Source organism: Nesterenkonia halobia, from assembly GCF_039536005.1.
GTDB lineage: Bacteria > Actinomycetota > Actinomycetes > Actinomycetales > Micrococcaceae > Nesterenkonia > Nesterenkonia halobia.
This window is the reverse complement of sequence record NZ_BAAAYG010000003.1, coordinates 54522-111147: the sequence shown is the minus strand read 5'-3', so window position 1 is coordinate 111147 and position 56626 is coordinate 54522. Positions and strand designations below refer to the sequence as shown.

At 72.1% G+C, this 56626-nt stretch carries 50 protein-coding genes and 1 tRNA gene (2 of these 51 only partly in view); 30 read left to right on the top strand and 21 right to left on the bottom strand.

Translation table 11 applies throughout. The features are described from left to right. Positions 1 to 81: the beginning of an Nramp family divalent metal transporter gene (locus tag ABD652_RS03355; RefSeq protein ID WP_344718175.1), read on the bottom strand. 1230 nt of this gene lie to the left of the window's left edge; the window shows 81 of its 1311 coding nt (coding positions 1–81); it begins with the start codon at positions 79 to 81; the stop codon falls past the left edge of the window. Positions 82 to 350: 269 nt separating this feature from the next. On the opposite strand from ABD652_RS03355, the gene ABD652_RS03350 reads away from it, so the two are divergent. Continuing rightward, positions 351 to 2945 (top strand): ATP-dependent Clp protease ATP-binding subunit, encoded by a 2595-nt coding sequence (locus ABD652_RS03350; RefSeq protein WP_344718173.1) that lies wholly within the window; start codon positions 351 to 353, stop codon positions 2943 to 2945. 214 nt (positions 2946 to 3159) lie between these two features. Here ABD652_RS03350 and ABD652_RS03345 read toward each other — a convergent pair whose 3' ends face one another. After that, positions 3160 to 4242, bottom strand: coding sequence for a type IV toxin-antitoxin system AbiEi family antitoxin domain-containing protein (locus ABD652_RS03345; protein ID WP_344718172.1), 1083 nt, complete (start codon positions 4240 to 4242; stop codon positions 3160 to 3162). A 195-nt stretch (positions 4243 to 4437) separates the two neighbouring features. Continuing rightward, the gene (locus ABD652_RS03340) at positions 4438 to 4896 is read right to left on the bottom strand and encodes a DUF3817 domain-containing protein (protein ID WP_344718170.1); all 459 of its coding nucleotides are present in this window, start codon (positions 4894 to 4896) and stop codon (positions 4438 to 4440) included. A gap of 132 nt (positions 4897 to 5028) precedes the next feature. Between ABD652_RS03340 and ABD652_RS03335 the strand changes: the two genes are divergently transcribed. Beyond that, positions 5029 to 6528, top strand: a complete 1500-nt coding sequence (locus ABD652_RS03335) for a DNA repair protein RadA (RefSeq protein ID WP_344718168.1) — start codon at positions 5029 to 5031, stop codon at positions 6526 to 6528. Positions 6529 to 6607: 79 nt separating this feature from the next. On the opposite strand, the gene ABD652_RS03330 is transcribed toward ABD652_RS03335, so the two are convergent. The 3 genes from ABD652_RS03330 to arsB are packed head-to-tail and all read right to left on the bottom strand — an operon-like array spanning position 6608 to position 9254. Further along, a complete protein-coding gene (locus ABD652_RS03330; RefSeq protein ID WP_344718166.1) occupies positions 6608 to 7582 on the bottom strand; it encodes an HhH-GPD family protein in 975 nt (324 codons plus the stop codon). Positions 7583 to 7619: 37 nt separating this feature from the next. Further along, positions 7620 to 8072: an arsenate reductase ArsC gene (locus ABD652_RS03325; protein ID WP_344718164.1), complete on the bottom strand. Its 453-nt coding sequence runs from the start codon at positions 8070 to 8072 to the stop codon at positions 7620 to 7622. 27 nt (positions 8073 to 8099) lie between these two features. Further along, entirely contained in the window at positions 8100 to 9254 is a 1155-nt protein-coding gene (gene arsB / locus ABD652_RS03320) for an ACR3 family arsenite efflux transporter (protein WP_344718162.1), read from the bottom strand. 160 nt (positions 9255 to 9414) lie between these two features. On the opposite strand from arsB, the gene ABD652_RS03315 reads away from it, so the two are divergent. The 4 genes from ABD652_RS03315 to ABD652_RS03300 all read left to right on the top strand — a co-directional run bounded on the left by ABD652_RS03315 (position 9415) and on the right by ABD652_RS03300 (position 13217). Then, the gene (locus ABD652_RS03315; RefSeq protein WP_344718160.1) at positions 9415 to 9870 is read left to right on the top strand and encodes an ArsR/SmtB family transcription factor; all 456 of its coding nucleotides are present in this window, start codon (positions 9415 to 9417) and stop codon (positions 9868 to 9870) included. A 165-nt stretch (positions 9871 to 10035) separates the two neighbouring features. After that, positions 10036 to 10767 carry a hypothetical protein gene (locus ABD652_RS03310; RefSeq protein WP_344718158.1) on the top strand — a complete coding sequence of 244 codons (732 nt, stop codon included), beginning with the start codon at positions 10036 to 10038 and terminating at the stop codon, positions 10765 to 10767. 60 nt (positions 10768 to 10827) lie between these two features. After that, a complete protein-coding gene (locus tag ABD652_RS03305; RefSeq protein WP_344718156.1) occupies positions 10828 to 11826 on the top strand; it encodes a YdcF family protein in 999 nt (332 codons plus the stop codon). Between the two features lie 98 nt (positions 11827 to 11924). Beyond that, complete coding sequence (locus ABD652_RS03300; protein WP_344718154.1) at positions 11925 to 13217, top strand: FUSC family protein; 1293 nt, start codon at positions 11925 to 11927, stop codon at positions 13215 to 13217. A 24-nt stretch (positions 13218 to 13241) separates the two neighbouring features. On the opposite strand, the gene ABD652_RS03295 is transcribed toward ABD652_RS03300, so the two are convergent. Continuing rightward, a complete protein-coding gene (locus ABD652_RS03295; protein ID WP_344718152.1) occupies positions 13242 to 13805 on the bottom strand; it encodes an amino-acid N-acetyltransferase in 564 nt (187 codons plus the stop codon). A 335-nt stretch (positions 13806 to 14140) separates the two neighbouring features. Here ABD652_RS03295 and pstS point away from each other — a divergent pair, with 335 nt between their 5' ends. From pstS to pstB, 4 genes are all read left to right on the top strand, one after another. Beyond that, the gene (pstS, locus tag ABD652_RS03290; RefSeq protein WP_344718150.1) at positions 14141 to 15256 is read left to right on the top strand and encodes a phosphate ABC transporter substrate-binding protein PstS; all 1116 of its coding nucleotides are present in this window, start codon (positions 14141 to 14143) and stop codon (positions 15254 to 15256) included. Between the two features lie 119 nt (positions 15257 to 15375). Continuing rightward, a complete protein-coding gene (gene pstC / locus ABD652_RS03285; RefSeq protein ID WP_425574536.1) occupies positions 15376 to 16392 on the top strand; it encodes a phosphate ABC transporter permease subunit PstC in 1017 nt (338 codons plus the stop codon). Next, complete coding sequence (gene pstA, locus ABD652_RS03280; protein ID WP_344718148.1) at positions 16392 to 17585, top strand: phosphate ABC transporter permease PstA; 1194 nt, start codon at positions 16392 to 16394, stop codon at positions 17583 to 17585. The genes pstC and pstA overlap by 1 nt, the downstream gene beginning before the upstream one ends. Before the next feature lie 55 nt (positions 17586 to 17640). Continuing rightward, complete coding sequence (pstB, locus tag ABD652_RS03275; RefSeq protein ID WP_344718146.1) at positions 17641 to 18420, top strand: phosphate ABC transporter ATP-binding protein PstB; 780 nt, start codon at positions 17641 to 17643, stop codon at positions 18418 to 18420. A gap of 19 nt (positions 18421 to 18439) precedes the next feature. Here pstB and ABD652_RS03270 read toward each other — a convergent pair whose 3' ends face one another. Continuing rightward, a complete protein-coding gene (locus ABD652_RS03270) occupies positions 18440 to 19459 on the bottom strand; it encodes an inorganic phosphate transporter (protein WP_344718144.1) in 1020 nt (339 codons plus the stop codon). Between the two features lie 6 nt (positions 19460 to 19465). Beyond that, positions 19466 to 20083, bottom strand: a complete 618-nt coding sequence (locus ABD652_RS03265; protein ID WP_344718141.1) for a DUF47 domain-containing protein — start codon at positions 20081 to 20083, stop codon at positions 19466 to 19468. Positions 20084 to 20780: 697 nt separating this feature from the next. Here ABD652_RS03265 and ABD652_RS03260 point away from each other — a divergent pair. After that, positions 20781 to 21926, top strand: coding sequence for a phosphatase PAP2 family protein (locus tag ABD652_RS03260; RefSeq protein WP_344718139.1), 1146 nt, complete (start codon positions 20781 to 20783; stop codon positions 21924 to 21926). A gap of 83 nt (positions 21927 to 22009) precedes the next feature. On the opposite strand, the gene ABD652_RS03255 is transcribed toward ABD652_RS03260, so the two are convergent. Next, positions 22010 to 22082 (bottom strand) — tRNA-Lys (locus ABD652_RS03255). A 241-nt stretch (positions 22083 to 22323) separates the two neighbouring features. On the opposite strand from ABD652_RS03255, the gene ABD652_RS03250 reads away from it, so the two are divergent. The 3 genes from ABD652_RS03250 to ABD652_RS03240 all read left to right on the top strand — a co-directional run bounded on the left by ABD652_RS03250 (position 22324) and on the right by ABD652_RS03240 (position 25990). Continuing rightward, a complete protein-coding gene (locus tag ABD652_RS03250; protein ID WP_344718137.1) occupies positions 22324 to 22953 on the top strand; it encodes a hypothetical protein in 630 nt (209 codons plus the stop codon). Positions 22954 to 23085: 132 nt separating this feature from the next. After that, positions 23086 to 24510 (top strand): hypothetical protein, encoded by a 1425-nt coding sequence (locus tag ABD652_RS03245; RefSeq protein ID WP_344718135.1) that lies wholly within the window; start codon positions 23086 to 23088, stop codon positions 24508 to 24510. Positions 24511 to 24619: 109 nt separating this feature from the next. Next, positions 24620 to 25990, top strand: a complete 1371-nt coding sequence (locus ABD652_RS03240; RefSeq protein WP_344718133.1) for an MFS transporter — start codon at positions 24620 to 24622, stop codon at positions 25988 to 25990. Between the two features lie 85 nt (positions 25991 to 26075). Here ABD652_RS03240 and ABD652_RS03235 read toward each other — a convergent pair whose 3' ends face one another. Both ABD652_RS03235 and ABD652_RS03230 read right to left on the bottom strand, forming a co-directional pair. Further along, complete coding sequence (locus ABD652_RS03235; RefSeq protein WP_344718131.1) at positions 26076 to 27758, bottom strand: sodium:solute symporter family protein; 1683 nt, start codon at positions 27756 to 27758, stop codon at positions 26076 to 26078. Continuing rightward, positions 27755 to 28075 (bottom strand): DUF4212 domain-containing protein, encoded by a 321-nt coding sequence (locus tag ABD652_RS03230; RefSeq protein ID WP_344718129.1) that lies wholly within the window; start codon positions 28073 to 28075, stop codon positions 27755 to 27757. The genes ABD652_RS03235 and ABD652_RS03230 overlap by 4 nt, the downstream gene beginning before the upstream one ends. A 318-nt stretch (positions 28076 to 28393) precedes the next feature. On the opposite strand from ABD652_RS03230, the gene ABD652_RS03225 reads away from it, so the two are divergent. From ABD652_RS03225 to ABD652_RS03205, 5 genes are all read left to right on the top strand, one after another. Continuing rightward, on the top strand, positions 28394 to 28882 hold the full coding sequence (locus tag ABD652_RS03225; protein ID WP_344718127.1) for a hypothetical protein: 489 nt from the start codon (positions 28394 to 28396) through the stop codon (positions 28880 to 28882). Between the two features lie 56 nt (positions 28883 to 28938). Next, positions 28939 to 29406, top strand: coding sequence for a hypothetical protein (locus ABD652_RS03220; protein WP_344718125.1), 468 nt, complete (start codon positions 28939 to 28941; stop codon positions 29404 to 29406). Next, positions 29403 to 31103, top strand: a complete 1701-nt coding sequence (locus ABD652_RS03215; protein ID WP_344718123.1) for a sodium/solute symporter — start codon at positions 29403 to 29405, stop codon at positions 31101 to 31103. Before ABD652_RS03220 ends, ABD652_RS03215 begins: the two co-directional genes overlap by 4 nt. Continuing rightward, a complete protein-coding gene (locus ABD652_RS03210) occupies positions 31093 to 32418 on the top strand; it encodes a histidine kinase (protein ID WP_344718121.1) in 1326 nt (441 codons plus the stop codon). The genes ABD652_RS03215 and ABD652_RS03210 overlap by 11 nt, the downstream gene beginning before the upstream one ends. Positions 32419 to 32488: 70 nt before the next feature. Next, positions 32489 to 33262: a LytR/AlgR family response regulator transcription factor gene (locus ABD652_RS03205; protein WP_344718119.1), complete on the top strand. Its 774-nt coding sequence runs from the start codon at positions 32489 to 32491 to the stop codon at positions 33260 to 33262. Between the two features lie 98 nt (positions 33263 to 33360). Here the strand turns inward: ABD652_RS03205 and ABD652_RS03200 are convergent, their stop codons facing one another. The 5 genes from ABD652_RS03200 to ABD652_RS03180 all read right to left on the bottom strand — a co-directional run bounded on the left by ABD652_RS03200 (position 33361) and on the right by ABD652_RS03180 (position 37283). Then, complete coding sequence (locus ABD652_RS03200; RefSeq protein ID WP_344718117.1) at positions 33361 to 33906, bottom strand: methylated-DNA--[protein]-cysteine S-methyltransferase; 546 nt, start codon at positions 33904 to 33906, stop codon at positions 33361 to 33363. Continuing rightward, positions 33903 to 35582, bottom strand: a complete 1680-nt coding sequence (locus ABD652_RS03195; protein ID WP_344718115.1) for a DNA-3-methyladenine glycosylase 2 family protein — start codon at positions 35580 to 35582, stop codon at positions 33903 to 33905. Before ABD652_RS03195 ends, ABD652_RS03200 begins: the two co-directional genes overlap by 4 nt. Before the next feature lie 149 nt (positions 35583 to 35731). Then, a complete protein-coding gene (locus tag ABD652_RS03190) occupies positions 35732 to 36379 on the bottom strand; it encodes a hypothetical protein (protein WP_344718113.1) in 648 nt (215 codons plus the stop codon). A 131-nt stretch (positions 36380 to 36510) separates the two neighbouring features. Next, on the bottom strand, positions 36511 to 36966 hold the full coding sequence (locus ABD652_RS03185; RefSeq protein WP_344718111.1) for a PTS sugar transporter subunit IIA: 456 nt from the start codon (positions 36964 to 36966) through the stop codon (positions 36511 to 36513). Further along, positions 36963 to 37283 (bottom strand): PTS sugar transporter subunit IIB, encoded by a 321-nt coding sequence (locus ABD652_RS03180; RefSeq protein ID WP_344718109.1) that lies wholly within the window; start codon positions 37281 to 37283, stop codon positions 36963 to 36965. The genes ABD652_RS03185 and ABD652_RS03180 overlap by 4 nt, the downstream gene beginning before the upstream one ends. A gap of 75 nt (positions 37284 to 37358) precedes the next feature. Here ABD652_RS03180 and ABD652_RS03175 point away from each other — a divergent pair, with 75 nt between their 5' ends. The 4 genes from ABD652_RS03175 (at position 37359) to ABD652_RS03160 (ending at position 41579) form a co-directional block, all read left to right on the top strand. Continuing rightward, entirely contained in the window at positions 37359 to 38156 is a 798-nt protein-coding gene (locus tag ABD652_RS03175; protein WP_344718106.1) for a GntR family transcriptional regulator, read from the top strand. 10 nt (positions 38157 to 38166) lie between these two features. Next, positions 38167 to 39429, top strand: a complete 1263-nt coding sequence (locus tag ABD652_RS03170) for a PTS transporter subunit EIIC (protein WP_344718104.1) — start codon at positions 38167 to 38169, stop codon at positions 39427 to 39429. Next, positions 39426 to 40571: an N-acetylglucosamine-6-phosphate deacetylase gene (nagA, locus tag ABD652_RS03165; RefSeq protein ID WP_344718102.1), complete on the top strand. Its 1146-nt coding sequence runs from the start codon at positions 39426 to 39428 to the stop codon at positions 40569 to 40571. Before ABD652_RS03170 ends, nagA begins: the two co-directional genes overlap by 4 nt. A 171-nt stretch (positions 40572 to 40742) precedes the next feature. Continuing rightward, entirely contained in the window at positions 40743 to 41579 is an 837-nt protein-coding gene (locus ABD652_RS03160) for an aldo/keto reductase (protein WP_344718100.1), read from the top strand. A 181-nt stretch (positions 41580 to 41760) separates the two neighbouring features. Here ABD652_RS03160 and ABD652_RS03155 read toward each other — a convergent pair whose 3' ends face one another. After that, positions 41761 to 43854, bottom strand: a complete 2094-nt coding sequence (locus tag ABD652_RS03155) for a BCCT family transporter (RefSeq protein ID WP_344718098.1) — start codon at positions 43852 to 43854, stop codon at positions 41761 to 41763. Between the two features lie 337 nt (positions 43855 to 44191). On the opposite strand from ABD652_RS03155, the gene ABD652_RS03150 reads away from it, so the two are divergent. The 7 genes from ABD652_RS03150 to ABD652_RS03120 all read left to right on the top strand — a co-directional run bounded on the left by ABD652_RS03150 (position 44192) and on the right by ABD652_RS03120 (position 51038). Beyond that, on the top strand, positions 44192 to 45811 hold the full coding sequence (locus tag ABD652_RS03150; protein WP_344718096.1) for a sodium-dependent transporter: 1620 nt from the start codon (positions 44192 to 44194) through the stop codon (positions 45809 to 45811). Further along, a complete protein-coding gene (locus ABD652_RS03145) occupies positions 45811 to 45915 on the top strand; it encodes a methionine/alanine import family NSS transporter small subunit (RefSeq protein WP_344718094.1) in 105 nt (34 codons plus the stop codon). The genes ABD652_RS03150 and ABD652_RS03145 overlap by 1 nt, the downstream gene beginning before the upstream one ends. A gap of 158 nt (positions 45916 to 46073) precedes the next feature. Continuing rightward, positions 46074 to 47408, top strand: coding sequence for an endonuclease/exonuclease/phosphatase family protein (locus ABD652_RS03140; protein WP_344718092.1), 1335 nt, complete (start codon positions 46074 to 46076; stop codon positions 47406 to 47408). 73 nt (positions 47409 to 47481) lie between these two features. After that, the gene (locus ABD652_RS03135) at positions 47482 to 48585 is read left to right on the top strand and encodes a hypothetical protein (protein ID WP_344718090.1); all 1104 of its coding nucleotides are present in this window, start codon (positions 47482 to 47484) and stop codon (positions 48583 to 48585) included. Between the two features lie 72 nt (positions 48586 to 48657). Continuing rightward, a complete protein-coding gene (locus tag ABD652_RS03130) occupies positions 48658 to 49713 on the top strand; it encodes a glycerophosphodiester phosphodiesterase (RefSeq protein ID WP_344719023.1) in 1056 nt (351 codons plus the stop codon). A gap of 15 nt (positions 49714 to 49728) precedes the next feature. Next, the gene (locus tag ABD652_RS03125) at positions 49729 to 50049 is read left to right on the top strand and encodes a thiamine-binding protein (protein WP_344718088.1); all 321 of its coding nucleotides are present in this window, start codon (positions 49729 to 49731) and stop codon (positions 50047 to 50049) included. Then, a complete protein-coding gene (locus tag ABD652_RS03120; RefSeq protein ID WP_344718086.1) occupies positions 50046 to 51038 on the top strand; it encodes a ribokinase in 993 nt (330 codons plus the stop codon). The genes ABD652_RS03125 and ABD652_RS03120 overlap by 4 nt, the downstream gene beginning before the upstream one ends. Before the next feature lie 31 nt (positions 51039 to 51069). Here the strand turns inward: ABD652_RS03120 and ABD652_RS03115 are convergent, their stop codons facing one another. From ABD652_RS03115 to ABD652_RS03105, 3 genes are all read right to left on the bottom strand, one after another. Beyond that, positions 51070 to 52116, bottom strand: coding sequence for a universal stress protein (locus tag ABD652_RS03115; protein WP_344718084.1), 1047 nt, complete (start codon positions 52114 to 52116; stop codon positions 51070 to 51072). Between the two features lie 169 nt (positions 52117 to 52285). Continuing rightward, positions 52286 to 53671: a NupC/NupG family nucleoside CNT transporter gene (locus ABD652_RS03110; RefSeq protein WP_344718082.1), complete on the bottom strand. Its 1386-nt coding sequence runs from the start codon at positions 53669 to 53671 to the stop codon at positions 52286 to 52288. A 367-nt stretch (positions 53672 to 54038) separates the two neighbouring features. Continuing rightward, positions 54039 to 56626: the 3' portion of a C40 family peptidase gene (locus tag ABD652_RS03105; protein ID WP_344718080.1), read on the bottom strand. Its footprint extends 892 nt past the window's final position; only the last 2588 of its 3480 coding nucleotides appear in the window; its start codon lies off the right edge, out of view; it ends in the stop codon at positions 54039 to 54041.

Sequence of the window (56626 nt, the reverse complement as noted above, 5' to 3'; positions counted from 1 at the left end):
GGTCGGCTTGCCGGCGTCCTCGGCAGACGGCGACGACGGCGAGGCGCCGGGTCCCGGCGGCTCGGCGGGGCGGTGCTCCATGATGCGGTCCTCCTGGGATGGACTGGACTGGACTGGCGGGATCGGTGTTCCGGATCACGTCTCGGGCGAGGGTAGCGCACGGATCTGAGACGGCGGTCACAGCATGCGGGCGGTGTCGTCGATCAGCGGGGTTCCCGTCCGCCGGGCTCTCGGCGTCGCGGCCCTCCTGATCGACCTCGGACGTTCCCCGGTGGCGAACAGGCCCCCGCGCGGCGGGGCGACCCCCGTAGCATCGGGGGTGAGCATCAACGCGAGGAGTGTCATTGGCCATGTTCGAGAGATTCACCGACCGCGCACGGCGTGTGGTTGTGCTGGCCCAGGAAGAGGCCCGCATGCTCAACCACAACTACATCGGCACCGAGCACATCCTGCTCGGCCTGATCCATGAGGGCGAGGGCGTCGCCGCGAAGGCCCTCGAGTCGCTGGACATCTCGCTGGGCGGCGTCCGCGAGAAGGTCCAGGAGAAGATCGGGCCGGGTCAGAACGCGCCCAGCGGGCACATTCCGTTCACCCCGCGCGCGAAGAAGGTCCTGGAGCTGTCGCTGCGCGAGGCGCTGCAGCTGGGCCACAACTACATCGGCACCGAGCACATCCTCCTCGGCCTGATCCGCGAGGGCGAGGGCGTCGCCGCCCAGGTCCTGGTGGAGCTGAACGCCGACCTGAACAAGGTCCGCCAGCAGGTCATCCAGCTGCTGTCCGGCTACCAGGGCGGCGGCGGAGGTCAGGACAAGGCCGGCGCCGGCGTCGGACAGAGCACCGGCGAGGGCACTCCCGCCGGGTCGGTGGTCCTCGACCAGTTCGGCCGCAACCTCACCGCCGCCGCGCGCGAGGCGCAGCTGGACCCGGTGGTCGGCCGCGACTACGAGCGCGAGCGCGTGATGCAGGTGCTCTCCCGCCGCACGAAGAACAACCCGGTGCTCATCGGCGAGCCCGGCGTCGGCAAGACCGCCGTCGCCGAGGGCCTGGCCCAGGCCATCGTCGCCGGCGACGTGCCGGAGATCCTGCGGGACAAGCAGCTCTACACCCTCGACCTCGGCTCGCTGGTCGCCGGCTCCCGGTACCGCGGAGACTTCGAGGAGCGGCTGAAGAAGGTCCTCAAGGAGATCAAGACCCGCGGCGACATCATCCTGTTCATCGACGAGATCCACACCCTCGTCGGCGCAGGAGCGGCCGAAGGCGCGATAGACGCGGCGAACATCCTCAAGCCGATGCTGGCCCGCGGCGAGCTGCAGACCATCGGCGCGACGACGATGGACGAGTACCGCAAGCACATCGAGAAGGACGCCGCGCTGGAGCGCCGCTTCCAGCCCATCCAGGTGGAGGAGCCCTCGGTCGAGATCACCACGCAGATCCTGCGCGGGCTGCGCGACCGCTACGAGGCCCACCACAAGGTGTCCATCACCGAGGAGGCCCTGGAGGCCGCCTCGTCGCTGGCGAACCGCTACATCAACGACCGCTTCCTGCCGGACAAGGCGATCGACCTGATCGACGAGGCCGGCGCCCGGCTGCGCATCCAGCGGATGACGGCCCCGCCGGAGCTGAAGGAGTACGACGCCCAGATCGAGGACGTCCGGCGGGAGAAGGAATCCGCCATCGACGCCCAGGACTTCGAGGGCGCCGCCTCGCTGCGGGACAAGGAGCAGCGGCTCGTCGAGGAGCGGGAGCGCAAGGAGGAGGAGTGGAAGTCCGGCTCCATGGATGAGATCGCCGAGGTCGACGCCGACCTCGTCGCCGAAGTCCTGGCCTTCTCCACCGGCATCCCGGTATTCAAGCTCACCGAGCAGGAGTCCGACCGGCTCAAGCGCATGGAGGAGGAGCTCCACAAGCGCGTCATCGGCCAGGAGGAGGCCATCAAGTCCCTCTCCCGGGCGATCCGCCGCACCCGCGCCGGCCTGAAGGACCCGGACCGGCCCTCGGGCTCGTTCATCTTCGCCGGCCCCACCGGCGTCGGCAAGACGGAGCTGGCCAAGACGCTGGCCGAGTTCCTCTTCGGCGACGAGGACGCGCTGATCACCCTGGACATGTCGGAGTACTCGGAGAAGCACACCGTCTCCCGGCTCTTCGGTGCACCTCCCGGCTACGTCGGCTACGAGGAGGGCGGCCAGCTGACCGAGAAGGTCCGGCGGCGTCCGTTCTCCGTGGTGCTCTTCGACGAGGTCGAGAAGGCCCACGCGGACCTGTTCAACTCGCTGCTGCAGATCCTCGAGGACGGCCGGCTCAGCGACTCGCAGGGCCGCCAGGTGGACTTCAAGAACACCGTGATCATCATGACCACGAACCTCGGCACCGGCGAGATCTCGAAGAGCGTGATGACCGGCTTCCAGTCGTCGTCGGACTCCACCACGAACTACGAGCGCATGAAGGGCAAGGTCAGCCAGGAGCTGCGCCAGCACTTCCGTCCGGAGTTCCTGAACCGTGTGGACGACACCATCGTCTTCCCGCAGCTGGAGCAGTCCGAGATCGTCAAGATCGTCGACCTCTTCGTGAACCAGCTGCGCGACCGGCTCTCCGAGCAGGCGATGAGCCTGGACGTCACCCAGGACGCCCGCGCGTTCCTGGCCGAGCGGGGCTACGACCCCTCGATGGGCGCCCGCCCGCTGCGGCGCACGATCCAGTCGCTGATCGAGGACCAGCTCTCCGAGCGGATCCTCTTCGGCGAGATCCCGCACGGTGCGGCCATCACCATCGGGGTGACGGGCTCCGGCGAGGACCGAGAGCTGACCTTCGACTGGCACCAGCCGCAGGAGCAGCTCGAGGGCGCCGAGGAGCAGGCCGCTCTGGAGAGCGGCTCCTCGGATGACTCGTCGAGCGACTCCTCCGGCGGCTCCTCCGACGAGCCCGCCAGCGAGTCGACCACCGGCTGACCCGCCGACCCGCTCCGACGCGTGGAACTGTGGGGCCGTCCCGTCCGGGGCGGCCCCACAGTCGTGTCCGGGGCCGGGCGTGGTGATGAGGTGCTGAGGCGGTCCCGAGGCTGCGAGCTCCGCTGGCGAGGATCCCCGAGTCTTCGCAGGATCACCACGCTGCATCACGGTGATCCTGCGGGAGCTCGGGGACCCAGCGCCGCCGGAGTCCCGGTCATCCCCTGAACGGGACTCCGACGGCCAGCAGCATGTCGCGCAGTCGCGTCGGATGACGCAGATCGGCCCAGACCCACCGCACCACCCGCAGCCCCAGGCGGCGCAGCGCATCCTCGCGCAGCTTCTCCTCCACCACGACGTCCTCGGGTCGCCGACCGGCGAGCAGCTCGGGCTTCTGATACTTGGCCAGCCCGTCGAACTCGCCGACGATTCCGCGCTCCGGCCAATGGAAGTCCACCCGCACCCGGCTTCCGCCGTCGACGTCGACGACGAATCGGACCTGCAGCTGCGGCGGCTCCAGCCCCCACTGGTCCATCAGCACGCGGGAGACGGACTCGCCGACCGACTCGGCGTCGGCGTCGGCGAACGCCCAGCAGGACTCCCAGCGGCGGCGGGCCTTCTTCGTCCGCAGGAAGCCGTCCCAGGCGAGCAGGTCCTCCTCGCCGACCGGTCCGTCGACGAGTCGGGATCCGCGGGCGACGGAGTCCAGAGCCGCGACGGCGGCCGGCCGCGACATCCGCGGGATGGTGTCGAGCAGCGCCAGCGGCAGCGGCTCGACGCGGAGGCCCTCCTCGGGCCCGGGGCACCAGGGGACCGCGTCCGGCGGGAGGACCGTCTGTTCCAGCCCGCGGTCTCCGCGGATCAGAGCGTCGCGGCGCTCGGGGCGGCTCATGCCGGCCGGCAGCGGGGCTTCATGATGGCGCAGAGGGTGCGGAGGGGGAACGTCGCGGCGAAAGGTCGCGGCGGGCCGCCGGACCCCGGCTTCGGGGGAGCGCCGCGTGCGCACTGTGACGTCGCGCGGAGGCTCCAGGAGGCTGACGCCGTGCAGCAGGAGGGCGGATTCCCGGCAGAACACCGGAGGCGGGGAGCGGTGCGCGGCGGCGACGGTCGCGATGGTCGAGCGCTCCCACGGCGGTGCGTCGGACCACCGCTCGGCATCGGTGTAGATGCCGCGATGCAGGCGCACCAGTTCGCCGCGGCGGGCCGCGCGTCCCAGATGGGTGCCGGTGTGGTCGCCGTCGACGGTGGGACGGGCCGTGGTCAGCTGGACGGGGAGCGGGGAGTGCGGTGCAGAAGCCATGCGCTCAGCGTGCCGGAGCGGCCGGCCTCGTGGGCGCTGAGTGCCGGGTCCTGTGGAGAACACGGCGTGTCCTCGCTGGAGATCCCCGAGTCTTCGCAGGATCATCGTGAGGCAGCGCGGTGATCCTGCGGGAACTCGGGGACCCAACGCCGCCTGATCCGCCGGTCGTCCGCCCGCCCAGCTGCCCGCCTCTGCTCAGCCGACCGGCGGGCCCAGGATCAGCAGCACCACGAAGACCACGACGACGGCGGCCGCCAGCAGCCCGCCGATCAGCAGCGGATGCGCCAGCAGCAGGCGCAGCAGCCGATCGTGCCAGGTGTGGTCCCGCGGGTCCTCGGTCGCGACGGTGCGCCACCGGCCCTCCAGCCGGCCGCTGCGGTGCAGCCAGACGTCGGCGGGGATCGTCGCATAGGGGATCACCGCGCTGATCAGCGCAGTCGCCGTCGGGCCGAGGCGCCAGCGCTGGTTCTTCGCGGCGATGACCGCCACGGCGCCGTAGGCGAGGAAGACGAAGCCGTGGATCCCGCCGCCGATCGAGACGGCGACGTCCAGCCCGGCGGTCGAGCGCAGGATCATGCCGCCGATCAGCAGCGTCCAGGAGACGGCCTCGGCGACGGCGAACAGGCGGAACAGGCGGGCGGGGGTGCGGAACACGCGTCTCCTGGGAGGCTCGGTCGGGCGAACGGGGGCGAAGAGCATCCTACGCCGTCGTCCGGGACGCGTGCCGGGCGTCCTGCCTCCTGCACAGTCGCCGGCCGCGTCGGCGTCGCGCGGTAGCGTGGTGGCATGGCCAGTCGCAGCAGCTCGCGCAGCAAGTCCGCGCCCACCTTCGAGTGCACCGAATGCGGCTGGCAGACGGTCAAATGGGTCGGCCGCTGCCCGGAGTGCCAGGCCTGGGGCTCAGTGCAGGAGAAGGGCCAGGTCACCGCCCGCACCACGGCTTCGACGAGCCTGGTGGAGCCGGCGCAGGCCATCGGCGACGTCGACGCCACCGTCGCCCAGTACCGGCCCACCGGCATCGGCGAGCTCGACCGCGTCCTCGGCGGCGGCCTCGTCCCCGGGGCAGTGATCCTCATGGCCGGCGAGCCCGGCGTCGGCAAGTCCACGCTGCTGCTGCAGCTGGCCGCCGCCGTCGCCCGCGGGCCGCAGGACGGCGAGCGGCCGGACGACGGCGACGAGACTGACGACGCGGCCGGCCGAGCCGTCGGCGACGACGGCGCGCGGCGGCCGGTGCTGTACCTGACCGGCGAGGAGTCGGCCGCCCAGGTGAAGAAGCGCGCCGAGCGGACCGAGTCGCTGGCCGACGGCCTGCATCTGGCCGCCGAGTCCGATCTGGGCCAGGCGCTGGGCCAGATCGAGCATCTGGACCCGGGGCTGACCATCATGGACTCGGTGCAGACGCTCTCCTCGGGCGAGATCGAGGGCGCCGCCGGCGGAGTGACGCAGATCCGCGAGGTCACCGCCTCGATGATCGAGGCCGCCAAGCGACGCAACATGACCACCATCCTGGTCGGCCATGTGACCAAGGACGGCGGCATCGCCGGCCCGCGCATGTTGGAGCATCTGGTCGACGTCGTCTGCCAGTTCGAAGGGGACCGTCACTCGCGGCTGCGCCTGCTGCGCGCGGTGAAGAACCGCTACGGCCCCACCGACGACGTCGGCTGCTTCGACCTGCATGAGGCCGGACTGACCTCGCTGGCCGACCCTTCGGGACTCTTCGTCTCCGCGCTCTCCGAACGGGTGCCGGGCACCTGCATCACCATCACGCTCGAGGGCCGCCGCCCGCTGACCGCCGAAGTGCAGGCGCTCATCGCCGAGTCGCCGGCCTCGCAGCCGCGGCGGGCCGTCTCCGGGCTGGACTCGCCCCGGGTGTCGATGCTGCTGGCGGTGCTCCAGCGCCGCGCCCGGCTGGCGACGCTCTCCTCCTCGGAGGCCTATGTGGCCACAGTCGGCGGCGTGCGGATCACCGAGCCCGCCGCGGATCTGTCCATCGCGCTCGCAGTGGCCTCCGCCGCGCTGGAGAAGCCGCTGCCCAGCCGCTTCGTCGCCTTCGGCGAAGTCGGCCTGGCCGGAGAGGTCCGCCCGGTGCCCGGGCTGCAGCGGCGCCTGCAGGAGGCGCAGCGGCTGGGCTTCACCCACGCGATCATCCCGCGCGGCGTCGGCCGCGACGCCGGACCCGGCGGCCCGGAGATCCCCGAGGGGCTGCGGGTCAAGGAGGTCGGTTCGCTGCCCGAGGCGCTGAACCTGGTGCTCGACGGCGGCCCGCCGCCGAACGCCCAGGAGTGAGGCCCTGCTGCGGCCGGCCGCATGGGGCCGGCGTTCGCGACGACGACGGCGGCGTCGCGCTGGAGTCTTTCCGCCGGGGTCATTGCGGCAGCGTGACGCCGGCGGCAGTCCGCTGCGCCAGGCCGTCGGCCAGCAGCGAGTCGAGGCAGCGGCGGCGCTGGTCGGCCGAGGCCTCGGGCAGGTCCAGGCCGTCGAGCAGCGCCTCGGGCTCCACCGGCTCGCCGCGGCGCAGCACCGCCATGAGGGCTCCGCGGACCTGCCGGTCGGTGCCGGCCCAGGCCTGCCCCCGGGTCTTCTGCTCCTCCGTGGGCGGCGGGAAGCCCGCGGCGCGCCAGCTGCACAGCTCCGCCACCGGGCAGATCGCACACTGCGGCGAGCGGGCGGTGCAGATCAGCGCGCCGAGCTCCATGGTCGCGGCGTTCCAGGCGCACGCGGTGCGGCCGCCGTCGGGCTCGGTCGCCGGCATCAGCTCGACGGCGAGCCGGCGCTGGGCGGCGGTGTAGGTCTGGCCGGGCAGCGCCGCGCCGGAGAAGACCCGGGCGTGGACGCGTCGGATATTGGTGTCGACGACGACCTCCGGCCGGGAGAAGGCGAAGCAGGCCACGGCGGCGGCGGTGTACTCGCCGATCCCGGGCAGCGCCCGCAGCTCCTCGCGGGTGTCGGGGACCTCGCCGCCGTGCCGGTCGACGATCGCCTCCGCGGCGGCCTGCAGCCGCAGCGCCCGGCGCGGATAGCCCAGCCGGTCCCAGACGGTGAGGATCTCGGCGGCGGGCGCGGCCGCGGCGTCGGCCGGCGTCGGCCAGCGGCGCAGCCACTCCTCCCAGCGCGGCAGCACGCGCGCCACCGGCGTCTGCTGCAGCATCACCTCGCTGACCAGCACGCCCCACGGCGTGCACTCCGGCCGACGCCAGGGCAGATCGCGGGCGTGCTCGGCGAACCAGTCGACGACGCGGGCGTGGACGTCGGCGGGAGCCGGCGGATCCGGCAGCTCGGCGACGGCGGCCGGTTCGGCGGCGTCGCCGCGCGCGGCGGGGGAGCGGGTCGCATCGGGCATCCCTCCATCGTAGGAGAGTCCCGAGGGGCCCGGCCGGTCAGCCGCGCTCGGGGAGATCCAGCGAGGCGAGGAGCTCCGCCACCCGCGCGCGGATGTCGTCGCGGATGCCGCGCACCGCCTCCAGCCCCTGGCCCGCGGGGTCGTCCAGCTTCCAGTCCTCGTAGCGCGTCCCCGGGTAGAAGGGGCAGGCGTCGCCGCAGCCCATGGTGATCACGACGTCGGACTCCTGCACTGTCGCCGGCGAGAGCTCGTCGGGGGCCTGGGAGGAGATGTCGAGGCCGACTTCGTGCATCGCCTCGACGGCGACGGGGTTGACCTCCGCGGCCGGCTCGGTGCCGCCGGAGCGGACGAGGACGGCGTCGCCGCCGAGCTCGCGCAGGAAGCCGGCGGCCATCTGCGAGCGGCCGGCGTTGTGCACGCAGACGAAGAGGACCGAGGGGCGGCCCGCGGCGGCGGAGCTGGTCTCGGAGGAGGTCTCGGGGGTGGTCATGGCGGGCTCCTTCGGCGTCTGGAGGGATCAGCGGGAGGCTGCGGTCGGCGTCGCCGCGTCGGAGTGCGACGACCCGGCGGGGAAGAAGCGTCGGGCCCACAGGGCGACGTAGACCAGCGCGACGAGGATCGGGACTTCGATCAGCGGGCCGACGATGCCGGCCAGAGCCTGGCCGCTGGCGGCGCCGAAGGCCGCGATGGACACTGCGATGGCCAGCTCGAAGTTGTTCCCGGCCGCGGTGAAGGACAGCGTGGTGCTGCGCGCGTAGCCCAGGCCGATCAGTCGGCCGACGAGCATCGAGACGCCGAAGGTGACCAGGAAGTAGGCGGTCAGCGGCAGCGCGATCCGTGCGACCTGCAGCGGGTGGCCGGTGACCTGGTCGCCCTGCAGGGCGAAGAGCAGCACGATGGTGAACAGCAGGCCGCCCAGCGTCAGCGGGTCGATGCGCGGCAGCACCTGCTGCTCGTACCACTCTCGGCCGCGGCGGCGCTCGCCGAGGGTGCGGGTCAGGAAGCCGGCGATCAGCGGGATGCCCAGGAAGACCAGCACCGAGAGGGTGATCGCCCCGACGGAGAACTCCGCCGAAGTCGTCGGCAGGCCCAGCCAGCTCGGCAGCAGCTGCAGGTAGAACCAGCCGAGCACGCCGAACATGACCACCTGGAAGACCGAGTTGATCGCCACCAGCACGGCTCCGGCCTCCCGGTCCCCGCAGGCCAGGTCGTTCCAGACCAGCACCATGGCGATGCAGCGAGCGAGGCCGACGACGATCAGCCCGGTGCGGTACTCCGGCAGGTCCGGCAGCAGCAGCCAGGCCAGGGCGAACATGAAGGCCGGCGCCAGCAGCCAGTTGATCAGCAGCGAGGTGACCATCAGCCGCTTGTCGCCCAGCACGGCGCCGGTCTCGTCGTAGCGGACCTTGGCCAGCACCGGGTACATCATCACCAGCAGTCCCAGCGCGATCGGCACCGAGACTCCGGCGACCTCCACCGCCTCCAGCGCCTCGCCGATCCCCGGGACGACGGCGCCCAGCCCCAGTCCCAGCGCCATGGCCGCCAGGATCCAGGCCGGAAGCAGACGGTCGAGCACGGACAGCTTCGCGGCGACGCCGTCGACGTCTCCGGCGGCATGCGGGGCCTCCGCCGAAGGCGGCGCGGCGGGCGAGGGGGAGTCCGGCGTCGGCACGATGCTCCTGAGGTCGGGACGGCGAGGCATCGACAGCTGTCGATGCCTCGAGTATCGTCATGGGTATCGACAGCTGTCAATATCGACGGCGGTCGATGTCCCGGCCGTCCGGCGCAGGGATGTCGACGACCACCCTCCCGCACCTTCGTCGGAGCGCCCCATGAACACCTCAGCAGTCCCTTCCTCCCACGTCGACGGCGCCCTCCCGGGCGACTCCCCGGGAACCGTCGACCTCGTCCGTCCCGTCGGTGTCGAGGCCTGCTGCACGCCGGCGGCGACGGCCGACTCCGCACTCGACGCCGAGGAGGCGGTCCGCCTGGCCGCCCGGCTGAAGGCTCTCGCCGACCCCAATCGGCTGCGCGTGCTCTCGCTGCTGGCCGCCGACCCGCGCGGCGAGGCCTGTGTCTGCGATCTGACCGAGCCGCTCGGTCTGGGCCAGCCCACGGTCTCGCATCACGTGAAGGTCCTCGTCGAGGCCGGACTCGTGACCCGCCGGCGGCGCGGCTCCTGGACTTGGTGCGCCGTCGTGCCCGAGCGGCTGGCGGAGATCGCCGGGAGCCTCGGCGGCCTCCTGGAATCCGAGGCGTCGCCGACCGCCGTCGCTCGCTCCGCCTGAACGCTCCCGGCCGACCGTCGTCGCCGGCGGCGCCGGCTGCGTGCGTCAGCTCAGGGCGCGCCTGCAGTCCTGATCTCCCGTCGCGCGGCGACGTGATGCAGAGCTCGTCCGCGGCGCGGTCGGACGCTCCGTCGTCGTCCGGGCCGCGACGATATCCTGGTCACTATGGCTTCCCCCGGTCCGCGGCGCTCGCCGTCCCGCCCCTCTCCGGCGGTGTATCGGCGACGTCGTCTCGTCGTCGCGCTGCTCGCCGTCGTGCTGGTGGCGATCCTCTGGTGGATCGGCTCCTCGCTGGCCGGGATGATCACCTCCGACGATTCCGAGGAGTCGTCCGCCGGGGCCGGCTCCTCGGCCTCCGAGGCCGAGCCGTCCGAGTCGTCCGAGGCCTCGTCGTCGGAGTCGTCGTCGGAGTCGCCGTCGAGCTCGTCGGCCGAGGAGTCGCCGTCGGGCTCCGCCTCCGGCTCTCCGTCCGGGGGGTCCTCGGACTCGCCCGCCGACGACGGCACCTGTGCCGCCTCCGACGTCGAGGTGCGTGCGAGCACCGATCAGGACGAGTACGGCCTCCAGGACGCGCCGGTGCTGCAGATGGAGGTCGAGAACACCGGAGAGCAGCCCTGCACGCTGGACCTGGGCACCGCCGAGCAGGAGTACTCGATCACCCACGCCGGCGAGGAGGTCTTCACCACCGCGCAGTGCGATTTCGAGGGAACCTCCCTGCCGACCGAGCTGGTGCCGGACGAGCCGGAGTCCGCCCGCCTGACCTGGCCGCGGGCCGACTCCTCCGTCGACTGCGCCGAGCCGGCCGAGTCGCTGCCCGGGGGCGTCTACGAGCTCCGCATCAGCGTCAGCGGCATCTCCTCGGATCCGCAGGAATTCACCCTCGCCGGCGCGGAGTGACCGCGGCGGTGCGCACGGCGCGCGGATCCCGCGGCGACCTGGGCCGATAGGTTGAACGTCATGGGGATGCTCCTGCTGGCCGCCGTCGCCGCGCTGCTCTACATGCGCTGGCGGTCCCGCGATCGTCGGATGCTGCGCAACGGCGTCGCCCTCTGCGCCGCAGTCGGCTGCGGGTCCCTCGGCCTCCTCCAGCTCCTCGGCCAGCTGGTGCCCGGCTTCGGCTTCGTGACCCTGGGCCTGCTGCTGCTCCTGCCGGCCAGCGTGGTCGTGCTCTGCGGCTTCCTCGTGGCCAACGGCGTCACCATGCTCCGCCGCGAGGGGCGCCGGCTGTCCAACATGCTCTCGCTGCTCGCCGGGGTCGCCCTCGCCGTGCTGCCGGTGCTCGGCCTGCGGCTGGTCCTGTTCCAGGAGCCCTGGTCGATCGCCCTGGCGGTGCTGCTGTTCTTCGCCTCGACCTACGTCGGAGTCGCCTTCCTCGTCTTCCTCAGCTATGCCTGGGTCTACGGCCGGTCGACGCGGCATGAGCATCCTGCGGCGGTGGTCGTGCTGGGCTCGCGGCTCATCGACGGGCGCGTGCCACCGCTGCTGCGCGCCCGGCTGGACCGGGCGATCGAGGTCCACCGCGAGACGGAGCCGAAGCCGCTGCTGATCCCGTCCGGCGGCCAGGGGCCGGACGAGTCCCGTCCCGAGGGCGAGGCCATGGCCGAACATCTGCTCGCCTCCGGAGTCCCCGCCGCGGACGTGGTGCCGGAGCCCCGGGCGCTGAACACCGCGCAGAATCTGGAGTACTCGCGCCGGATCCAGGTCGAGGCCGGCCGCGACGGAGCGCTGCTGGCGGTCACCAACACCTACCACGTGCTGCGGGCGGCCCTGCTGGCCCGCCGGGCGGGTCTGCGCGCGGAGGTCACCGGAGCCCCGACGGCCCGCTACTTCATCCCGAGCGCCTTCCTGCGCGAGTTCGTCGCCGTGATGAAGGGCCACCTCTTCCTCCACGCCGTGCTCTTCCTGCCGTTCCTCGCCGCGACGGGGCTGGTGCTGGTCGCGGCCCTGGGGCGGTGAACGGCCGACGGTGCCGGTCCGCCTGCGGCCCGGGCGGCCCGCGTCGCGATGTGAGGCGGTCCACTGAGCAGGCGTCGGGCACCGCATAGACTCGGGGCGTGACGAATTCACCGGAGGAGGCAGGCCCCGCGGCGCCCGGTCTGGCGGCGGACGACGCCGCCGCGGCCCCGGCGCGCGGCGAGGCCCGGCGGCGGGCCGGCGTCGTCGCGTCGCTGCGGCATCTGACTCGGCGCACGGCCCATATGGCGGCCAGCCGGGCCAAGGCCGGAGCGATCCGTGCCCGGTACTCCTGGATGCCGGCGCTGCAGATGACCGTCGCCGGCGTCGGCGCGTTCGTGCTCGCCGAGGCCGTCTTCGGCCACAGCGGACCGATCTTCGCCGCAGTCGCGGCGATGATCGCCCTGGGGTTCACCAAGGAGCCGCGGCTGCGCAAGATCATCGAGGTCTCCATCGGCTGCACGCTGGGCATCTTCATCGGCGACACCATGCTGCACACCTTCGGCTCCGGGCCGATCACCGCGGCCTCCGTCGTCTTCGTCTCGGTGATGCTCGCCCGCTTCCTCGACTCCAGCTCGCTGCTGGCGATGCAGATGGGGCTGCAGGCGCTGCTGGTGGTGATGATCCCCGCTCCGGAGGCCGGGATCTTCGGACCGTTCTCGCGCAGCGCCGACGCCGTGCTCGGCGGGGTCACGGCCATGGTCGTCGCGCTCGCGACGCCGAAGGACCCGCGGCGCGAGCCGATCCGCGAGGTCAGCCGGGCGGTGGACGAACTCGCCGCCGCCCTGCGCGAGACCGCCTCCGGAATCCGGCAGTCGGAGTCCCGGGAGGCCTGGCACGCGCTCATCCGCACCCGCGGCATCCAGCCGCAGCTCGACGACGTCCACGGTGCGGTGACCTCCGCACGGGAGCTGACCCGCTACTCGCCGGCCTACCGCCGCCACCGGCACTATGTGCGTTCGATGGGGCGCGTCGCCGAGCAGACCGACCTGGCGGTGCGCAGCATGCGGCTGGTCGCGCGTCGGGCGGTGAGCGTCATCGACCATGCCGCGCTCGGCGATCCGGCCACCCGCGGGCTCGGGAAGGTCCTCGACGAGTTCGCCGACGCCGTCCAGCTGATCTCCCGGGCGGTCGGCGAGCCGGGGCCGGCCTACGAACGTCGCATGGAGGACGCCCGCGACCGGCTGATCGCCGTGGCCATGCAGCTGCATCCCGCGCGGCTGCGGGTGGACACCCTCGAGGGCGAGGCGGTGGTCATGCTGGTGCGCACGATGGTCGTCGACGTGATGATCGGCGCCGGCATCCCGGCCGAGGAGGCCGCGGACTATCTGCCGGGGCTGCGCAAGCGGAGCCCGCCGACCGGCACGATGCCGGTGGTCGACGACGAGTCCTGAGGGTCGGCCGGCGCGGCGCTCGCCTCAGTCGAGCTCGATGAGCATGCGCGTGTTGCCCAGCGTGTTCGGCTTCACCCGCGCCAGGTCGAGGAACTCGGCGACGCCCTCGTCGGGCGAGCGCAGCAGCTCGGAGTAGACCTCCGGATCGACGGCCTCCTGGTTCTCCATGACGTGGAAGCCGTGGGCCAGGAAGAAGTCCACTTCGAAGGTCAGGCAGAAGACCCGGCGGACGCCCAGCTCGCGGGCGTCAGCCAGCAGGCGCGCGAGCAGCGCCGAGCCGACGCCGTGGCCGCGCCACGCATCCCGGGTCGCCAGCGTGCGCACCTCGGCGAGGTCCTCCCACATCACATGCAGGGCGCCGAAGCCCATCATCTCGCCGCCGGGGGTCTCGGCGATGCGGAACTCCTGCAGCGACTCGTAGTAGGAGACGGCCTCCTTGGCCATGAGCACGCGTCGCTCCACCAGAGGGCGGGAGGTCTCCACGATGGCGGCGACGTCGGCGGTGCGCGCCGACCGGACGACGATCTCCGAGCGCTCCACGGCGCGCTCGGCGCCGGAGGCGGCGCGGTGCTCGGCGGAGGATTCCATCGTCCCAGTCTACTGAGCGTCGGGTCCGCGCAGGCGCGACGACGGTGCATGACGACAGCGCATGACGGCGCTATTATGTGGCAGAGATCACACCGGATGTCGCGATCCGGACGCATCGACGCCGTGGCGCGGCCGACGAGATCCGGTTCACGGGCCGTTAACCGACTCGGCCCGGAACGGTCACCTGCGACGGCCAGACTGGACACCTGAGGTTCCTACGGTGACACACGGCCCGGCGCGCGACGGACCTCCGTCGAGGTCCGCGGCGACCGGCCGGAATGACTCGCACGACCGGCGCTGCGGCGCCGGCCCCCGATACCTCTGAGAGGGACATTGTGAAGGCAGATCGACTCGGCCGCGCGGCGGCCGTCCTGGGTGTGGCCTCGCTGGCGCTGGTGGCCTGCGGCGAATCGAACAACCCCGACGGCGGCTCCGAGAGCGGCGGCGACGGCGGCTCGGTGGACGTCCAGGGCACTCTGCAGGGCGGCGGCGCCTCCTCGCAGGAGTCCGCCATGACCGCCTGGACGCAGGGCTTCGGCTCCCAGGCCCAGGGTGCTCAGGTGAACTACGCCCCGGTCGGCTCCGGCGGCGGACGCGAGGGCTTCCTGGGCGGCGAGTACTCCTTCGCCGGCTCCGACGCGGCGATGTCCGACGAGGAATGGGAGGACTCCAAGGAGGTCTGCGGGCCCGACGGCGCCTTCCACGTGCCCGCCTACATCTCTCCGGTGGCCGTGGCGTTCAACGTCGAGGGCATCGACGACACGCTGAACCTGGACGCCGAGACGCTGGCGCAGATCTTCGCCGGCGAGATCGACTCCTGGGACGACGAGGCGATCGCCGAGCACAACCCGGACCTGGAGCTGCCGGACACGCCGATCACCGTCGTCCACCGCGCCGACGACTCGGGCACCACCGAGAACTTCACCGACTACCTGTCGGTCGCCGCGGAGGACGCCTGGACCTGGGGCGCGGTGGAGACCTGGCCTGAGGACATCACCGCCGAGTCCGCCCAGCAGACCTCCGGCGTGGTCGACCTGACCACCTCGACCGACGGGGCGATCACCTACGCCGACGCCTCGCAGGTCGGCGACCTGAACTCCGTGGCGGTGCAGGTCGGCGAGGAGTACGTCGAGTACTCCGCCGAGGCCGCGGCGAACGCCGTCGCGAGCTCCGAGCCCGTCGAGGGCCAGGCGCCGAACAACCAGGCCGTCGAGCTCAAGCGCGACACCACCGAGTCCGGCGCCTACCCGATCGTGCTGGTGAGCTACCACATCTTCTGCAACGAGTACTCCGACCAGGAGACGGTCGACCTGGTGAAGGCCTTCGAGGAGTACGTCATCTCCGAGGAGGGCCAGGCCGCGGCCGAGGAGGCCGCCGGCAGCGCGCCGCTGTCGGAGGACCTGCGCACCCAGGCCCAGGAGGCGCTGGAGCAGATCACCGTCGCCGAGTGATCGACCGGCGACTCCGCCCCCGGCGTCCGGGAACGGCCCGCTCGGGCCGCTCCCGGACGCCGTTCCATGGGGACGTCGTTCCCGTCCCCGTTCCGTATCCATGCTGAGAGGGAGAGCACGTGGCCACTCCTGACGACACGTCGACTCGGACGTCGACCGACCCGTCGTCCGACGCCGCGCCGACGCGCAGCACCGGGCGCGGCGGCTCGACCGCCCTGTCGCGGTCGGACGCGCGCGGCGTCTTCGGCGACCGACTCTTCGGCGGGCTGGCGATGGCGGCCGGCATCGTGATCCTGGCGATCCTCGCCTTCGTCGTCCTGTTCCTGACCCTGAACTCCGGGCCGGCCGTCGTCGACGACGAGGGCGGCCTGATGATCGGCGAGTTCGTCGACTACGCGTGGCCGCTGATGGTCGGCACGCTGATCGCCTCGGTGATCGCGCTGCTGCTGGCCACGCCCGTCGCCGTCGGCGTCGCGCTGTTCATCTCGCACTACGCCCCGCCGCGGCTGAGCAAGCCGATCGGCTACGTCATCGACCTGCTGGCGGCCATCCCGTCGGTGGTCTACGGCGCCTGGGGCATGAGCTTCCTCGCCCCCGGCCTGGTGCCGGGCTACGAGTGGCTACACGAGACCCTCGGGTTCATCCCGCTGTTCGCCGGCGATCCGTCGCAGACCGGCCGCACGATTCTGACCGCCGGCGTCGTGCTGTCGGTGATGGTGCTGCCGATCATCACCTCGGTCTGCCGGGAGATCTTCGTGCAGACGCCGAAGCTGCACGAGGAGGCCGCGCTGGCGCTGGGCGCCACCCGCTGGGAGATGATCAGCATGACGGTCTTCCCGTTCGCCCGCGCCGGCATCATCTCCGGCGTGATGCTCGGCCTGGGCCGGGCGCTGGGCGAGACGATGGCCGTGACCCTGGTGCTCTCGCCCGGCCTGCTCACCGCCTCGCTGATCTCCTCCGGCAACAGCACCATCCCTGCGGAGATCGCCCTCGGCTACCCCGAGGCGCCTCCGGGCTCGGAGCGCCAGGCCCAGCTCATCGCCATCGGCCTGGTGCTCTTCGTGATCACCCTGCTGGTGAACATGGCGGCCCGGTGGATCGTCAGCCGGCACAAGGACTTCTCGGGAGCGAACTGATGACGAACACGACGACACCCGACGCCGCCGAGCCGCGCGCTCCGGAGGGCGACTCGCTGCAGACGCGCGGCCGCACCCGGAGCCGGCTCACGCAGCATGCCCAGCCGCGCTGGCAGTGGGCGGCCGTGCTCGCCGTCTCGGCCGTGGCGGGCTCGGCCCTCTCGGCGCTGATCGGCTTCACCGTGGCGACCTGGCTGATCGCCACCGCCGTGCTGCACGTGGTCATCAGCTATGTGATCACCGTGACGCGGGTGGGCCGCCGTCGCGCCGCCGACCAGCTGTGGCGGAATCTGATCTTCATCGCCTTCCTCATCGCGCTGCTGCCGCTGGTCTCGGTCATCTGGTCGGTGGTCTCGGTCGGCGTGCCGGGCCTGCTGGCCCCGGGCTTCCTCTCCTCGGACATGCAGGGCATCACCGGCACCGTCGACGAGGCCTCGCAGACCGAGGGGAGCGCCGTGCTCGGCGGCATCCGGCATGCGATCATCGGCTCGCTGATCATCACAGTGGCCGCGACGGTCATCTCCGTGCCGATCGGCCTGCTGACCTCGATCTACCTGGTGGAGTACGCCCGCGGCGGCCTGCTGTCCCGGGCCATCACCTTCTTCGTCGACGTGATGACCGGCATCCCGTCGATCGTCGCCGGCCTCTTCGCCGGTGCGGCCATGGCCTGGTTCCTCGGCACCATCAACGCCGCGACCGGACTCTTCGGCTCGATGAGCTCGACGATGGGCATCACTGCCGCCGTCGCGCTGTCGGTGCTGATGATCCCGGTGGTCGTGCGCACCACGGAGGAGATGCTGCGCGTGGTGCCCAACGAGCTGCGCGAGGCCTCCTTCGCCCTGGGCGTGCGGAAATGGCGGACCATCCTGAAGGTCGTCATCCCCACTGCGGTCTCCGGCATCGCCTCCGGCGTCACCCTCGCCGTCGCCCGCGTCATCGGCGAGACGGCGCCCATCCTGGTGACGGCGGGATACGTGGTGAACACCAACTGGAACCTCTTCCAGGGCTGGATCACCGCCCTGCCGGTCTACATCTACCGGCAGTTCGTCAATCCGACGTCGCCGGCCTTCGCCGAGCCCTCCCATCAGCGGGCCTGGGCGGCGGCGCTGGTGCTCATCATCATCGTGATGCTGCTGAACCTGATCGCCCGCATCATCGCCAAGGTGTTCGCGCCCAAGACCGGCGGACGCTGACCGCACCGTCGGCGCGCCCGTCCTGCTCCTGCACAGAAAGAGTGAGTCCCCCGACATGTCCAAGCGCATCGACGCGAAAGACCTGAACGTCTACTACGGCGACTTCCTCGCCGTCGAAGGCGTCACCATGACCATCGACGCCCAGGCCGTCACCGCCTTCATCGGGCCCTCGGGCTGCGGCAAGACCACCTTCATGCGCAGCCTGAACCGGATGCACGAGGTGCTCCCCGGCGCCCGGGTCTCCGGTCAGCTGATGCTCGACGGCGACGACATCTACGACCCGGCCGTCGACCCGGTGACCGTGCGCACCATGGTGGGCATGGTCTTCCAGCGGGCCAACCCGTTCCCGACGATGAGCATCCGGGAGAACGTGCTGGCCGGCTACAAGCTCAACGGCGCCCGGATCAGCCGCTCGGAGGCCGACGACATCGTCGAGCGGGCGCTGCGCGGCGCGAACCTCTGGAAGGAGGTCGAGTCGCGGCTGGACAAGCCCGGCTCCAGCCTCTCCGGCGGTCAGCAGCAGCGGCTGTGCATCGCCCGGACCATCGCGGTGAAGCCCGACGTGATCCTCATGGACGAGCCCTGCTCGGCGCTGGACCCGATCTCCACGCTGGCGGTCGAGGACCTCATCGCCGAGCTCAAGCAGGAGTACACCGTCGTCATCGTCACCCACAACATGCAGCAGGCGGCCCGCGTCTCGGACAAGACCGGCTTCTTCAACATCGCCGGCACCGGCAAGCCGGGCAAGCTGGTCGAGTACGACGACACCTCGACGATCTTCAACAACCCGCGCGATCAGGCCACCGAGGACTACGTGTCCGGCCGCTTCGGGTGAGCGGCGCCCGCGTCCGGCCTCAGGCCAGCGCGAGCAGCGGCGATCCGGCGAGCACGAGCAGCCCGGCGATCAGTCCGGTGGCCGCCGGCGTCGCCGCCCAGTAGCCGAAGAGCCGCAGACCCTGCGGCCAGTTGACCGTCGCGAAGCGTTGGTTGCTGCCGGCGCCGATGATCGAGGAGGCCGCGGTCATCGACGTCGACAGCGGCAGCGCGAAGGTCAGCGAGCCGAGGAAGAGCATCCCGGCGGTGGCCGAGGTCGAGACCATGCCGCGCAGCGGATCCATGGTGACCAGCCGGTGGCCGAGCATGTGGCCGATGCGCCAGCCGCCGTGCAGGCAGCCCAGCCCGAGCAGCAGGGCGAAGGCCAGCAGGATCGGCAGCAGCCAGGGCTGCAGGTCGAGGTCCGCGCTCTGCGAGGCGAGCAGGAGCACGAAGATGTAGCGCTGGCCCTGCTGCACGCCGGTGCCGAAGCTCGTCAGGCCCGCGCACACCGCCTGCGCGGCGCGGCTGGTGCTGTGGACGGCGTCGGGATCCCGGCCCTGGGCCGTACGGACGGCGAGGAAGACCAGCAGATACGCGGCGCCGAAGGCGACCAGCGGTGTGACCAGCAGGTTCAGCACCGGCGAGTGCCAGGGGAGGGCGAGCACGTCGGTGGAGTCGGCGCCCTCGAGCAGCATCGTGGCCAGTGCGCCGCCGATCAGGCCGGCCAGCAGCCCATGCGTGGTCGAGGTCGGCACGCCGCGCAGGTAGGTGACGATGTTCCAGCTCAGCAGGCCGATCAGCGCTCCGGCGATGACCAGCAGCACCAGCTCGGTGTCCATCTCGGGGAAGGTGAACCAGTCGAACAGCTGGTTGCCGAGCGGGTAGGTCATCACGACGCCGGCGGCGTTGGCTCCGGCGGCCAGGCGGGTCGCCGCCCGGGGGCTCAGCGCCCGGGTGCGCGTGGGGATGGCGATGGAGTTGGGGACGTCGTGCAGCCCCGTGACGATCAGATTGGGCACCAGCAGCACGGCGACGGCGACGAGCAGGATGATCTCCACGGCGGGTCAGGACTCCCGCACGATGATCGAGCCGACTGCGGTCGCGACCTCGCGCAGGCTCTCCACCGCCAGCATCATGGTCACCGACAGCTGCGTCTGCTGGTGGGCGAGGTTCGGCTGGAAGGCGCCGTCGGAGGCGGTCAGCCAGGCGCGGTGGGTGCGCTGGGCCTGTTTGGTCAGCCGCTGCATCTGGCCCCAGTACTCCTCGAGGGCGTCGAAGTCGTCCAGTCGGCTCATCGCGTCCACAGTGAGGTCCGCCTGACGGCCGAGGATCTCCAGCTGGTCCGAGGTGTGCCGGGTCAGCCGCTGCTGGCCGCGGGCGATGAACAGATCCCCCACGCTGACCACGTGCTCCAGCGAGCGGTTCAGCATCTGGGAGAGCGCGTAGATGTCCTCGCGGGGCAGCGGCGTGAGGAAGACGCTGCGGATGGAGGTCATGAGCCGGGCGTGGAGATCCATCGTCGTGCCCTCCAGGCCGACCAGGTCCTGGTGCAGCGACTCGCGCTCGGTCTCGGGGGTGCCGATGACCTCGGAGAGCAGGTTGATGCCGTGGCGGAGCTCGCGGGCGATCTCCACCAGCAGGTCCACGACCTGGGAGCGTCCCGGGGTGCGGCGTGCGGTCATCAGTCTGGTACCTCGGAGTGGAAGGGCGGGTGCAACGGGGTCGCCGGCCTGCTGCCGGGCGGGATCGGGCTCGCCGCAGGGGGTGACGGCACGGGCGGCCGGACGCCGTCGTCCGGTGGAGAAGTCTATACGCCTCGCGTTAACCGCATAGTACGCGGTGCGACATCGGCGGAGGTCGCCCGGACGCCGAGGTGACGCCGCCGGCGGGGCATCGGCGGAGCGGCCGGGCGGTCCGGCGGGCAGGACCCGGTGGACATGAGCAGAGCCCCGGGAGCGCAGGGACTGCGGCCGGGGCTCATGCCGATGATGTTGAGGTGTGCCGGGCTGGGAACGCCTCACGGCGCGTGGCCGCTCGAAGCGGCTAGTGATTGGAGCCCGGGGGTTACCTGCAGCCCGGCACGTCTCCAGTGTCCACCGGGGCGGGGCGGACGGTCAACTGCGAGCGGAGGTCGTGGATGTGAGACCGCTCGCACCGGCCGGCACCCTCCGTCCGGCAGCATCCGGCCGGACCGACGGTCGGATGTGAGGCTGCTCGCATCGCATCCGGCGCCGGAGCGTCGGATCCGTCGGGCCGATCGCCCGCCCCGGCCCGGCGCGGCGGGGAGGCGTGATGCGAGGTTCGGCGGCGCCGGGCGGGCGGGCGGTTCAGGCAGAGGGCGGCAGTTCGTTATATGATGTTCAGATGATGTATGGGTGGATGACGCGTATCCGGCGGTGGCCGTACACCTTCGCCGTGTGCCTGTCCCTCGCGGTCGGAGTGGCCGCGATGGTGGCCTCGGCCCAGGTCGGCGTGCCGATGAAGGACCCGGACGGCTTCCTCGGGCCGGCCTACGTCCGCCTGCCCCTGCTGGCGCTGCTGATCTTCGCGACCGGGATCATCCCCGCCGCGCTGCGTCGTCGCAGCTGGCGGGAGCTGCCGCAGGGCGTCATCGACGTGGTCCGCCACGAGTGGAGCCTGTACCGCGTGTTCGCCATCGGCATCGGGCTATTGGCCTTCTACTGCTGCTATGTCGGCTATCGGAACCTGAAGAACGTCCTGCCGATCTATCGCGACGGCGTGCTCTTCGACGAGCAGCTGCTGGCCTTCGACCGCTGGCTGGGCGGCGGAGTGGATCCGGCCGTGCTGCTGCACACGATCCTGGGCACCGGTCTGACGGCGGACTTCCTCTCCTTCATCTACCTGGCCTACCTGCCGCTGGTGCCGATCAGTCTGGGCTTCTTCCTGGTCTGCAGTCGGCGGATCTCGGTCGGTGCCTGGTACGCGACCGCCCTGAGCCTGAACTGGGTGCTGGGCGTGGTCAGCTACTACCTGATCCCCTCGCTGGGGCCGATCTTCGCGCGTCCGGACCTGTTCCGCGTGCTGCCGGAGACCGGCGTCAGCGACCTGCAGGGCGCGCTGCTCTACAACCGACTGGACTTCCTGGCCGACCCGACGATGAGCGAGAAGATCCACGGCATCGCCGGCTTCGCCTCGCTGCACGTCTCGGTCACCTTCACCGCCGCGCTGTTCATGCATTACACCGGCCAGCGCCTGCTGATGCGGGTGTGTGCGTGGGCCTTCTTCGGCCTGACGATGGTGGCCACGCTGTACTTCGGCTGGCACTACATCCCGGACAACGTCGCCGGAATGGCCATCGGCTGGGGCTCTGTGGCGATCGGCGCCTGGGCGACCGGCAACACTCGGCGGCGTCGACGCTCCGCCGAGGAGGCCGTGCTCGACGCCGAGCTGGCCGACCAGGACGACGACGAGGCGGTCGCCCGCCCCGTGAGCGCCGGTGCGGCCGCGACGCCCGAGTCCCCGGTGGTCGCCGAGGCCGAGTCCACGCTGCGCGACCGCCGCTGAGCGGTGCGGAGCCGCACCGAGCCGGCGGTCTCCGATGAACGAAGACCCCCGGTCAGGAACTCCTGACCGGGGGTCTCTCATCGTGGGCCCTGCGGGGATCGAACCCGCGACCTGCGGATTAAAAGTCCGATGCTCTGCCAGCTGAGCTAAAGGCCCGTGACGCGGCCGGAGAGCGCCTCCGGCCGGCCCCCATCCTAGCCCATGGGGCGGTGCGCGTCCGACTCGCCGGCAGCTCCCCGGCATCCTCCGTGCGAGCGACCCGGGAGTCGGGAGCCCCGGGAGTGGCCACGCCTTCGGCCCCGCCTGTGGAGAACGGATCGCGCCGTCGTGTCGCATCTGCGACCCTGGTGATCGAGCCTGCTGAGCGGCATAATCGTCCCCACCGGAAGGAGGCGTGATGAGAACCACACCCCGTCATCGCCGACCCAAGATGACCGAGCCTGCGGTCTTCGACAACCAGGAGGGCGGTGCAGATCCCGCCGTGATCTCCCAGGCGGCGCACGACACCGCTCACGCGCTCGTCCACCACGGCCGGGACTCCGAGGACCCGGAGATCACCGAGCGCTTCGTCCGGCTGGCCGAGACGGAGGGGATCGAGGCGATCGCCGAGCTGTGGTCGGATTCCCCGGCGCATTCCCTGGCGGGCAGCCTGTGGCGGATCTACGCCATCCGGGCCGCCGTGCAGGCGGACCCCGACCGGATGGCCGCCCATTACCGGGCCGGCCGCAGCGCCTCGACGCCGGAGGTGATCGCCGGAGTCCCCGAGCCGCCGACCGCCGAGGAGATGACGAAGCTCGCGGACATGGTGCTGGCGGGGATGTACAGCGGCGACATCGACGTCGCCTTCGACCGTGCGGCGGCGTTCTGCCGCATCATCGCCCGCGGTCAGGCGCACTCGGCCGACGACGAGAGGTCCGGGACGCATCAGGAGGCGGCGCGACTGACCTCGCGGGCCGGCCAGCTGGTGCGCACGGCGGAGGAGCTGGAGAGCTCCGCCCGGGCGCAGCGGGCCGGTACGCTCGACTAGATCCTCCCGCGGCGGCGATGCGCCGCTCCGCCGCGGGGGACGACGTCGCCGCGGCGACGCAGACGGCGCTCGTATCGAGGAGAGGACGATCGGCCGTCGTGGACGGCCGGCGAGACGAGGGGGAGCACCACGATGAGCGGGTTCACACCACCGGGTTCCCGGCCCGACGACGAGCAGGGCCGGCCGGGATGGCAGCCGCCGACCGGCGACGCCGAGGGGTCGCAGGACGACCAGAATGCGCCGACGCAGCCCCAGGAGCCGGGGCACCCGGGGTCCTGGGGAGCGGCGGGCGCGCCGGGCGAGTCCGGCCAGCCGGGACCGTCCGGCCAGCCCGGACCGCCGCCGCAGCAGCCGCCGCATCCCGGGCCCCACGGCCAGCCGCCCCAGCCCGGAGAGCCGGGTCAGCCGGGTCCGGCGGGCCAGCCGCCGGCCTACGGCGCCCAGCCCCCGAGCGGCGGCCCCGGCGGACCGGGAGGCCCCGGAGGGCCCCACGGCCCCGGTGACGGCACGGCCGGCCCGGCCGGCGCGGGCGGATCCGGCGGCAGCGGCCCCGGCAAGGGCGTCATCCTGGGGATCATCGGCGGCGTGGTCGGCCTGGTCATCATCGCCGTGATCGTCCTGGTGCTGCTCATCGGCCAGGGAGGCGACGACTCCGAGGGCGGCGCGGGCGCCGAGGCCGCGGACGACGCCGCGTCCGCACCCGACAGCGCCGTGGAGGCCTACCTGACGGCTCTGGCCGAGGGCGACGCCGAGACGGCTCTGAGCCTGATCGAGAAGCCCTCGGACACCACCTACCTCACTGACGAGGTGCTGGCCGCCTCGCTCGAATCAGCTCCCATCGGCGGCATCGAAGTCACGCCCGTCGAGACCGACGAGTTCGACGTCATGAAGGAGGTCACCGCCTCCTTCACCGTCGGCGAAGAAGATGTCACGCAGCGCTTCCAGGTCGGCAACCAGGACGACACGTGGAGTGTGCAGGGGACGACCGACCTGCGCCTGCCGGATGCCGGCGATCTGCCGCTGACCGTCAACGGCGTCGAGGCGAGCGCCGACGATGCCTACGTCTTCATGGGTGCCGCCTACACCATGGGCATCGACCACGAGAACTTCACGCTGGAGGGCGGAGAGCAGCTGCTGGCCGACGAGACCAGCAAGTTCTCGATGGACACGGAGGTGACGCTGAGCGAGTCCGGTCTGAACTCCTGGCGACAGGTGGTCGGCGACGCCGTCGACGAGTGCCTGTCCTCGTCCCAGCGCGAGCCGGGATGCGGCCTCGACCTTCCCCAGCGGATCGACGTCTACGGCGAGGGCTATGACATCGTCTCGGACAGCATCGAGCGCTCGATGGACTCCAGCGCCGAGCAGGAGCTGCAGTCGATCGAGCCGCAGCTGGACAGGTCCAGCCCCAACCTGGCGAGCAGCTACATCTCGGGCAGCGTCGAGGTGATCATGGACGTCCGGGCCGGCGGCGGTCGTGAGCAGGTGGAGACGACTCAGTCCTTCGCCGACCCGGTGATCGACATGACCGCCGAGGAGCTCACCGTCGAATGGGAGTGAGCCCCGGATGATCGGCTGAGCCCGCGCGGCGGACACCGCGGCCTCCGGCCCCGCCCCGGCGCATGACGCGCCGGGGCGGGGCCGGAGGCGTCTGGTCTACACTTCCCGCGTGCCGCAGAACACCACAGCCTCCGTCGACGACCCCCGCCCCACCGGTGAGGAGGTCGTCCAGACTCTGCCCTGGCGCTGGAACACCCAGGGCCGGATCTTCCTCATCGGCGGCCTGGGCTTCATGTTCGACGCCTGGGACGTCTCGCTCAACGGCGTGCTCATCCCGCTGCTCAGCGACGAATGGGACCTCAGCGCCGGCCAGGCCGGGCTCATCGGCACCGCCAACCTCATCGGCATGGCCGTCGGCGCGGTGCTGTGGGGGACCATCGCCGATCGCATCGGTCGGCGTCGGGCCTTCGCCTGGACCCTGCTGGTGTTCTCGCTGTTCACCCTCGCCGGAGTGCTCACGACCGACATCACCTGGTTCGTCGCCTTCCGCTTCCTCGCCGGCGTGGGCCTCGGCGGTTGCGTGCCGGTGGACTACGCCCTGGTCGGCGAGTTCACCCCGGCGAGGCATCGCGGCCGCGTGCTCACCGCGATGGACGGCTGGTGGCCGATCGGGGCGACGCTGGCCGGCGTCGTCTCCGCCTGGCTGGTGGGCACCTGGGGCGACTGGCGCCTGCCGCTGCTGGCGATGATCCTGCCGGCGCTGCTGATCTTCGCCGTGCGGCTGGGCATGCCCGAATCCCCGCTCTTCCTGATCCGGCAGGGCCGCCTCGACGAGGCCCGACGGATCATCGACCGGCTCGTCGCCCGCACCGGGGCGACGCCGCGGGACTATGTGCTGCATGCCGGGGTCCCGGCGCAGCGGCTGGGCCTCGGCGGCATCATCACCCAGCTGCGCCGCGTCTGGGAGCACGGCTGGCGCATCACGCTGGTCGCCTGGCTGCTCTTCCTAGCGGTGATGACCGTCTACTACATCGCCCTGCAGTGGATGCCGCAGGTGCTCATCGAGGCCGGCTACGAGCAGTCCCGGGCATTCATCACCTCCGCCGGGATGGCCGGCGTCGGCCTGCTCGGCGTGATCGTCTCCACGCTGCTGGTCGAGCTCCTCGGCCGGCGGCTGCTGCTGGCGATCACCGCCCCGGCGGCGACGGCGCTGCTGGTCGCCCTCGGCGGCGTGCTCCACCTGCCCGCGGCGGTGCTGACGATGGTGCTGGGCTACGGGCTCCTCATCCAGGTGGCCATCCCGGTGCTCTACACCTACGTCTCCGAGCTGTATCCGACGGCGCTGCGCGGCTCGGGCTTCGGCTGGGCCTCGACGATCTCGCGCATCGGCGCGGGGCTCGGTCCGCTGCTCTTCATGGGGCAGCTGGAGCCGGCCCTGGGGCTCTCCGGGGCGTTCGCCGTCTGCCTGGCCGGCGTCGTCGCCGCCGTGGTGGTGATGCTGGTGCTCGCACCGGACACCACCCGCCGGCGGCTGGACTGAGCCGCCTCCGCACAGTCGTGTCCCCGCCCTCCCGCCGCAGTGCGGCGGGCGGACGGGGACACGGGGGCTGAGCGGGACGGACCGATCAGGAGCCGGTGCCGACCTCCTGCCGGCTCTGCGGATAGCGGATCTCCTCGACCATCTCCTGCACGTGCCGGCTCGGCGGCGCGGTGAGGTTCGAGATGACGATGGTCACCGCCGCGTTGACCACTGCGCCGACGGCGCCGATGCCCTCCGGGCTGATGCCGAAGATGTGGTCGTTGGCGCCGGTGCCGAAGATCTCCAGCGTGTAGATCATGTACCCGCCGGTGAACAGCAGACCGGCCAGCATGCCGGCGGTGGCGCCGGGCCCGTTCGCCCGCTTCCAGAAGATGCCCAGGATGATCGCGGGGAAGAACGTCGCCGCCGCGAGTCCGAAGGCGAACGCCACCACCTGGGCCACGAACGCCGGCGGGTTCACGCCGGCGATGATGGCCACGATGATCGCCGCGGCCATCGCGATCCGGCCGACCATCATCTGCTCCTTGTCCGAGGCGCCGGAGTTCCGGCGGAAGACCCGGAAGAACAGGTCGTGCGAGGCCGCCGAGGAGATGACCAGCAGCAGCCCGGCCGCCGTGGACATCGCCGCGGCCATGCCGCCGGCCGCCATCAGGCCGATGACCGGAGCCGGCAGGCCGCCGATCTCCGGGCTGGCCAGCACCAGGATGTCGTTGTTGACGATCAGGTCGGCCCCGGAGGCGGCGTTGTTGGACACCGTCTCGATGGTGTCCACGCCGTCGGCCACCTGGACCAGTCCCGTCTCTCCCCAGGTGTTGATCCAGCTGGGCAGCTCGTCGGCCGAGGCACCCTGCACGCCCTGCAGTAGGTTCAGCTTGGTGAACGCGCCGACCGCCGGAGCGGTCAGGTACAGCAGCGAGATGAAGAACAGCGCCCAGAAGACCGAGTAGCGGGCTCCGCGGACCGTCTTGGTGGTGTAGAAGCGGATGATCACATGGGGCAGACCCGCCGTGCCGAGCATCAGCGAGGCGGTGACCAGGAAGACGTCGAGCTGCCCGCCGTCGCGTCCGACGAAGGCCTCGCTGAAGGCGTGCAGGCCGAACTCCCGGCCCAGCGCGTCCAGCTCGGACAGGATCTGCCCGTAGGAGATTTGCGGGATCGGCAGGCCGGTGGTCTGCTGGGCGACCGCCACCGCCGGGATCAGGTAGGCGATGATCAGCACGGTGTACTGGGCGACCTGGGTGTAGGTGATGCCCTTCATGCCGCCCAGGACCGTGTAGATGAAGATGATCGCCGCGGCGACGATCACGCCCCAGGTCAGGTTCAGGTTCAGGAAGCGGCTGAAGACGATGCCGCCGCCGTTCATCTGGCCGACCACGTAGGTGAACGACACCAGGATCGCGGTGATGGCCGCGACGATGCGCACGCCTTCGGAGTACCGGTCGCCGACGAACTCCGGGACGGTGTACTTGCCCCATTTGCGCAGATACGGCGCCAGCAGCAGCGCCAGCAGCACGAAGCCGCCGGTCCAGCCCATCAGGTAGACCGAGCCGTCGGATCCCAGGAAGGCGATCAGCCCGGCCATGCCGATGAACGAGGCCGCGGACATCCAGTCGGCGGCGACGGCGGCACCGTTGGCGAACGCCGGCACGTCCTGCGAGGCGACGTAGAAGTCCTTGGTCTCCTTGACCCTCGAGCGCCACGCGATGGTGATGTAGAGGCCGAAGGTCAGGATGACGAAGACGAAGGTCCAGATCTGGATGTCGGTCATCGCCGCTCACCGTCCTCTCCGCGCTCGGAGACCCCGAACTCGTCGTCGATGCGATCCATCCGCAGCGCGTAGATGAGGATCAGGATCACGAAGGTGATGATCGATCCCTGCTGGGCGAACCACAGGCCCAGCGGGAACCCGAGGATCTCGATGGTGTTCAGCGGCTCGATGAGCAGGATGCCGAATCCGTAGGAGACGACGAACCAGACCGCCAGCAGCGAGACCATCAGGCGCAGATTCTTCTTCCAGTAGCGCTTCCGCCAGTCGTCCTGGTCGGTCGCGCCTCCGGAGGTGCTCTCATGCGGTGCATCAGCCATGGGAGCCTCCCTTCTGTCCGGTGCGAGCGCCCGGACCTGGAGCCCGGGACGTCGGAGCGGGTGATCATGCGTCGCCGGCGGCGGCGCACGCGGTGCACACCGACAGCACACGGCACTGTGAGGCCCATCACAAGCGCCGCGCCGCCGGAGGGCGGTGCGTCTTCGCCGGCGGTCGCCGGACGTCCTCGAACGGTCGCTCCGGGGCCGCATGACCGTTCGCGGCCGCGTGCGGACCGCTCGTGGAGCGGCGGGCGCCGCTCGTCGAGCCGTCCGGGCTGCGACGAGGCCTGTGAGCCGCCTCACTCCTAGACTGGGCGCATGACCAGAGCCACCAGCACGACGACGGCGCCGCAGGGGATCTTCGGCGGCATCAGTGCGCGCCTCGCGGAAGGGAAGGCCACCGGCTGGGGCGTCTTCCACGGCGGCAGCCGGGCGATGATCATCGGCGGGCTGATGCTGATCCTCTCGGCCTTCCTGCCGTGGGTGGTCATCCCGATCGCCGAGCAGAGCTTCAGTCTGCGCGGCACCGACGGCCCGGGCGTCGTCACCCTGGCCGTGGGCTTCCTGGCCTTCGCCGGCGCCTTCGTCCCGCGGCCGAAGCTCGCCATCGCCCATGCGCTGATCCCCGGAGTGCTCGTCGCGCTGATCACCGGCGCGCAGATCGTCCGGCTGGTCCAGCTCTCGGCCACCACCGGCTCCTGGGGCGGCCTGCTGCCCGGGATGGGCCTGGTGCTGGCCGTCGGCGGGGCGATCGTGCTGCTGCGGGCCGGGGTGCGGATGTGGCGCACCCGGCCGACGGCGGCATGATCCCGCGGACCGGCGCCCGTGCCGTCGCCGCGTGACCGGCGGCATACACTGGCCCCATGCGCCCACCGGAGCCTGAGGACCTCGGCGACGTCGCCGAGACCGAAGTGCGCGACACCCCCGCCGAGGTCGACGCGGTCTTCCGCACGCAGCGGCGCATCGCGGTGACCTATTTCCTGCTGTTCCTGCTGCTCGTCGCCGCCTTCCCGGTGCTGACGCTGGTCTCCGGCTGGTGGCTGGACGCCCGGCTGATCGGCGACCTCAGCCCCGGGTTCCTCACCGTCGCCGTCGGGCTCTACGTGCTCTTCGCCGCCATCGGCATCGCCGCGGCCACGCTGAGCTCCTCGGTGGAGTCGCGGATGCTGGGCACCGATGCGCAGACCGATGCGCAGACCGATGCGCAGGCCGGCGCGCAGACCGATGCGCGCGCCGACTCGTCCGCCGATCCGTCCGCCGACGCGGCGCCGGCCGGCGACGCCGGCGGCCGGGCGGACGCACCGGCCGACCGGCGGGAGGGACGCGGATGAGCGCGGTCTCCGTGGTGACCCTCGCGGGGGTCTTCGTCGTCGTGCTGGGCGTCTCCTTCCTCACCCGTCCGCGCCGCTCCTCGACGGTGGACTTCTACCTCGCCGGCCAGCGGGTCGGGGTGCTGACGAACTCCTGGGCGATCTGCGGCGACTACCTCTCGGCGGCCTCCTTCCTGGGCGTGGCCGCCGCCGTCTACGTCTCCGGCCTCGACGGCGCCTGGTACGCGGTCGGCTTCGCCGCCGGCTTCGTGCCGGTGCTGCTGCTCGTCGCCGCGCCGCTGCGCCGCTTCGGCGAGTTCTCGCTGGCCGACTTCCTCGGCCGGCGCCTCGGGTCGGAGGGGGTGCGGCTCTCGGCGGTCGGGGTCGTGCAGCTGATCATCCTCTGCTACCTGGTCCCGCAGTCGGTCGGCGGCGGCATCACCTGGGAGCTGCTCGTCGGCCACGGGGTCCTCGGGCTGAGCCCCTATGCCACCGGTGTGCTGGTCTGCACCGCGGTGATCGCCGTCGTCGTCTCCTTCGGCGGGATGCGCGGGACCACCTGGAACCAGGCGGTGCAGTTCCTGCTGCTCTTCGGCGCGCTGATCTGGCTGGCCTCCGCCGTCACCGGCGACGACTTCCGCTACGGCGCGCAGGTCGCCGAGCTCGGCGACCAGCCGCTGGCCAATCCGGAGCCGACGGCGGACGGCGACTGGGAGCTCGTCGAGGAGCAGAACCACATCGACGGCGACCAGCCGGCGGTATTCGGCCAGCCCGGCGCCCGCTACGGAGAGCTGGGCCAGATCGCGCTGGTGGTCACCCTGGGGCTGGGCACGGCAGGGCTGCCGCATGTGATGAACCGCTGCTTCACGGCCCCGACCGGCCGGGCGGCGCGGACGACGACCGTCTGGGTGCTGCTCTTCATCGGCGCCTTCTACGCGATGGCGGTCATGCTCGGCACCTCCGCGCGGGGAGCGATCCCCGAGGCCGCCGAGACCCGCCCGTGGCTGCAGCGGCTGACCGTCGACGGCGTGCTCCGCGTGCCCGAGCACGCCCTGCCGGTGCTCGGCCGCATCCACGGCGGCGAGACCGGGCTGGGACTGGTCGCCGCCGCGGCGCTGATCGCGGCGATGTCGACAGTGGCCGGACTGCTGCTGGCCTCGGCGGCGACCTGGGGCCACGACGTCTACGAGCGGCACATCAATCCGCGGGCGACGCAGCGGCAGGCCGTCCGCGCGGGCCGGATGGTCACGCTGCTGGCCGCCGGCGCCGCGGCCGCGCTGGCCATCGCGCTGCGTCCGGAGGCCTTCACCCCGGCGGCGCCCTCGCTGGTGGCCACGATGGTCACCTGGGCCTTCGCCGTCGCCGGCTCGGCGCTGACCCCGGTGCTGGTGCTGAGCATCTGGTGGCGCGGCACGACGGCGGCCGGAGGCGTGGCCGGCATGCTCACCGGCGGCGTGCTGGCCGTGGGGATGTTCTCGCTGGGCAGCGTGCTCGACGCGCCCCCGGCCGTCGGCGAGCTGCTGGTCACTCCCACGCTGGTCGCCGCGCCGGCGGCGGCGCTGGTCACCGTGCTGGTCTCGCGGCGCACCGCCGCCCCCGACGACGTCGAGGCCAGCTGGATCCGCATGCACGGCACGGCGGCCGACCGCGCCTCCGAGCGGCTGGCCGCCCTGACGATCGCCGATCGACGGCGGGGGAGGAGGCCGCGTGCGCGGTAGCGTCATCCTGGCCGCGGCGGTCGCGGTCATCTGGGCCGTGGTGCTGCTGGTCACCCAGGGGCTGGTGCGTCCGGCGCTGGGCACAGTGCCGACGGTGCTCGTCGGCTGCGCGCTGAGCGTGGCGGTGGTGCTGGGCTATCCGTCGGCGCTGCGCGGCCCGCGGGCCCGCCGCGCCGCCCGCGCGGCCCGCCGCGAGGACCAGCCCGATCGCGGCGTGCGCGACCTGGCGGCCGCCGGGCGCTCGCTGCCGCTGCGCGCCGGGCTGACCCCGGATGCGGCCCGGCGCACCGCCGAGCTGCTGCGCCCGATGCTCTCCGGCGACGCCGTCTCCATCACCGACCAGGTCGACATCATGGCCTTCGTCGGTCCGGGCGCCGACCACCATCGGGTCGGCCACGAGATGCAGACCCGGGCCGCCGGCCGCGCCGTCGCCCGCGGGCGGACCGTGGTCGTGAAGGACCCGGCCGGACTGGGCTGCCGGGTCGAGGGCTGCACGCTGCAGTCGGCGGTGATCGCCCCGCTGACCGTCGGCGATCGGGTCATCGGCACCCTCGGGGTCTTCCAGGCCGATACGCCGATCCCGTCGAAGGCGCTGGTCGAGGACATGGCCACGATGCTCTCGCTGCATCTGGAGCTCGCCGAGCTGGACCGCGAGCGGCGGCTGGCCGCCCACGCGCGGCTGGACGCGCTGCGCGCGCAGATCAACCCGCACTTCCTGTTCAACGTGCTCAACACCATCGCCTCGAAGGCGCGGACCAGCCCGGAGGAGGCCCGCGAGCTGCTGCTGCGGCTCTCCGAGTTCTTCCGCTACGCCACCAAGCAGGATGGGCACTTCGCCGAGTTCGCCCAGGAGTACTACTTCGTCCGCACGTATCTGACCCTGGAGCAGGCGCGCTTCGGCGAGCGGCTGCAGGTCCGCTACGACATCGATCCGCAGGTCCTCACCTCGCGGGTGCCGGTGCTGACCATCCAGCCGCTGGTGGAGAACGCGGTCAAGCACGGCATCGGACACTCCACCGCCGGCGGGACGGTGCGGCTGCGCGCGCGGGTGGACCCGCTGGCGCGGACGACATCCATCCGGGTCTCCGACGACGGCGTCGGCATGGATCCCGAGGTGCTGGCCCTGCTGATGCGCGGCGAGGTCGACGTCGGCGAGCACGACGACGCGGTGCTCACCGGCCCCGAGCACGCCGGGGTCGGGCTGCGGAACATCCGCGAGCGGCTCGACGCGCTCTTCGGCGATCGCTACGAGCTCTCGGTGACCTCGCCGCCCGGCGGGGGCACTGCGGTGGATCTGCGCGTGCCGATGCGGTGAGCCGGCGACTGCCCGGCCCGGTGCGTGACATGGCGCACGGCGTCGCGGCGCCTCGCCCTATACTGGAGGGATGCAGCCCCGCGCGCTGATCGTCGACGACGAAGCCCCCGCCCGAGAGGAGCTTCGCTTCCTGCTGGAGCAGATCGGGACGGTCCAGGTGGTCGGCGAGGCCACCAACGGCGAGGAGGCGCTGCTGCTGCTCGACTCGCTGGACTACGACCTGGTGCTGCTCGACATCCGCATGCCCGGCCTCTCCGGGCTGGAGCTCGCCGGCCGGCTCGCGGAGAAGCCGCACCGGCCGCGGGTCATCTTCACCACCGCCTACCCCGACCACGCGGTGGAGGCCTTCGACCTCGCCGCCGCCGACTACCTGGTCAAACCCTTCGACGCCGAGCGGCTGCGTCGTGCCGTGGAGCGGGCCCTGGCGGCCGGGGAGCCGGCCGCCGCCGAGGCCGACGGCGCCGCCTCGCCGGCGCCGCCCCCGTCGCGCCCCCGGGTGGCCGAGCCGGACCCGCTGGTGCGCATCCCGGTGCAGAAGGACGGCCGGACGGTGCTGGTCGCCGGTGATGCGATCATCTACGCCGCCGCGGCCCGCGGCTACTCCTCACTGATGCTGGCCGAGGAGCACGCGCTGGTGTCCTTCTCGCTCAACGAGCTCGAGCGCCGGCTGCACGGCCACTTCCAGCGGGTCCACCGCTCCTATCTGGTGAACCTGCGCCACGTGCGCGAGCTGGTCACCGACGTCCGCGGACAGCTGGTGCTGGTGATGAACGACCGTCGGCGCAGCCGCGTCGAGGTCGCCCGACGGCACGCCAAGGAGCTGCGCCGCCGGCTGGGCGTGTGAGCGGCGCCGGCTCTCCGGCGCGGCCCGGATGTTTCACGGCGACGTTCCACGCCGTCCCGGGCGCCGGCGCCCGGGCGTCGATGCTCAGACCTCGTCGCTCAGCCGTCGAGCGGCAGCGGCGCCTCGCCGCGTTCCAGGGCCAGCAGCCGCTCCTTGCGCTCGAGGCCGCCGCCGTAGCCGGTCAGCGAGCCGTCCGCGCCGATCACCCGGTGGCAGGGCACGATGATCGACAGCGGATTCCGGCCGACGGCGAGTCCCACGGCTCGGGAGGCGCCGGGCCGGTCGAGCGCGGCGGCGATCGCGCCGTAGGTGCGCGTCTCGCCGTGCGGGATCTCGCGCAGCCGCGCCCAGACCGCCTGCTGGAAGGCGGTGCCCGACGGCGCCAGCGGCAGGGTGAAGTCGCCGCGCTCGCCGGCGAAGTATGCCTCCAGCTGGACGGCCGCCTCCGCGACGACGGCCGGCGCCTGCTCGCGGGCGCGGCGCGGGCCCCAGTGGTCGGGGGAGGCATGCCGGTGCTCGGCCAGGTGCAGGCCGGTCAGCGCGACGCCGTCGGCGACCAGGGTCAGCGGCCCCAGCGGGCTGTCGAGCAGCGTATGGGTGGTCTGCGGCGTGCCGGTCGTGTCGGTCGTGTCGGTCTCTGTCATCGGGATCTCTCCTCCTCGGGGTGCGGCGCCGATCGGGGCCGGTGCTCGTCGACGGCGGGGATGCGGGCGACGGGGTGGTCGCTGCTCGCCCAGAGCAGCGCGGCGGCGTAGCCGCGCCAGGGTCGCCAGGCGGCCGCGTGCTCGGTCAGCGCCCGCGGGGCCGCGGGCAGGCCGACGGCTTCGGCGGCGGTCCGGGTGCCCAGATCGGCGGCGGGGAAGGCATCGGGGTCGCCGAGTCCGCGCAGGCAGATCATCTCGGTGCTCCACGGGCCGATGCCGCGCAGTCCGGCCAGCTCCTCGCGGGCCCGGCCCCACGGGGCGCCGACGTCGAGGCTCACCGCACCGGAGGCCAGGGCGGCGGCCAGGCCGCGGATCGTCTCCCGGCGGGATTCCGGCATGCCGGGCCAGCGCGGGTCGTCGGGCGCGGCGGAGGCCAGAGTCTCGGCCGTGGGGAACAGCCGGACGGGGCCGTCGTCGACGTGCAGGCGCGCCGGCAGCTCCGTGCCGAAGGCGGCGGCGAGCCGAGCGCCCAGCGTGGCCGCCGCGGCGGTCGAGATCTGCTGGCCCAGCACGGTGCGGATCGCCTGCTCGTGGGCATCCGGCGCGCCGGGCAGACGCACCCCGGGAGTCCGGGCGACCAGCGGGGCCAGCGCCGGATCGGCGGCCAGCGCGGCGTCGACGGCGACCGGGTCGGCGTCGAGGTCCAGCATCCGGCGGCAGCGCTGCACGGCGGCGGGCAGATCGCGCAGATCCGCCAGGCGCAGCCGTGCGGTGATCGCGCCGTGAGGACGTGGTGTGCCGGAGGTGCTCGAGCCCTGCTGCGGGGTCAGGCCGACGACGCCCGGGCCGTGCGGCAGGCGCACCGCCCGGTGCAGCGTCCCGCGGGGGCCGTCGTCGGGGAGCCAGGCGTCGACGCCGGGCACGGCGGTGGCGATCAGATGTCCGAAGAGACTGTCGAGATGCAGCGGCGTCCGGTGGGCCAGCCGCACGGTGAGCGGGGGAGCGGCCGAGGAGGAATGCTCGGCGTCCTCGGCTCGCCTTCCGCCGCGTCCCACGGCCCGGCGCAGCTGCGTCGGACTGGCGTCGAAGACGGCGCGGACGGTGGCGTTGAAGCTGCGCACCGAGGAGAAGCCGGCGGCGAAGGCGACGTCGGTGGCCGGCATCGTCGTCGCCTCCAGCAGCGTGCGCGCCGTCTCCGCCCGCCGGGCGCGGGCCAGCGCCAGCGGACCGGCGCCGAGTTCGGCGACGAGCAGCCGCTCGACCTGCCGCGGGCCGTACCTCAGCGCCTCGGCCAGGCCGTCGACGCCGTCGCGATCCACCAGGCCGTCGCCGATCAGCCGCATCGCCCGTGCGGCGGCGTCCTCGCGGATGCTCCACTGCGGCGACCCGGGGGAGGCCTCCGGCCGGCAGCGGCGGCAGGCGCGGAAGCCGGCCTGCTGGGCCGCGGCCGCCGAGGGGTGGAACGTCAGGTGCTCGGCCTTGGGCGGCGGTGCGGGGCAGCTCGGGCGGCAGTAGATGCCGGTGCTGGTGACGCCGAAGTACAGCCGGCCGTCGAAGCGGGCGTCGCGGGAGCGGACCGCCTGCAGGCAGGCGTCATGGTCGAGCGGCAGCGGCGCCGTCGCGGCGGCCGACGGCCGCGCCGGCGCTGACGGGGCGGAGGCTCGATCGGGTGTCACAGCTCCAGCATGCGCGCCGACGCGGGGTCATGCCAGCAGGAATCCGACATCGCAGCCCGGGCGGCGACGGGCGGGGCCGCCGGTGGTGCGCGGCGCCGATCCTGCGTGGTCCCGGTCCCGCGCGGCGCCGGTCCTCGCGGCGCGACGGATCAGCGGGAGGGCTTCTGCGGTCCGCCGCGGCCGGCGTCGTCGACTCCTCCTCCGCTCGGGCCGCCGGCGGATCCCGCACCCGGCCGCGAGGTGCCGCCGCCGGGCGCCGTCGATCCGGCACTGGACGATCCGGCACCGGGGGAGGCGGCGTCGTCGCGTGCGCCGGAGTCGCCGCGCTCCTGCAGGTTCGGGGCGGCCTTGCTCGACTTTCCGCGGCCGGCCAGCGCCGCCGCCGGGGCGCTCTGCGGAGTGCGCGGGCGGCGCCAGGCGCGGTGGCAGCCCAGCAGCACATAGGCGACCAGCAGGGCGAGGGCGAGCAGTCCGTCGACGATCAGCGCCGTCCAGGAGTCGCGCGCCTCGCCGAGCCGGCTCCAGCCGATGAGCGCCATGCCCACCTTATGGGCGAAGGCCAGCTCCATCAGGCCCGGGTAGCTCGTCGGACGCCAGGCGACCAGGGCGAAGAGTCCGGCGAAGACCATCAGGCCGAAGGCGCGCCAGGCGTCGACGACGAGGTGCTCGGGGCCGGCGGCGCTCAGCTGGGCGATGGCCATGCCGGAGGCGAAGGCCGCCGTCAGGGCCGCGATGATCAGCAGGGAGCGGCCGGCGACGCCCCGCCGGGCGGAGGCATCAGTGGGCGGAGTGGTCATGCAGCTCCCTCGTCTCGCCGGGGCGTGGTGGGCCGCAGGGCCCGTCCATGCCAGCGTAGGCCAGCGGCGTCCCGCTGACCACCGGTGACGGCGAGATCGGGCGCAGGAGCCGGTCGGCGGCCCGACCTCGTTCAGCGCCGGAAGAGGGGCTCGCCCCCGGCGACCCGTCCCTCGGCCACGGCGCTGATCGCCTCCGCCGGCGCGTCGAGGACGACGACGGGCACGACCGGCGAGATCGCCGTCCCGCCGGCCTCCTCGGGCAGCGTCGCGGGGTCCCAGTCGACCATCGGGTCGCCGACCTGCACAGTGTCCCCGGTCGCGGCGTGGACGGTGAAGCCCGCGCCGTCGAGGGCGACGGTGTTGATGCCCAGGTGCACCAGCACGCCGACGCCGTCGGCTCCGGCGATGACGAAGGCATGCGGGTGCGCCTTGACCACGCGGCCGGCGATCGGCGCCCGGACGGTGGTCGGCCCGGCGTCCGGATCGAGGCCGACGCCGGCGCCGACCATCGCCCCGGCGAAGACCGGGTCCGGGATCTGCTCCAGCGGCAGCACAGTGCCCGGGCAGGGGGCGAGCACCTCGGTCATCGCAGGTCCTCGATGTCCTCGGCGATCGTGTCGGCCTCGGGGCCGACGACCACCTGGACGACGGTGCCGCTGATCATCACCCCGTGCGCGCCGGCGGCCTTCAGTCCGGCCTCGTCCACTGTCGAGGCGTCCTTCACCTCGGTGCGCAGCCGGGTGATGCAGGGCTCGATCTCCACGATGTTCTCCGAGCCTCCGAGCCCGGCCAGGATCTGCTCCGCGCGGTCTGCCATGGGTCTGTCCTCCACTGGGTCGTGTGCCGTCCGATCGTGCGCCGCGTCCGCCGTCGGACGCTTGACAATCAGTGTGACACGCTTCATAGTCAACTGGTACGTACCAGACCGTATCAATACGGACCAGAGCTGTCGAGACTGCGGAGAGGAGCCGGGAGGCCCGTGGAGGACCAGAGGTCGGAGGCGACGACGGCGGACGCCGGGGCCGCGGCGGGCGCACACCGCCTGGTCGACGGCCCGTCGCCGAAGCACGTCCAGCTCAGCCGGGCGCTGGCCCGGATGGCGCGCGAGGAGCTCGCTCCCGGGGAGATGATCCCGTCGGAGCGGCGGCTGATGGCCGACTACGGCGTCTCGCGGGCGACGGTCCGCCGCGCCGTCGACGGGCTGATCGTCGACGGACTGCTGCGGAGGGTGCCGGCCAAAGGCACCTATGTGGCCCCGCCGCGCCTGGAGAGCCGCCTGCATCTGGCCTCGTTCACCCAGGACATGCGCCGGCGCGGGCTGCGCCCGACGACGACGCTGGTCTCGCTCGAGCGGCGCGAGCCGACTGCTGAAGTCGCCGAGTCGCTGGGTCTCGCCGACGACGAACCGGTCTGGGAGATCACCCGCGTCCGGCGGGCCGACGGGCGGCCGATCGCGCTGGAGACCGGATGGTATCCGACCGGGATCTTCCCGGAGCTGGATCGCCGGAATCTCACGGGGTCGCTCTACGAGCTCTTCTCCGAGGACTACGGCGTGGTCATCGATGCCGCCGAGCAGACGGTCTGGGCGGAGGTGGCCGACCGGGCCGCAGCCCGGCACCTCGACGGCGGAGAGGCGACTCCGCTGGTGGTCTTCCGCCGCGTCTCCCGCGCCGGCGGCCGTCCGGTCGAATACACGGTCTCGCGGTACCGGGGGGACCGGTACCAGGTCCACATGAGCCTCGGCGGAGGTCCGTCCGTCGACACGAGACAGGAATGAGGGAATCACTGTGAGCACCGGATCAGGCGGCGACGACGCCGCCTCGACGACGCAGAAGAAACCACGCTTCAATCTGGCTCCGATCCAGAAGTTCGGACGCAGCCTGCTGCTGCCCATCGCCTCGCTGCCCGCCGCGGCGCTGCTGATGCGACTGGGGCAGGATGATCTGCTCGGCCCCGACGGCGCCGGACTGGGCGCCATGGCCGACGTCATCGGCGCGGCGGGCAATGCGCTCTTCGACCACCTGCCGATGCTCTTCGCCGTCGGCGTGGCCATCGGCATGGCGAAGAAGGCCGACGGCTCCACCGCGCTGGCGGCAGTCATCGGCTACTTCGTCTACACCGGCGTCACCGACGCGATGTCCCCGGTGGTGCTCGGCACCCCGGCCGAGGGCGAGGAGCAGGAGCTCGTCGACTTCCACGTCCTCGGGGGCATCATCATCGGACTGATCGCCGCCTTCTTGTGGCAGAGGTTCTATCGCATCAAGCTGCCGCCGTATCTGGCCTTCTTCGGAGGCCGACGCTTCGTGCCGATGATCGTCGCCCTGGCGGCGATCCTGATCGGTGTGCTGATGAGCTTCATCTACCCGCTCTTCGACGCCGGCATCACCTCGCTGGGCGAGTGGGTCACCGAGAACGCCGTGCTCGGCGGCTTCGTCTACGGCTTCGCCAACCGGCTGCTCATCCCGCTGGGTCTGCACCACGTGCTGAACAACCCGCCGTGGTTCCTGCTGGGCTCCTACGAGACCGCCGACGGCGTGGTCCACGGCGACATCGAGCGCTTCCTCAGCGGCGACCCCACCGCCGGCATCTTCATGGCCGGCTTCTTCCCGATCATGATGTTCGCCCTGCCGGCCGCCGCGATGGCCATCTGGCACGAGGCCAAGCCGGCCAAGCGCAAGCTCACCGGCGGCGTGATGATCTCGGTGGCGCTGACCTCCTTCCTCACCGGAGTGACCGAGCCGCTGGAGTTCGCCTTCATGTTCGTCGCCTGGCCGCTCTACGTCATCCATGCCTTCTTCACCGGCACCTCGATGGCACTGGTGAACTTCCTGGAGATCAAGCTCGGCTTCGGCTTCTCCGCCGGCCTCTTCGACATGGTGCTGAACTGGAACATCGGCAGCCAGCCGGCCATGCTCATCCTCATCGGACTCGGCTACGCCGTGCTGTACTACGTGGTGTTCCGACTGGTCATCCGCGCCTGGAACCTGAAGACTCCGGGGCGCGAGGATGACGCCGAAGAGACCGTCGACGCACCGGAGGCCCGTGGATGACTCTGATCAGCGCCGTCGCCGCCCTCGTGCCGGGCGACGTCAGCACCGGCACGCCGGCCCGCATCGCCCCGCGCTGGCTGCGCGTGGCCGAAGGGCGGATCGTCGAGGTCGGCGACGGCCCGCCGCCGGCGGCGCCGGAGGTGACGATCGACGACGGGATCCTCGCCCCCGGCTTCCTCGACGTGCACTGCCACGGCGGGGGAGGGGCCTCCTTCTCCGAGGGGGCGTCGGCGGCGGCGACGGCGCGGGCGGCCCACCGGGCCGCCGGGACCACCACGATGCTCGCCTCGCTGGTCACCGACCCGCTGGACGAGCTCGCCGCCCAGCTGGAGTCCCTGCGCCCGCTGGTGGCCTCTGGGGAGCTGGCCGGCGTGCATCTGGAAGGCCCCTGGCTGAGCCCGCGGCACCGCGGCGCCCATGACCCCGAACATCTCGTCCCGCCGGAGCCGGCGGCGCTGGAGCGGCTGCTGGGCACCGGGCTGGTCCGGATGGTCACCCTCGCCCCGGAGCTCGACGGCGGGCTGGACGCGGTCCGGCGCGTCGTCGCCGCCGGGGCGACGGCGGCGATCGGCCACACCGACGCCAGCTACGAGCGCAGCGGTAAGGCGCTGGACGCCGGGGCGACGGCGGGCACCCATCTGTTCAACGCGATGGCCGGGCTGCATCACCGCGAGCCCGGCCCGGCCGCCGCCCTGCTGGAGCGGCCGGAGGTCTTCGTCGAGATCATCGCCGACGGCGTCCACGTCCACCCGGCCATGCTCCGGCTGGCCTTCGCCCAGCATTCCGAGCGCTTCGTGCTGATCTCCGACGCCATGGCCGCCGCGGCCGCCGCCGACGGCGCCTACCGGCTGGGCGGGCTCGACGTGCAGGTCCGCGACGGCGTCGCCCGACTGGTCGACGCCGCAGGCCGGCCCGGCGCCATCGCCGGCTCCACGCTGACCATCGCCGACGCCGTCCGGCATGCCGTGCGCGAGGCCTCGGTCCCGCCGGCGCAGGCCCTGGCCGCGGCGACGGAGAACCCGGCGGCGATGGTCGGGCTGGCCGACGTCGGGCGGCTGGCCGCCGGGACGCGGGCCGATCTGGTGCACCTGGACGAGGAGCTGGCCGTGCAGGCGGTGATGCACCGCGGGACCTGGCTCTGACCGATGCGGGGCGGGGGTCGGCGCCGGTGAGGCGCTGACCAGGTCCGTCCGGGTGTGGTGTGATGCTGGAACGATCACATCGGGCAGGAATGCTCCGGCGGGCCGCGTGGTTCGCAGTGGTCGGCGGGGCCGCGTGCCCCGGCATACGCATCCAGGACGAGAGAGGTTCCGATGACTGACGTTCCTACTGTGCAGCTCAACGACGGCACCGAGATCCCGCAGCTCGGGTTCGGCGTCTGGCAGGTTCCCGCCGACGACGCCGAGCGCGTCGTCGCCGAGGCCCTGAAGGTCGGCTACCGGCACATCGACACCGCCGCGATCTACGGCAACGAGGAGGGCGTCGGCCGCGCCATCGCCGCCTCCGGCGTCCCGCGCGAGGAGCTGTGGGTCACCACCAAGCTCTGGGTCGGCGACTTCAAGGAGGGCAACACCAAGCAGGCGCTGCGGACCTCCCTGGAGAAGCTGGGGCTGGACTACGTGGACTTGTACCTCATCCACTGGCCCTCGCCGGAGGACGAGGCCTACGTGCAGGCCTACCAGGACATGGAGGAGCTGAAGGCCGAAGGGCTGACCCGCAGCATCGGCGTCTCCAACTTCCTGCCCGAGCACCTGGACGCGGTGATCGGCGCGAGCTCCACCGTGCCCTCGGTCAACCAGATCGAGGTGCACCCGGTGCTGCAGCAGCGCGATGTGCAGTCCGCCGACGCCTCGCACGGCATCGCCACGCAGGCCTGGAGCCCGCTGGCGCAGGGCGAGGTCTTCGGCGACGAGCCGATCGTCGCCGCGGCCGAGGCCCACGGCGTGAACCCCGCGCAGGTCATCATCCGGTGGCACCTGCAGCGCGGCCGCATCCTGTTCCCGAAGTCGGTGACCCCGGAGCGGATCGCGTCGAACTTCGACGTCTTCGGCTTCGAGCTCTCCGCGGACGAGCTCGCGGCCATCGACGGACTGGAGCGCGACGGCCGTCGCGGGGCGCACCCGGCGACCTTCAACCCGGCCTCGCAGTGAGCCCGGCCGGGGACGGACCTCCGGCGTCCGTCCCCGGCGGCCCGCCCGTCGTGCGCTGAGCGTTCGACGCCGTCGACCGTCCCGCCGCGGACGACAGAAGGCCCCCGTCCGGTGCTGGAACCAGCACCGGACGGGGGCCTTCTGTCGTCGGCCGCCTCAGCGGACGATCACGGCGAGCAGATCACTTCTGCTGCTCGTCCTCCTCGGGGCCTTCCACCGTGGAGATCTCGCCGGTGCCGACGACCTCCTCGTAGATCTGCTCCGACTCGTACTGCCAGCCGGCGGCCGACTCGGCGTACTCGGGAGTGTCGAAGACCTCCTCGGTGATCGGGCTGTCCGGGGTGGCCTCTTCGTCCACGGAGATGGTGCCCGTCGCCGGATCCACTGCAGTGGCCGAGGCGGGCACGTCGTGGACGGCGAAGACCATGTCGTCGTAGGCGAACGAGCTGGATGCGTCGTCGCCCTGCCGGCCGGGCTCGCGGCCCAGGCCCGCCAGCGTGGTTGACGTGCCGCCCAGGAAGTGCGACAACGAATGACCCTGTCGGCTGACCAGCGTGCGCAGGTTGCGCTCGACGGCCGGTCCCTCGTCGGCACCGGCCGCCTCGCGGGCGGTGTCGACCAGCGCGGTCTTCGTCGCATGCGGACGCAGTCGCACGTACCGCGGCTGATTCTGCCCGTCGTAGATGAACATCCGGATCATGCCGATCATCGCCAGCACGATGACGATGGACATCGGCGCGGCGGCGGCGATCGAGCTGATCTGCAGCACGCGCAGGGCCGCGTCGGCGGCCTCGCCGGCGGCGGTCAGCAGGATGATGGCCGAGGCTCCCTCGACCAGCGCCCAGAAGACTCGCGTCAGCCGCGGAGTCTCCGTGCGCCCGCCGTGGGAGAGAATGTCGACGACCAGCGAGCCGGAGTCGGAGGAGGTCACGAAGAAGAACGTGATCACCAGGATGGCGACCACGGCGGTGATCGCCGGGATCGGCAGCTGTTCCAGCAGGGTGAACAGCGAGTCGTTGGTGCTGACCGCGCCGTCCTCGCCGACCATGATCCCGTCGCGCAGCTGGTAGTAGATGCCGGAGTTGCCGAACACGGTGAACCAGAAGATAGCGATGAGCGTCGGAGCCAGCAGCACGCCGGCGACGAACTGGCGGATGGTGCGGCCGCGGGAGATGCGGGCGATGAACATGCCCACGAACGGCGACCAGCTCATCCACCAGCCCCAGTAGTAGATGGTCCAGTCGGCGGACCAGCCGCCGGCGTCGCCGCCGCCGGCGTAGCTCGCCGAGGTCTCGAACATCAGCTGCGGGAACATCCAGGCGTACTCGCCGGCGTTGGCGACCATCGCCTGCAGCAGCACCAGCGTCGGGCCGAAGATCAGCACGAAGATGGCCAGCAGTGCTGCCAGCGACATGTTGATGTTCGACAGCCACTTCAGGCCCTTGTCCACGCCGGATACCACCGAGAAGGTGGCGATGGCGGTGATGCAGATGACCAGGACGGTCAGCAGCATGTTGCTCGACTCGGCCCAGTCCATGAACTCCAGGCCGGCGGCGATCTGCTGGACGCCCAGGCCCAGCGAGGTCACCACGCCGAAGATCGTGCCCACGATGGCGATGATGTCGATGACGTGGCCGACCCAGGATTCGATGAGTTTGCGCCCGAAGATCGGCTCCAGCAGCCAGCGCACCGTCAGCGGACGGCCGCGACGGAAGGTCATGTAGGCCAGGCCGAGGCCGACGACCACGTAGATGCCCCAGGCGTGCAGACCCCAGTGAAAGAGCGTCTCGCCGAGTGCGGCATCGGAGATGTGCTCCTGCGTCGAGGCGATCAGATTGCCGTCGGCGTCGACCCCGGCGTCGCCGGTGACGTCCGGCGGGGCGATCAGGTGGTTCAGCGGCTCGGCCACGCCCCAGAAGATCAGTCCGATGCCCATGCCGGCCGAGAAGAGCATGGTGAACCAGGACATCAGGGAGAACTCGGGCTTCTCGTCGTCCCGGCCCAGCCGGATGTTGCCGGCCTTGGAGAACGCCGCCCAGGCCCCGAAGCCGATGAACAGCGTGCAGACGAGGACGTACCACCAGCCGATGGTGTCGACGATGCCGGTGTTCAGCTCCTCGAATGCTTCGGCACCCTGGGCCCGGCCGAACCAGGTCGCGAAGACCAGGGCGACGGCGATGATGATGACGGCCGGGACGAACACTGGCTTGTTGAGGCTTCGCCAGACGCTCGAGACCGACCAGTTGCTCACTTCTGCTTCGGATGACGAAGCCATGAAGTCCTCCTCGGTCGAGTGATTACCACAGTGGGAAACAGGTGATGTACGACACACATGCTATGACCTGTCCTCCAGACGCAGAAAGACGACGGCGCCGACCATCATCCGTCCGTCATCCGTTCGGCCCGGGGGCCTCAGGGAGCGGTGATGAGGTACCTGCGCGCCGTCGTCGTCCGGACGTGCTGGGGGTCAGATCAACAACATTCACCACCCATTAGGCCTTAAGTCGCGCGATTCTGGCAAGAACAGGCCTGCTCAGGAGTGACTCCCGTCGCTGCTTCTGCCAAGATGTGAAGCCTACTGCACACTCGTATCCACTGTGGGGAGAGACATCATGAGCAGCTCTGCCACCCCCGCCGGAGCATCGGAGCGCCCGGTCAGGGTCCGCGAGTCCTTCGCGGGACGCAAGGCGTTCATCCTGACCGCCGTGGGCTCCGCCGTCGGGCTCGGCAACATCTGGCGCTTCCCGTACATCACGTACGAGAACGGCGGCGGCGCCTTCATGATCCCGTATCTGATCGCGCTGCTGACGGCCGGAATCCCGATCCTGCTGTTCGACTATGCCATCGGGCATACGTTCCGCGGGTCCGCGCCGATGGCATTCAAGCGCCTCCATCCCGGTGCGGAGATCATCGGATGGTTCCAGGTCGGAATCAGCTTCCTGATCTCCATCTACTACTCGGCGATCATCGCCTGGGCCGCCTGCTACACCTGGTTCTCCTTCTCCCAGGCCTGGGGCGACGACCCTGAAGGCTTCTTCTTCGGCGAATACCTGCAGTACGACGCCGGCGGCACCGGCGACGCCGGGCTGTCGGTGGACTTCGTCGCCCAGGTCGGCTGGCCGCTGATCGCCGTCTGGGTGGTGCTCCTCATCGCACTGGCCGCCGGCGTGCGCCGCGGCATCGCCGCCGTCTCGGTCATCGGCATCCCGATCCTGTTCGTCATGTTCGCCGCCCTGGTGATCTATTCGCTGACCCTCGACGGAGCCGTCGACGGGCTGGACGCGCTGTTCACTCCGGACTGGGGTGCGCTGACCGATCCGCAGGTGTGGATCCAGGCCTACGGGCAGATCTTCTTCTCGCTCTCGGTCGGCTTCGGCATCATGATCACCTACGCCTCGTACCTGAAGCGGAAGTCCAACGCCTCGGGCTCCGGTCTGGTCGTCGGCTTCGCGAACTCCTCCTTCGAGCTGCTCGCCGCGATCGGCGTCTTCGCCGCACTGGGCTTCCTGGCCGCGGGCACCGGCTCGGCCGTCGGCGACGTCGTCTCCTCGGGGCTGGGCCTGGCGTTCATCGCCTTCCCGACGATCATCGCCCAGGCGCCGGCCTCGGCCCTGGTGGGCGTGCTGTTCTTCGGCTCGCTGACGCTGGCGGGGCTGACCTCGCAGATCTCGATCCTCGAGGTCGTGATGTCCGCGGTGAAGGACAAGACCGGCTGGTCGCGCGGCGTCGTCGTCGCGATCGTCGGCGGCTCCAGCGCCGTCATCTCGATCGTGCTGATCGGCGGGGTCTCCGGCGTGACGATCCTGGACACCGTCGACGCCTTCTCGAACAACATCGGCATCGTCGGCGGCGCCTTCATCGCCGTGCTGCTGGTGATGTGGGTCTTCCGGAAGATGGACGTCCTGATCGCGGGGCTGAACACCTACGGTTCGTTCCGCATCGGCCCGCTCTGGAAGGTCCTCACCGGCGTGGTGCTGCCGATCGTGCTGGTCGTCCTCCTCTACCAGGACATCTCCACCAAGATCACCGAAGGCTACGGCGGCTACGACGCCTGGGTGGTCTCCACCTTCGGCTGGGGCTCGCTGGGCCTGGTGGTCGTGCTCTCGGTGGTGCTCTCGCTGATGCCGTGGCGCAGCGGTTCGGCCATGCACACCGAGGACCCGGCCATCGACGAGGACAACTATGACGAGCTCGTCGGCAGCGGCGAGACCACGGAAGGAGGGACCCGCTGATGGAGACCTCGGCCATCATCCTGATGCTCATCGCCCTGGTGCTCGTCTGGGGCGGCCTCATCACCGCCGTCGTGCACCTCAATCGTCACCCCGACCCGGAGTGAGCCTGCCCTGAGGGCATCCCGGCGGAGAGGCGGCGTCGGATCACGGGAACATCACGATTCCGCGGATCCGGCGCCGCTCGAGTCACACCTGGATAACTCTTGTGAATCTGCAGGGTCGTGGGTTGGAGAGCGCCTTCCCGCTGGCTACGGTGGGGCGCATGTCCCTCGGCTCCCGTCTGTTCCGCACCCCCGTCCGGCGATCGCCGGCGGCCGGTGCGGCGGCCGCCGGTCTCGTCGCGGCCCTCGCGCTGACCGGAGCACCGGCTGCTCAGGCGACGCATCCCGCCTACCCCGCCTACCCCGCCCCGGGGCAGCCGCTGCGCGCTGAGCAGCCGGATCCCTCGACGAGCATGGTCGCCAAGGACGGCGAGGACCTGCGCGTGGCCACGCTGGACGCCGGACTGACCGGGCGCGACGCCGAGACGCTGCTGGCGGACCTGCGCGACGGCGAGGATGCGGCCGCGGAGACGGTGGCCGCCACGGCGCAGATCGCCGACCCCGACGTGCTGGTCCTCACCGGCGTCACCCTCGATGAGGAGGGGAGGATCGCCGAGGTGCTGAACTCGGACTACATCTCCCATGGACAGAGCGGGAACCGGGGCCTGACGCTGGAGCATGTCTTCACCGCCGAGACCAACTCCGGCGCCGGCTCCGGCACCGACCTCGACGGAGACGGCCGCATCGGCGGGGCCGGGGATCGGCTGGGCTGGGGAGCCCATCCCGGCCAGGAGGGCATGATCGTGCTCTCCTCGGTGCCGATCGACCGCGACGCGGTGCGCACCTTCGGCGACTTCCGCTGGGTGCAGATGCCGGGCAACTCGATGCCGGACATCCTCGACACGCCCCTGCAGCGCGCCGTGCCGCCGGTGAGCAGCACCTCGCTCTGGGACGTCCCGCTGGAGGTCGGCCGGCAGCACCTGCACCTGGTCGCCACGGCCAGCACCGCGCCGCGCTCGGACCGGCGGATCGACGCCTTCCGCGCGATCGACGAACGCCGGATGCTGGCCGACTATGTCGCCGGCGCGGCCGGGCAGGGCTGGTACCTCCGCGACGACGACGGCGAGGCCGGCGGCCTCGCCACGGGATCCTCCTTCGTCGTCGCCGGCGCGCCCGCCACGGCGGAGACGCTCTCGGCCCTCGGCGACGACGCGCCGTCGGCGGTTCGCGAGGCCGCCGAGGAGCGGCCGCTGCTCGACGCCGACGGGCTCCAGGACCCGGAGCCCCGGCCGGTCACCGACGAGCCCGTCGCGGAGCGCGGCGACGAGCAGGCCGGCTCGGCCCCGACCGACACCCGGTCGCTCGCCGGCGGCGAGGGGATGCGCGCCTCCTACGTGCTCCCGGACGCGGATCTCTCCGTCCGGGACGCGGGGATCTTCTGGCCCGCCGCCGACGAGTACGGCTCCGGGCTGGTCGACCCGGCCGACGGCGAGACGCCGCAGGACCGGCTGGTCTGGACCGACATCTCCCGCGGCTCGCTGGACGGCGACGCCTGAGGCCGTCGGGCCCTCCGGCAGGTCGATGCGTTAGTCTCCTGACGTACGCCCGCCGACCCTCCGGAGCCGCCGCATGTCCTCCTCGCTGATCCGCCGCCGCTCGTCCTCCGACGCGGAGATGACGTCGTCGCCCCCGGCCCCCGTGCCGTCCGGCTCCGCCCGGAGCCCGCGACGTCGGCGCTCCGCCGCCGCGACGCCGCGCCGCGGCGGCACGATGATGCGCTCGGCGGCGACCCGCTTCGTCGGCCGTCAGGCGCTCACCGCCGCGCAGCGCCGCGCCTTCACCGACGACGGCGAGCTCACCCCGACGGCGGAGAGCTGGCTGACCCGCGCGGTGACTGTGCAGCGGCCGCTGGTGCTGGCCAATCTGCGCCGGCTGCGGAAGGCGCATCCGACGCACACGAACCGGCAGCTCGCCGAGGAGCTGGACCGCGAGTTCGTCCGCACGATGACCGGCGGAGGAGCGGTCATCGGCGCCACCGCGGCCGTGCCCAGCGTCGGCACGGTCACCTCGCTGGGCCTCTCGGCCGCGGCCACCGGCGGCTTCCTGGAGAGCAGCGCGCTCTACGCCCAGTCGGTCGCCGAGCTGTCGGGGATCTCCACCGAGGACCCGCAGCAGGCCCAGCTGCTGGTGATGTCGGTGATGCTCGGCGACGAGGGACGCGAGCTGCTCGGCGAGCTCAACGAGCAGGCCGGCGGGCGCAGCACCGGCCCCTTCGCCTCGTTGGTGCCGCTGACCTCCCCGATGGGCTCCTCCTCCGGGCTGACCGGCCTGGTCGTCGAGCAGATCCGTCGACGCTTCGTGCGCCGCTTCTTCGTCCGGCAGGGCACCTCCATGCTGGGCCGTGCGCTGCCCTTCGGCATCGGCGCCGCCGTCGGCGGCGCGGCCAACCACCGGCTGGCCCGGCAGATCGTCGACTCGGCGCGGGAGACCTTCGGCGAGCTGCCGGAGGAGACGCCGCAGTCGGTGGTCGACGACTTCGCCCGCGGGCTGGAGCGGGAGAAGCAGCGGGCCGAGCGGCGGGAGAAGCGCACGGCCGCGAAGCAGCAGAAGGCCGCACGGCGCCGGCTGCGGCGCGGCGCCGAGCCGACGACGCCCGAGCCGACGAGCTCGTCGCCGGCGTCCGCCGAGGAGCCGGAAGCGGACGAGCCGGCGGTTCAGCGGGATTTCACCTGATGCTCAGCCGCTGAAGGCCCGTCGGGCCTGCCGCGGGCCGGCGCGGAGGCCTATCCTCGAGATGTGCAGACGATGAGCGGATCCGCCGGACAGCCTGAGGACTCGACCTCGTCCCTCGCCGGGCCGACACCGGCGACGACGGCCGCGCCCCGGGCGGACAGCAGCCTGGTCCCGGACGACCTGCAGGCGGTCGGCGGCGGACGACGGCGCGCCCGGGTCTTCGCCCACCGCGGCTCCAGCGGGCTGTTCGCCGAGCACACCCGGGCGGCCTATCGGCGCGCCCTCGAGGAGGGCGCCGACGGCCTGGAGATCGATGTGCACCTCAGCCGCGACGGCGAGGTGGTCTGCTTCCACGACGCCACCGTCGACCGCACCTCCGACGGCGCCGGCGCCGTGGCCGACCTGACCCTGGGCGAGCTGCGCGGACTCGACGTCCACTCCTGGAAGACCCCGCACCTGCCGGCGGAGTACGGCGCCGCCTCCGAGCAGCTGATGACGCTGCACGACACGCTGGAGCTGCTGGCCGACGCCGGCCGCGACGTGCGGCTGGCCGTGGAGCTGAAGCATCCCTCGCCGTACGGGCACCAGCTCGAGGAGCGGGTGCTGCAGGTGCTGTTCCGCCACGGCTGGGACCCGGAGACCTCGACGCTGCGGGGCCGGCCGCCCGAGCCGGGGACCCCGGCGCCGCAGATCGTGGTCTCCTTCATGAGCTTCTACCCGGCCGCGCTGCGGCACCTGGCCGAGATGGTCCCGACCGAGCGGCTCTGCGCGCTCTTCAACGACGTCACCGCGCGGCAGGTCACCCGGCGGGTGGAGCATCTGAAGTTCTGGGCATTCGCCGCGCGCCCGGTCGTCTCGGCGGTGATGCGCGGCGCCTCGCGGGATGCCGAGGCGCTGGTGTGGAACGCGCGGGTCGGCATCGCCGGCCCGGGGCTGCGGACTGTGCGCCGACGTCGGGCCGAGGTGAAGGCCTGGCTGGCCCGCGGGACCACGCTGCGCGTCTGGACGGTCGACGACCCCGCCGATGCGCAGTTCCTGCTCGACCTCGGCGTCGGCGAGATGACCACCAACCGGCCGGCCCGGATCATCGAGGCGGTCACCGCGCCGCAGACGCCGGATCGCCGCTGAGGCTAGTCTGGGAGCATGATCGTCGCATTCTCCGTCTCCCCCTCGGGGGAGCCCCAGCCAGGACATGCCCGCGCCGAGGACGGCTCGGTGAGCGAGGCGGTGGCCGCCGCGGTCGCCGTCGTCCGCGCCTCCGGCCTGCCGCACCGCACCGGTTCGATGTTCACCGAGATCGAGGGCGAGTGGGACGAGGTCTTCGCCGTCGTCAAACGCGCCACCGAGGCCGTGGAGCCCTTCGGCAGCCGGATCTCGCTGGTGCTCAAGGCCGACATCCGCCCCGGACGCTCCGGCGAGCTCGAGGGCAAGGTCGAGCGGCTCGAGCGGACCCTCGACGAATGAGCCGGGGGCACGGGGCGCCTGCGGGGGCCGCGGACTCCGGCCGGATCGTGGTCGTCGGCTCGACGAACGCCGATCTGATCGTGCGCACGCAGCGGCACCCGCGTCCGGGCGAGACGCTGCTGGGCGAGGACCTGGACACGCTGCCCGGCGGCAAGGGCGCCAATCAGGCGGTGGCGGCCGCGCGGCTCGGCGCCGCCGTGCAGTTCGTCGGGGCCGTGGGGCGCGACGCCTTCGCGGCCGTCGCCCGGGACGGGCTGCGTGCCGCCGGGGTGGACGTCTCCGCGCTGGCCGAGGTCGAGGGCCCGACCGGCACGGCGATCATCACCGTCGACGCGGCCGGGGAGAACTCCATCGTGGTGGTGCCCGGAGCCAACGGCGCCGTCGACGCCGCCCGGGTGGAGCAGGCGCGCGAGACGGTCGCCGCCGCCGACGTCGTGGTGCTGCAGGGCGAGATCCCGGCCGCCGGCAGCGAGGCCGCCGCCCGCGCCTGCACCGGTCGGCTGATGCTCAACCTCGCGCCGGTGATCGCCGTGGACCCGGCGGTGCTGCGGCGGGCCGATCCGCTGGTGGTCAACGAACACGAGGCCGCGCGGGCCGCCGAGATGCTCGGAGCCGTCGACGCGGCCGCGAGCCCCGTCGCGGCGGATGCCGTGCCGGACGCCGTCGCGCCGGACGCCGTGGAGCGGGGCGTCGTCGAGCGCCTGCTGGCCGCCGGCGTGCCCTCGGTGGTGCTCACCGTGGGCCCGCGGGGCGCCTGGATCGGCGTGGGGTCCGCGGAGCCGACGCGCGTGCCGGCGCCGGGGGTGGACGCCGTGGACACCACCGGCGCCGGAGACGCCTTCGTCGGAGCATTGGCCGCCGGGCTGGTCCGCGGCGAGGCGCTGGCCGATGCGGCGCGGCGCGCCGTGCAGGTGGGGGCCTTCGCCGTCGGCCGCCGCGGCGCCCAGCCGTCGTATCCGGCGGCGGAGGATCCGCTGCCCGGCGACTGAGCGCGCCGCGCGCCGACGGTGCTCGCCGACTCTACTCGCCGACCACCGGACCGAACTCCGCCCGGTCCTCCAGCCGCGGGTCGCGGGACTCGGGGACCACCATCAGCGGCCCCTCGGCGTGGTGGAGCACGCCCTGGGAGGTCGAGCCCAGCAGCATCCCGGCGAAGCCGCCGCGGCCGCGGCAGCCGACCACCGTCAGCTGGGCGTGCCGGGTCTCGTTGACCAGCACGTCCACTGCCGCGCCGTCGATGACCTCGGCCTCGATGTGCAGGTCCGGGTGGTGGCTGTGCAGCCAGCGCCGGCCGTTCTCCAGCTTCTCCTGCAGCTCCTCGGCGGCGGAGCCGTCGTCGACGTCGGCGGGGATCCACACCAGTGTGGCGCCCAGCGGCGGCAGCGCGCAGACGATGCGCAGCGTGGTGCCGCGCTCGACGGCCTGGTGGGCGGCCATCAGCGCGGCGATGCGCCCGTGGTCGGAGCCGTCGACGCCGGCGACCACCGGCCGGCGGTCCTCGTGGCGGCTCGCCTCCGAGGGCGGGGTGCTCTCCGGCGCGACGATCGGGATGGCCCCGGTGGAGGTGGTCACCGCGTTCTCCTCCTGGCAGGAGAAGGCCAGCGGCACGACCACAGTGGGGCACTTCGCATGCGCGGGCAGCGCCGAGGAGACCGAGCCGAGCAGCCGGCCGAAGAAGCCGCCGCGGCCGCGGCTGCCGACCACCAGGACCTCGGACTCGCGGGAGAAGTCCAGCAGCACGCCCGCGGCGTCGCCGGACTCGATGAGATAGGAGACCTCCCCCGGGTAGTCGCGCAGGAACTCCTTGGCCTGGTCGATGACCTTCTCCGAGCCCTGGCGCAGCGAGGACTCGTCGAGGAGGGCGTAGCCGCCGTCCATCGAGGAGGCGGCGAAGGCCGGCAGCGCGTAGGCGGTGACCACGGTCAGCGGGAGCTGGCGGCGGTCGGCCTCCGCGGCGGCCCATTGGGCGGCGCGCAGCGACTGCTCCGAGCCGTCCACGCCGACGACGACGCCGAAGCGGCGCCGGCGGGCGGCGCCGGCGCTGCGGTCCTGGTCCGATGTGCTCATGATGACCTCCACTTCCGCACCGTCCGTGCGTCGGGTGATCCCCATCGTAACCCCTGGTGACCTCGGACACGAAGGGTTCTGACCTGCGACGACTGCGCCCCGGCCGCTCCTCGTGGGAACGGCCGGGGCGCAGCGGGCGCGTCCTGCCGGACGCGGGGGGAGCGAGGGGTCAGAGCAGGATGATCATGCCCACGATCGCCGCGCTCATCAGGTTGGCCAGCGTGCCGCCGAGCACCGCCCGCAGACCCAGCTGGGCGATGTCCGAGCGGCGGTTCTTGGCGATGCCGCCCAGGCCGCCGAGCAGGATGGCCATCGAGCTGAAGTTGGCGAAGCCGGTCAGCGCGAAGGTGATGACCGCCTGGGCCTTCTCGGAGAAGTCGCCGGCCTGCGGGGCGAAGTCGGAGAAGGCGACGAACTCGTTGAGCACGACCTTCTGGCCCAGGAAGCTGCCGGCCGGCACGGCCTCCTCCCACGGGACGCCGACGACCCACATCACCGGGGCGAAGACCCAGCCGATGATCTGCTCGAAGGTCAGATCCCCGGCGCCGAACCAGCCGCCGACCTGGCCGATGATCAGGTTGATCAGCGCGATCAGCGCGACGAAGGCCAGCAGCATCGCGCCGACGTTGGCCGCCAGGCGCAGGCCGTCGGAGGCGCCGCGGGCGGCGGCGTCGATGACGTTGCGCGGCTTCTCCTCGTCGTCGCCGACTGCGGCGGCGGCCTCGTCCGCGGCCCGGTCCTCCTCGGTCAGTGTCGCCGTCGCCGTCGACGACTCGCCCGAGCCCTCGGCACCTGCAGAGCCCTCGGCCGTCGAGGCGGCGTCGGTGTAGCGGCTTCCGCCGAGCGTGGTGGCGTCGGTGCGGCCGTGCTCCTCGGCGCCGGCGTCGCGCTCGCCGAAGGACCCGGCCGGGATGAGGATCTTGGCCATCAGCAGCGCACCCGGCGCGGCCATGAAGGAGGCGGCGATCAGGTACTCGAGGCTCGCGCCGAGGCTGGCGTAGCCGACCATCACCGAGCCGGCGACGGTGGACAGGCCGCCGACCATGACGGCGAAGAGCTCGGACTTGGTCATCGTGGGCACATAGGGGCGGATGACCAGCGGGGCCTCGGTCTGGCCGACGAAGATGTTCGCCGCGGCGCTCATCGACTCGGCGCGCGAGGTCCCCAGCAGCTTCTGCAGCCCGCCGCCGATGAAGCGCACCACCAGCTGCAGGATCTTCAGGTGGTAGAGCACCGCGGTCAGCGAGGCGAAGAAGATGATCACCGGCAGCACCGACAGCGCGAAGGGCACCGAGTCGCCCTCGGCGAGGCCGCCGAAGAGGAAGCTGATGCCTTCGTTGGAGACGTTGATGACGCTCTGCACACCGTCGGTGACGGTCTTCAGGACGGTCTGTCCCCAGGGGATGTAGAGGACGAGGACGGCGAAGAACACCTGCACGGCCAGGGCGACGAGCACCGGGCGCAGTTTGATCTTGCGGCGGTCGGCGGAGAACAGGACGGCGATGGTCAGGATGGCGACCATGCCGAGGAGTCCCCACAGGATGTGGGTCAGCACGGGGCGGGTCCTCTCAGGTGGGAGTGGATTCGTGATGTCAGCGGACGGCGCGGGCGACGCGGACGGCACGATGGTGCGGCCGGCCGCGCGGTCGATCGGCGGCGCGGGGCCGGATCCTCCGAGATCAGGTGCGAGTGATCAGGCGGGCGGCCGAGCGCCGGGGATCGGCGACGTCGACGCCGCGGTGGCGGCGGTCCCGGTCGTCCGGATGCAGGGACAGTATGCCCAATCCGTGCGGGCTGCGCCACAGTGCTCGTCGCCGGTCGCTCTGATCTGGAGCGACGATCGTGGCCCGGACGACGCCGAGGGCCCCGGCACAGGTGCCGGGGCCCTCGGGACGATGCGGCGGCCGGGGCCGCCCTCCGGATCAGAAGTAGCGCTTCGCCACCGGGTTCGGGTCCTGGTACGCGTAGTACAGGTCGGTGATCCCGACGCCGGCCTGCGGGTTGCGGGCGTGGGCGAGCTTCCCGTCCCCGATGTAGATGGCCACGTGGTGGGCATGTCCGCCGGACGTCCAGAAGACCAGGTCTCCCGGCTGCAGGTTGTCCAGCGAGACGCTGCGGCCGCCCTGGAACTGCTGGTTCGCCGTCCGGGGCACGGAGACGCCGCCCTGGGCGAAGGCCTGCTGCACCAGCGAGGAGCAGTCGTAGGCCGACGGGCCCTCGGCGCCCAGCACGTAGTGGACTCCCGGGGTGGTGACGGTGTCCACCGCCCAGCTGACGGCCGTGGCCGCGGCGCCGGCGTCGGAGGTGGAGCTGGCGACTGTGGACGTGCTCGACGAGTCGGAGGTCGAGGTCTCGCCGGAGGCCGTGGTGGTCTCCGGCTCCTGCAGCGAGTCGACTGTGCGCTGCAGGGCGGCGTGGTCGATGACGCCGTTGCTGTCGACCAGCTCGTCGTCGGCGAGGATCCGCTCGAAGGTGGCCTGCACGCCGCGGTCCTGCAGCTCGGCCAGCTCGGTGACCAGTCCGCGGGTGCCGGGCATGTACTGCGCGAGGCTCGGGTCGGAGGACTCGGAGCTCGAGGTCTCCGCGTCGGAGGAGTCCGACGAGCTCGACTCCTCGGAGTCGGAGGAGTCCGATGACTCCGGCTCCGGCTCCGGCTCCGGGGCGGTCATCTCGTCGACGCGGGCCTGGATGGCCGCGTGGTCGAGCACACCGCCCTCGGTGTACTCCTCCTGGGCGATGAGCTGGTCGAAGGTGCGCTCCGGCGACTTGCCGAGCAGCTCGCCCAGCTCGCCGACCAGCGAGCGGGTGCCCGGCAGGTACTGCGAGAGGCTCGGCCCGGAGGCCTCGTCGCCGGATGAGCCGGAGTCCGAGGAGCTCGACTCCTCGGCGTCGGAGGAGTCCGATGGCTCCGGCTCCGGCTCCGGCTCCGGCTCCGGCTCCGGCTCGGGCTCCGGGGCGGTCATCTCGTCGACGCGGGCCTGGATGGCCGCGTGGTCGAGCACGCCGTCGTCGGTGGTGTACTCGTCCTGCTGGATGAGCTGGCGGAAGGTCAGCTGCGGGGACTTGCCGATGATCTCGCCGAGTTCGCCGACCAGCGAGCGAGTGCCCTCGCGATAGGCCGCCAGCCCCGAGTCCTCGGACTCGGACTCGGACTCGGCGTCGGACTCCGTGTCGGATTCGGACGCAGCGTCGTCCGCGTCGGCCGGTTCCTCGTCCGCCTGCTCCTGCTCGTCCTGCTCCTGCGGCTCGGGCTCCTGCGGCTCGGGCTCCGGACGCAGCTCCTCGATGCGGCGCAGGATCGCCTGGTGGTCCAGCGCGCCCTCGTCGGTGGTGTACTCGTCCTGCTGGATGAGCTGGCGGAAGGTCAGCTGCGGGGACTTGCCGATGAGCTCGCCCAGTTCGCCCACGGCGTCCCGGGTGTCCTGCAGGTAGTCCGACAGGCTCGGCTCGGAGCTCTCGGAGGAGTCGTCCGCGGAGGACTCGGAGCCGTCCTCCGACTCCGCGCTTGCGGTCTCGGGCGATCCCTCGGCGGAATCTTCCGTCGTTGCGGGCTCCTCGGAGGTCTCGTCCTCGCCGCGCAGCTCGGCGACTCGCTCGTCCAGTGCGTCGAAGTCGAGCACGCCCTCGTCGTCGGTGTAGGCGTCCTTGCCGATGAGCAGCTGGAAGGCCCGCTCGGGACTCTTGTCGCGCAGCTCGGCGAACTCCTCGACCAGCTCCTGCGTGGCCGGCCGATACTGCTGCAGCTGGGCGGCGGCCTGCTGATCCTGCTGCTCCTGCTCGGTCAGCTCGGGCTCCGGCCGCAGCTCCTCGACTCGGGCGGAGAGCGCGGCGAAGTCCAGCAGACCGTCGTCGTCGGTGTACTTCTCCTTGCCGATGAGCAGGTCGAAGGCCTGCTCCGGGGTCTTGTCACGGAGCTCGGCGAACTCCTCGACGAGCGCGTGGGTCTCCGGCAGATAGTTCGAGAGCTGCTGCTCGGGGGCGGCCAGCGAGGTCGGGTCCTCGGAGGGCTGCTCCTCCTCGGGCGCCTGGTCCGAGTCCTCGGCGGAGCGGTCCTCCGACTCCTCGCCGTCGCCTTCGTCCTCCTCAGAGGTCTCCTGAGCGGACTCCTCGGCCTGGTCTTCAGCCGGGGCCTCGTCCTCGGCGTCGTCCTGGTCCTCAGCCTCAGCCTCGGCCTCGTCTTGACCCTTGTCCTGGTCCTCGGCGTCTTCCTCGGCGTCTTCCTCGGCCTCGTCCTGCTCCTCGGAGTTCTCCGACGGAGCGGAGGCGGCGCGGACCTTCGGCTCGGGCTCCAGCTCGGTGATCTTCTCCAGCAGTGCGTCGAAGTCGATCATGCCGGAGGAGTCGACCAGCGCGTCGTCGGTGATGATCTCGCGGAAGGCCTCCTCCGGCTCCTGGTCCTGCAGCGCGGCGTAGCGCTCGACCAGGTTGCGCGTGCCGGCCTGATAGTCCGACAGCGACTGGGTCTCCGGCGCGACCGGTCCCTCATCCTGCTCGGAGGCCTCGGAACCGG

Bases quoted from the DNA above. Each gene is read 5' to 3' on its own strand.
- ABD652_RS03230 (WP_344718129.1), bottom strand. From the start codon at position 28,075: ATGGCTGATGCACCGCATGAGAGCACCTCCGGAGGCGCGACCGACCAG.
- pstA (WP_344718148.1), top strand. From the start codon at position 16,392: ATGACGAACACGACGACACCCGACGCCGCCGAGCCGCGCGCTCCGGAG.
- ABD652_RS03250 (WP_344718137.1), top strand. From the start codon at position 22,324: ATGAGAACCACACCCCGTCATCGCCGACCCAAGATGACCGAGCCTGCG.
- ABD652_RS03235 (WP_344718131.1), bottom strand. From the start codon at position 27,758: ATGACCGACATCCAGATCTGGACCTTCGTCTTCGTCATCCTGACCTTC.
- ABD652_RS03150 (WP_344718096.1), top strand. From the start codon at position 44,192: ATGAGCAGCTCTGCCACCCCCGCCGGAGCATCGGAGCGCCCGGTCAGG.
- ABD652_RS03265 (WP_344718141.1), bottom strand. From the start codon at position 20,083: ATGACCGCACGCCGCACCCCGGGACGCTCCCAGGTCGTGGACCTGCTG.
- ABD652_RS03315 (WP_344718160.1), top strand. From the start codon at position 9,415: ATGAACACCTCAGCAGTCCCTTCCTCCCACGTCGACGGCGCCCTCCCG.
- ABD652_RS03225 (WP_344718127.1), top strand. From the start codon at position 28,394: ATGACCAGAGCCACCAGCACGACGACGGCGCCGCAGGGGATCTTCGGC.
- ABD652_RS03245 (WP_344718135.1), top strand. From the start codon at position 23,086: ATGAGCGGGTTCACACCACCGGGTTCCCGGCCCGACGACGAGCAGGGC.
- ABD652_RS03220 (WP_344718125.1), top strand. From the start codon at position 28,939: ATGCGCCCACCGGAGCCTGAGGACCTCGGCGACGTCGCCGAGACCGAA.
- ABD652_RS03260 (WP_344718139.1), top strand. From the start codon at position 20,781: ATGACGCGTATCCGGCGGTGGCCGTACACCTTCGCCGTGTGCCTGTCC.
- ABD652_RS03325 (WP_344718164.1), bottom strand. From the start codon at position 8,072: ATGACCACCCCCGAGACCTCCTCCGAGACCAGCTCCGCCGCCGCGGGC.
- ABD652_RS03330 (WP_344718166.1), bottom strand. From the start codon at position 7,582: ATGCCCGATGCGACCCGCTCCCCCGCCGCGCGCGGCGACGCCGCCGAA.
- ABD652_RS03160 (WP_344718100.1), top strand. From the start codon at position 40,743: ATGACTGACGTTCCTACTGTGCAGCTCAACGACGGCACCGAGATCCCG.
- ABD652_RS03185 (WP_344718111.1), bottom strand. From the start codon at position 36,966: ATGACCGAGGTGCTCGCCCCCTGCCCGGGCACTGTGCTGCCGCTGGAG.
- ABD652_RS03140 (WP_344718092.1), top strand. From the start codon at position 46,074: ATGTCCCTCGGCTCCCGTCTGTTCCGCACCCCCGTCCGGCGATCGCCG.
- ABD652_RS03215 (WP_344718123.1), top strand. From the start codon at position 29,403: ATGAGCGCGGTCTCCGTGGTGACCCTCGCGGGGGTCTTCGTCGTCGTG.
- ABD652_RS03155 (WP_344718098.1), bottom strand. From the start codon at position 43,854: ATGGCTTCGTCATCCGAAGCAGAAGTGAGCAACTGGTCGGTCTCGAGC.
- ABD652_RS03145 (WP_344718094.1), top strand. From the start codon at position 45,811: ATGGAGACCTCGGCCATCATCCTGATGCTCATCGCCCTGGTGCTCGTC.
- ABD652_RS03310 (WP_344718158.1), top strand. From the start codon at position 10,036: ATGGCTTCCCCCGGTCCGCGGCGCTCGCCGTCCCGCCCCTCTCCGGCG.
- ABD652_RS03130 (WP_344719023.1), top strand. From the start codon at position 48,658: ATGAGCGGATCCGCCGGACAGCCTGAGGACTCGACCTCGTCCCTCGCC.
- pstB (WP_344718146.1), top strand. From the start codon at position 17,641: ATGTCCAAGCGCATCGACGCGAAAGACCTGAACGTCTACTACGGCGAC.
- nagA (WP_344718102.1), top strand. From the start codon at position 39,426: ATGACTCTGATCAGCGCCGTCGCCGCCCTCGTGCCGGGCGACGTCAGC.
- ABD652_RS03205 (WP_344718119.1), top strand. From the start codon at position 32,489: ATGCAGCCCCGCGCGCTGATCGTCGACGACGAAGCCCCCGCCCGAGAG.
- ABD652_RS03120 (WP_344718086.1), top strand. From the start codon at position 50,046: ATGAGCCGGGGGCACGGGGCGCCTGCGGGGGCCGCGGACTCCGGCCGG.
- ABD652_RS03345 (WP_344718172.1), bottom strand. From the start codon at position 4,242: ATGGCTTCTGCACCGCACTCCCCGCTCCCCGTCCAGCTGACCACGGCC.
- ABD652_RS03115 (WP_344718084.1), bottom strand. From the start codon at position 52,116: ATGAGCACATCGGACCAGGACCGCAGCGCCGGCGCCGCCCGCCGGCGC.
- ABD652_RS03135 (WP_344718090.1), top strand. From the start codon at position 47,482: ATGTCCTCCTCGCTGATCCGCCGCCGCTCGTCCTCCGACGCGGAGATG.
- ABD652_RS03125 (WP_344718088.1), top strand. From the start codon at position 49,729: ATGATCGTCGCATTCTCCGTCTCCCCCTCGGGGGAGCCCCAGCCAGGA.
- ABD652_RS03350 (WP_344718173.1), top strand. From the start codon at position 351: ATGTTCGAGAGATTCACCGACCGCGCACGGCGTGTGGTTGTGCTGGCC.
- ABD652_RS03190 (WP_344718113.1), bottom strand. From the start codon at position 36,379: ATGACCACTCCGCCCACTGATGCCTCCGCCCGGCGGGGCGTCGCCGGC.
- ABD652_RS03180 (WP_344718109.1), bottom strand. From the start codon at position 37,283: ATGAAGCGTGTCACACTGATTGTCAAGCGTCCGACGGCGGACGCGGCG.
- ABD652_RS03200 (WP_344718117.1), bottom strand. From the start codon at position 33,906: ATGACAGAGACCGACACGACCGACACGACCGGCACGCCGCAGACCACC.
- ABD652_RS03295 (WP_344718152.1), bottom strand. From the start codon at position 13,805: ATGGAATCCTCCGCCGAGCACCGCGCCGCCTCCGGCGCCGAGCGCGCC.
- ABD652_RS03335 (WP_344718168.1), top strand. From the start codon at position 5,029: ATGGCCAGTCGCAGCAGCTCGCGCAGCAAGTCCGCGCCCACCTTCGAG.
- ABD652_RS03305 (WP_344718156.1), top strand. From the start codon at position 10,828: ATGGGGATGCTCCTGCTGGCCGCCGTCGCCGCGCTGCTCTACATGCGC.